At 64.8% G+C, this 48,007-nt stretch carries 44 protein-coding genes; 23 read left to right on the forward strand and 21 right to left on the reverse strand.

What is annotated here, in order from left to right; all coding sequences use genetic code 11:
* Nucleotides 1–362: 362 nt before the first annotated feature.
* The 3 genes from YY7_RS0136020 to mutY all read right to left on the reverse strand — a co-directional run bounded on the left by YY7_RS0136020 (nt 363) and on the right by mutY (nt 2,639).
* Entirely contained in the window at nt 363–980 is a 618-nt protein-coding gene (locus tag YY7_RS0136020) for a glutathione S-transferase family protein (protein WP_028167437.1), read from the reverse strand.
* A gap of 77 nt (nt 981–1,057) precedes the next feature.
* Entirely contained in the window at nt 1,058–1,477 is a 420-nt protein-coding gene (locus YY7_RS0136025) for a PaaI family thioesterase (RefSeq protein WP_028167438.1), read from the reverse strand.
* A gap of 61 nt (nt 1,478–1,538) precedes the next feature.
* Nucleotides 1,539–2,639: an A/G-specific adenine glycosylase gene (gene mutY, locus YY7_RS0136030; protein WP_028167439.1), complete on the reverse strand. Its 1,101-nt coding sequence runs from the start codon at nt 2,637–2,639 to the stop codon at nt 1,539–1,541.
* Between the two features lie 129 nt (nt 2,640–2,768).
* On the opposite strand from mutY, the gene YY7_RS0136040 reads away from it, so the two are divergent.
* From YY7_RS0136040 to YY7_RS0136080, 8 genes are all read left to right on the forward strand, one after another.
* Entirely contained in the window at nt 2,769–3,248 is a 480-nt protein-coding gene (locus tag YY7_RS0136040) for a DUF721 domain-containing protein (protein ID WP_028167440.1), read from the forward strand.
* Nucleotides 3,249–3,367: 119 nt separating this feature from the next.
* The gene (locus YY7_RS0136045; protein ID WP_028167441.1) at nt 3,368–4,024 is read left to right on the forward strand and encodes a DsbA family protein; all 657 of its coding nucleotides are present in this window, start codon (nt 3,368–3,370) and stop codon (nt 4,022–4,024) included.
* 202 nt (nt 4,025–4,226) lie between these two features.
* On the forward strand, nt 4,227–7,688 hold the full coding sequence (smc, locus tag YY7_RS0136050; RefSeq protein ID WP_028167442.1) for a chromosome segregation protein SMC: 3,462 nt from the start codon (nt 4,227–4,229) through the stop codon (nt 7,686–7,688).
* Between the two features lie 127 nt (nt 7,689–7,815).
* On the forward strand, nt 7,816–8,784 hold the full coding sequence (locus YY7_RS0136055) for a small ribosomal subunit Rsm22 family protein (protein ID WP_028167443.1): 969 nt from the start codon (nt 7,816–7,818) through the stop codon (nt 8,782–8,784).
* Nucleotides 8,785–8,894: 110 nt separating this feature from the next.
* Nucleotides 8,895–9,455, forward strand: coding sequence for a LemA family protein (locus YY7_RS0136060; RefSeq protein WP_028167444.1), 561 nt, complete (start codon nt 8,895–8,897; stop codon nt 9,453–9,455).
* Nucleotides 9,456–9,604: 149 nt separating this feature from the next.
* Nucleotides 9,605–10,828, forward strand: coding sequence for a M48 family metallopeptidase (locus YY7_RS0136070; RefSeq protein WP_028167445.1), 1,224 nt, complete (start codon nt 9,605–9,607; stop codon nt 10,826–10,828).
* 167 nt (nt 10,829–10,995) lie between these two features.
* Nucleotides 10,996–11,745: a hypothetical protein gene (locus YY7_RS0136075; protein ID WP_028167446.1), complete on the forward strand. Its 750-nt coding sequence runs from the start codon at nt 10,996–10,998 to the stop codon at nt 11,743–11,745.
* A gap of 60 nt (nt 11,746–11,805) precedes the next feature.
* Nucleotides 11,806–12,474: a hypothetical protein gene (locus YY7_RS0136080; protein WP_028167447.1), complete on the forward strand. Its 669-nt coding sequence runs from the start codon at nt 11,806–11,808 to the stop codon at nt 12,472–12,474.
* A gap of 135 nt (nt 12,475–12,609) precedes the next feature.
* On the opposite strand, the gene YY7_RS0136085 is transcribed toward YY7_RS0136080, so the two are convergent.
* Together YY7_RS0136085 and YY7_RS0136090 are read right to left on the reverse strand one after the other, a co-directional pair.
* Nucleotides 12,610–13,149 (reverse strand): adenine phosphoribosyltransferase, encoded by a 540-nt coding sequence (locus tag YY7_RS0136085; protein ID WP_028167448.1) that lies wholly within the window; start codon nt 13,147–13,149, stop codon nt 12,610–12,612.
* A 117-nt stretch (nt 13,150–13,266) separates the two neighbouring features.
* A complete protein-coding gene (locus YY7_RS0136090; RefSeq protein WP_028167449.1) occupies nt 13,267–15,432 on the reverse strand; it encodes an anthranilate synthase component I in 2,166 nt (721 codons plus the stop codon).
* A 326-nt stretch (nt 15,433–15,758) separates the two neighbouring features.
* On the opposite strand from YY7_RS0136090, the gene YY7_RS0136095 reads away from it, so the two are divergent.
* The gene (locus tag YY7_RS0136095) at nt 15,759–16,763 is read left to right on the forward strand and encodes a VOC family protein (RefSeq protein WP_028167450.1); all 1,005 of its coding nucleotides are present in this window, start codon (nt 15,759–15,761) and stop codon (nt 16,761–16,763) included.
* Between the two features lie 21 nt (nt 16,764–16,784).
* Here the strand turns inward: YY7_RS0136095 and YY7_RS0136100 are convergent, their stop codons facing one another.
* The 4 genes from YY7_RS0136100 to petA form a co-directional block, all read right to left on the reverse strand.
* Nucleotides 16,785–17,684: an NAD-dependent epimerase/dehydratase family protein gene (locus tag YY7_RS0136100; protein WP_028167451.1), complete on the reverse strand. Its 900-nt coding sequence runs from the start codon at nt 17,682–17,684 to the stop codon at nt 16,785–16,787.
* 89 nt (nt 17,685–17,773) lie between these two features.
* The gene (locus YY7_RS0136105) at nt 17,774–18,448 is read right to left on the reverse strand and encodes a dienelactone hydrolase family protein (RefSeq protein WP_028167452.1); all 675 of its coding nucleotides are present in this window, start codon (nt 18,446–18,448) and stop codon (nt 17,774–17,776) included.
* A 125-nt stretch (nt 18,449–18,573) separates the two neighbouring features.
* Nucleotides 18,574–20,646: a cytochrome c1 gene (locus YY7_RS0136110; RefSeq protein WP_028167453.1), complete on the reverse strand. Its 2,073-nt coding sequence runs from the start codon at nt 20,644–20,646 to the stop codon at nt 18,574–18,576.
* A gap of 61 nt (nt 20,647–20,707) precedes the next feature.
* Entirely contained in the window at nt 20,708–21,238 is a 531-nt protein-coding gene (petA, locus tag YY7_RS0136115; RefSeq protein ID WP_028167454.1) for a ubiquinol-cytochrome c reductase iron-sulfur subunit, read from the reverse strand.
* Nucleotides 21,239–21,514: 276 nt separating this feature from the next.
* Between petA and YY7_RS0136120 the strand changes: the two genes are divergently transcribed.
* The 6 genes from YY7_RS0136120 (at nt 21,515) to YY7_RS0136145 (ending at nt 25,017) form a co-directional block, all read left to right on the forward strand.
* Nucleotides 21,515–21,985, forward strand: coding sequence for a tRNA (cytidine(34)-2'-O)-methyltransferase (locus YY7_RS0136120; RefSeq protein WP_028167455.1), 471 nt, complete (start codon nt 21,515–21,517; stop codon nt 21,983–21,985).
* Nucleotides 21,982–22,614 (forward strand): 7-carboxy-7-deazaguanine synthase, encoded by a 633-nt coding sequence (gene queE / locus YY7_RS0136125; RefSeq protein ID WP_028167456.1) that lies wholly within the window; start codon nt 21,982–21,984, stop codon nt 22,612–22,614. The genes YY7_RS0136120 and queE overlap by 4 nt, the downstream gene beginning before the upstream one ends.
* Before the next feature lie 16 nt (nt 22,615–22,630).
* Entirely contained in the window at nt 22,631–22,996 is a 366-nt protein-coding gene (locus tag YY7_RS0136130; protein ID WP_028167457.1) for a 6-pyruvoyl trahydropterin synthase family protein, read from the forward strand.
* Between the two features lie 2 nt (nt 22,997–22,998).
* Nucleotides 22,999–23,886, forward strand: a complete 888-nt coding sequence (gene hemF, locus YY7_RS0136135) for an oxygen-dependent coproporphyrinogen oxidase (RefSeq protein WP_028167458.1) — start codon at nt 22,999–23,001, stop codon at nt 23,884–23,886.
* Complete coding sequence (locus YY7_RS0136140) at nt 23,870–24,631, forward strand: HAD family hydrolase (RefSeq protein ID WP_051397101.1); 762 nt, start codon at nt 23,870–23,872, stop codon at nt 24,629–24,631. The genes hemF and YY7_RS0136140 overlap by 17 nt, the downstream gene beginning before the upstream one ends.
* A gap of 128 nt (nt 24,632–24,759) precedes the next feature.
* On the forward strand, nt 24,760–25,017 hold the full coding sequence (locus YY7_RS0136145) for a YodC family protein (protein ID WP_028167460.1): 258 nt from the start codon (nt 24,760–24,762) through the stop codon (nt 25,015–25,017).
* A gap of 151 nt (nt 25,018–25,168) precedes the next feature.
* Here YY7_RS0136145 and YY7_RS0136150 read toward each other — a convergent pair whose 3' ends face one another.
* The 5 genes from YY7_RS0136150 to YY7_RS0136170 are packed head-to-tail and all read right to left on the reverse strand — an operon-like array spanning nt 25,169 to nt 28,719.
* Entirely contained in the window at nt 25,169–25,927 is a 759-nt protein-coding gene (locus tag YY7_RS0136150) for a TSUP family transporter (protein ID WP_028167461.1), read from the reverse strand.
* Nucleotides 25,924–27,180: a CCA tRNA nucleotidyltransferase gene (locus YY7_RS0136155; protein ID WP_028167462.1), complete on the reverse strand. Its 1,257-nt coding sequence runs from the start codon at nt 27,178–27,180 to the stop codon at nt 25,924–25,926. The genes YY7_RS0136150 and YY7_RS0136155 overlap by 4 nt, the downstream gene beginning before the upstream one ends.
* Nucleotides 27,177–27,440 (reverse strand): DUF6111 family protein, encoded by a 264-nt coding sequence (locus YY7_RS0136160; protein ID WP_028167463.1) that lies wholly within the window; start codon nt 27,438–27,440, stop codon nt 27,177–27,179. The genes YY7_RS0136155 and YY7_RS0136160 overlap by 4 nt, the downstream gene beginning before the upstream one ends.
* A complete protein-coding gene (locus YY7_RS0136165; protein WP_409334758.1) occupies nt 27,437–28,096 on the reverse strand; it encodes a CoA pyrophosphatase in 660 nt (219 codons plus the stop codon). The genes YY7_RS0136160 and YY7_RS0136165 overlap by 4 nt, the downstream gene beginning before the upstream one ends.
* An 8-nt stretch (nt 28,097–28,104) precedes the next feature.
* Nucleotides 28,105–28,719: a DUF1285 domain-containing protein gene (locus YY7_RS0136170; protein ID WP_028167465.1), complete on the reverse strand. Its 615-nt coding sequence runs from the start codon at nt 28,717–28,719 to the stop codon at nt 28,105–28,107.
* A 234-nt stretch (nt 28,720–28,953) separates the two neighbouring features.
* On the opposite strand from YY7_RS0136170, the gene YY7_RS0136175 reads away from it, so the two are divergent.
* The 6 genes from YY7_RS0136175 to YY7_RS0136205 all read left to right on the forward strand — a co-directional run bounded on the left by YY7_RS0136175 (nt 28,954) and on the right by YY7_RS0136205 (nt 39,061).
* A complete protein-coding gene (locus YY7_RS0136175; RefSeq protein ID WP_028167466.1) occupies nt 28,954–29,949 on the forward strand; it encodes an AAA family ATPase in 996 nt (331 codons plus the stop codon).
* Nucleotides 29,949–30,890 (forward strand): DUF58 domain-containing protein, encoded by a 942-nt coding sequence (locus YY7_RS0136180; RefSeq protein ID WP_028167467.1) that lies wholly within the window; start codon nt 29,949–29,951, stop codon nt 30,888–30,890. Before YY7_RS0136175 ends, YY7_RS0136180 begins: the two co-directional genes overlap by 1 nt.
* On the forward strand, nt 30,887–33,691 hold the full coding sequence (locus YY7_RS0136185) for a DUF4159 domain-containing protein (protein ID WP_433994549.1): 2,805 nt from the start codon (nt 30,887–30,889) through the stop codon (nt 33,689–33,691). Before YY7_RS0136180 ends, YY7_RS0136185 begins: the two co-directional genes overlap by 4 nt.
* Before the next feature lie 133 nt (nt 33,692–33,824).
* Complete coding sequence (locus YY7_RS0136195) at nt 33,825–35,888, forward strand: membrane protein (RefSeq protein WP_028167469.1); 2,064 nt, start codon at nt 33,825–33,827, stop codon at nt 35,886–35,888.
* A 275-nt stretch (nt 35,889–36,163) separates the two neighbouring features.
* The gene (locus YY7_RS0136200) at nt 36,164–36,577 is read left to right on the forward strand and encodes a DUF2946 family protein (RefSeq protein WP_028167470.1); all 414 of its coding nucleotides are present in this window, start codon (nt 36,164–36,166) and stop codon (nt 36,575–36,577) included.
* A gap of 102 nt (nt 36,578–36,679) precedes the next feature.
* Nucleotides 36,680–39,061, forward strand: a complete 2,382-nt coding sequence (locus YY7_RS0136205) for a TonB-dependent receptor (RefSeq protein ID WP_028167471.1) — start codon at nt 36,680–36,682, stop codon at nt 39,059–39,061.
* 58 nt (nt 39,062–39,119) lie between these two features.
* On the opposite strand, the gene YY7_RS0136210 is transcribed toward YY7_RS0136205, so the two are convergent.
* The 4 genes from YY7_RS0136210 to YY7_RS0136225 are packed head-to-tail and all read right to left on the reverse strand — an operon-like array spanning nt 39,120 to nt 42,337.
* Nucleotides 39,120–39,632, reverse strand: a complete 513-nt coding sequence (locus YY7_RS0136210) for a GNAT family N-acetyltransferase (protein ID WP_028167472.1) — start codon at nt 39,630–39,632, stop codon at nt 39,120–39,122.
* Between the two features lie 48 nt (nt 39,633–39,680).
* Complete coding sequence (locus YY7_RS0136215) at nt 39,681–40,640, reverse strand: glycosyltransferase family 2 protein (RefSeq protein ID WP_433994550.1); 960 nt, start codon at nt 40,638–40,640, stop codon at nt 39,681–39,683.
* Nucleotides 40,641–40,657: 17 nt separating this feature from the next.
* Nucleotides 40,658–41,803, reverse strand: a complete 1,146-nt coding sequence (locus YY7_RS0136220; protein ID WP_028167474.1) for a hypothetical protein — start codon at nt 41,801–41,803, stop codon at nt 40,658–40,660.
* A gap of 57 nt (nt 41,804–41,860) precedes the next feature.
* Nucleotides 41,861–42,337, reverse strand: coding sequence for an NUDIX domain-containing protein (locus YY7_RS0136225; protein ID WP_035691794.1), 477 nt, complete (start codon nt 42,335–42,337; stop codon nt 41,861–41,863).
* 145 nt (nt 42,338–42,482) lie between these two features.
* Here YY7_RS0136225 and YY7_RS0136230 point away from each other — a divergent pair, with 145 nt between their 5' ends.
* Nucleotides 42,483–43,370, forward strand: a complete 888-nt coding sequence (locus YY7_RS0136230; protein ID WP_028167476.1) for a metallophosphoesterase family protein — start codon at nt 42,483–42,485, stop codon at nt 43,368–43,370.
* A gap of 5 nt (nt 43,371–43,375) precedes the next feature.
* Here the strand turns inward: YY7_RS0136230 and YY7_RS0136235 are convergent, their stop codons facing one another.
* From YY7_RS0136235 to YY7_RS0136245, 3 genes are all read right to left on the reverse strand, one after another.
* The gene (locus YY7_RS0136235; RefSeq protein WP_028167477.1) at nt 43,376–43,933 is read right to left on the reverse strand and encodes a hypothetical protein; all 558 of its coding nucleotides are present in this window, start codon (nt 43,931–43,933) and stop codon (nt 43,376–43,378) included.
* A gap of 212 nt (nt 43,934–44,145) precedes the next feature.
* On the reverse strand, nt 44,146–44,355 hold the full coding sequence (locus YY7_RS0136240) for a DUF4170 domain-containing protein (protein ID WP_028167478.1): 210 nt from the start codon (nt 44,353–44,355) through the stop codon (nt 44,146–44,148).
* Between the two features lie 25 nt (nt 44,356–44,380).
* Complete coding sequence (locus YY7_RS0136245) at nt 44,381–46,018, reverse strand: isocitrate lyase (RefSeq protein ID WP_028167479.1); 1,638 nt, start codon at nt 46,016–46,018, stop codon at nt 44,381–44,383.
* A gap of 200 nt (nt 46,019–46,218) precedes the next feature.
* Between YY7_RS0136245 and YY7_RS0136250 the strand changes: the two genes are divergently transcribed.
* A complete protein-coding gene (locus YY7_RS0136250) occupies nt 46,219–47,664 on the forward strand; it encodes a helix-turn-helix domain-containing protein (protein WP_028167480.1) in 1,446 nt (481 codons plus the stop codon).
* The last annotated feature ends 343 nt before the right edge of the window (nt 47,665–48,007 follow it).

The following is a 48,007-nucleotide window of genomic DNA, read 5'->3' on the forward strand; positions in this document are numbered from 1 at the left end:
GCGCAGGGAAAGCCGGAATGCTTCGGTTGAACCTGTGGTCCTACCCCCGTGCTTTTTGTTGCACGGGACCCACGGGTGCAACCAGCACCCGGCTTTCCCTGCGCCCTCTGCCATCGAGGAGGGTGAAACGAGATGCAAAGCTCGGGCGTAAAGCGCCGCGAGAACGCGAACTCACATCGTCTCCTCACACTCCACCGTCATGCCCGCGAAGGCGGGCATCCAGTATCCGGCAGCCTCTCGGCTCAAGCACCGCCGTCTCTGGAATACTGGATCGTCCGGTCAAGCCGGACGATGACAGCGGAAAGCTGTTTGACATTTGAATCAGAAAGCCACCGCGTCATTGCGAAAGCACCACAAACCGCTCACGCCTCCGCGTCCAGCACCTTCTTCACCGCGGGCCGCGCGGCCATGCGGCTCCGGTGATCGACCACTTTCGGCAATGCCGCCAGATCGACGCCGTCGCCCTCCAGCCACTGCGCCATCGTGAAGAGATAGATGTCGCAGATCGTGAAGGCTTCGCCCATCACCCACGGGCCTTTCAGCATGTCGCGTTCGACCAGCGCGAAACTGGCACCGACCGTTTTCGGGATCATGCGTTTCATGTCGGCAAAGGAGGATTCGTCCGCAGCCCAGCGATAACCGCGCATCTTGTGGGCATGCGCGACATGCAGCGTCGAGCAGAGATAGCTGTTGAACGCCTGCACTTGCGCGAACGCAAAGGCGTCCTCGAGCGGCGCCAGCTTCGCCTGCGGAAAGCTCTGCGCGATGAAGGCAAGCAGCGCGGGCGTCTCGGTGAGGACGCCATGATCGGTGACCAGCGCCGGCACCCGTCCCTTCGGATTGACCTTGAGATAGTCCGGGCTGTTCTGCTGGTTGGTCTTGAAGTCGATCCGTTCGATCGTATAGGGCGCGCCGGCCTCTTCGAGCGCGATGTGCGAGGCGAGCGCGCAGGTGCCGGGGGTGTAATAGAGCTTGAGCATGTTTCATCCCTCATTCAGAGGGATGCGAAGTTAACGGCGCGCTCTTGCCCCGTCCATCCCCGCGCCGACTGGCTGGCTCAGCGAACGGCCTTTGCCGCCTCCACGAGGCGCGCGCTGGTCGATGCCGTCGCGAGCACGACGCCGTCTTCCGCCAACAGCCTGCCCTCCACGAAGGCGACGGTCTTGCCGAGCTGGGTGACCCTGGCCTCGCCGATGATCGGTCCCGGCTTCGCCGGCGCCAGGAAATTCACCGTCATCGTGATGGTTGCGGTGTAGAGCTTGCCGTCGGTCATGACGAACACCGCCGGGCCCATCGTGTCGTCGAGCATCGCCGACAACATGCCACCCTGGATAAAGCCGGCCGGGTTGCAGAACTCCGGCTTGCCCTCGAAGCCGATCCGGATCCAGCCTTCGTCCGGGCGCGCATCGAACAGGTGCCAGCCAAGCAGCTTCGAGCAGGGCGGCGTGGCAAGTCGGTCAAGCGCGGTCGCGATCATGGGAGCCTCCGTTGGTGCTCCCAGCTAACGCAAGGCTACTGCCAGCATGCTGTCAGCAACCTCACGTGCCGAGCCCATGCGCGACCACCTTGCGCATCACGTTCGGGAACGCTTCGTCCGCGAGGGTGGCGACCGGCACCCAGCGCATCCCCTCTGGCGCCCGCGTGCGCGGCGTAACGGTTGCGGTATAGACCGCAAGCTCGAGTGGAAAATGCGTGAAGACGTGGGTGACGACGCCGGCCTTGCGGTGCCAGCGCGTCACGCCCTTCAGAGATGGCGCCTGCTCGAGTGCAGCCGCATCGTCCTGCCCGGCCAGCCAGTCGGAGGTCGGCACTTCCGTCATGCCGCCGAGCAGACCCTTCTCGGGGCGGGTGCGGACCAGGAGCTCATCGCCGCGGATCACGACAAAGGCCGCGCCCGAGCGCAGCGCGCCGGTCTTCTTCGGCGCCTTGCGCGGAAAGCTCTCCTGATCGCCGCGGGCGCGCGCTGCGCAATCGTCGTTGAGCGGGCACAGCGCACAGGCCGGCTTCTTCGGCGTGCAGATCGAGGAGCCCAGATCCATCAGCGCTTGCGCACTGTCGCCGGCGCGAGAAGGACCGAGCAGGGTGCTCGCCAATTGCTGGATCAGCGGCTTGGCCTGCGGCAACGCCTCCTCGACCGCGAACAGCCGCGATACCAGGCGCTCGATATTGCCGTCGACCGGCATGGTGCGGCGGTCGAAGGCGATCGCGGCAATTGCGGCGGCCGTGTACGGCCCGATCCCCGGCAGCGTGCGAAGCCCCTCCTCATCATCGGGAAAGATGCCGCCATGATCGCGCAGCACCGCCACCGCGCAGGCGTGCAGGTTGCGCGCCCGGGAATAGTAACCGAGCCCGGCCCACATCCGCAGCACATCGTCCAGCGAGGCGCGCGCCAGCGAACCGACATCCGGCCAGCGCGAGACGAATTTCTCGAAGTACGGCCCGACCGCCTTGACCGTCGTCTGCTGCAACATGATCTCCGACAGCCACACCCGGTACGGATCGGCCCGCTCACCGGCAGGCGCGCGCCACGGCAGCCGGCGGCGATGCCGGTCATACCAGGCCAGCAGCAGGGCGGGACGTGCGGCGACCGCGTCAGGCGGTTGTCGTGATTTTGTCGTAGTGGCTGCGCGAGACCTCATGCGATGACTTTAATGTTGGCGCCCGAATCTCTCCACGTCATGCCCGGGCTTGTCTCGATCATCCACGCCTTTCTTCGCACCGGAATCGGGGTGGTTCCTGGGGCCAATCCCGAAGTGCTATAAGGACCCATGTCAAAACCCGGCCCGATCAGCGCAAAGCCGCTCTCTATCCTGCTCAACGACGTGTTCTCCGACGCCTATGCCAAGCAGGGATTCGCCGCGCGCGAGCTGGTGACGCGGTGGGCGGAGATCGCGGGGACCGAGATCGCGCGGTATTCGGAGCCGATGAAGATGCAATGGCCGCGGCCGGTGGAGGGGCAGCCGCAGGAGCCGGCAACATTGGTGCTCCGGGTCGAGGGGCCGATGGCGCTGGAGATCCAGCATTCCTCCGACCGCATCCTGGAGCGGGTCAACCGCTTCTTCGGCTGGCACGCGGTCGGCCGGCTGGCGCTGCGGCAGGCGCCTCTGTCCCGGCGGGAGCGCCCGGTGCGGCCGCGGCCGCCGGACCCCAAGGCGGTGGCGGCGGTCGAAAAGACCCTGTCCGCCGTAGAGGACGAGGCACTGCGTGCCGCACTGGCGCGATTGGGGGCCTCGATCAAGCGAAATTGAGACTTTTTTGCGTGGCGGGCCTTGGAGCGCAGCATTGCCACAATCACCATTTCAAGCTAGCGAAAGCTCGCTTTTTTAGACCTCTTTTAGGCGTGCATGCGCCAATCCGGGAGCCGACCTTGATCATCACGCGCCGCGCCTTCACCGCCGCTTTGTCACTGACTGGTCTTGCCGCCCTGATCGGTCTCTCGCCGCTGCGCCTGATTTCGGAGGCGATGGCGCAGACCGCCGCCGATGTCGCCAAGCCGCAATCGCTGCCGGACATGGCGCTCGGCCCGCAGAACGCCCCGGTGACAATCACCGAATACGCCTCGATGACCTGCCCGCACTGCGCGAACTTCAACGACACGGTATTCCCGAAGATCAAGTCGGAATACATCGACACCGGCAAGATCCGCTACGTGTTCCGCGAATTCCCGCTCGACATCAAGGCCGCCGCCGGTTCGATGCTGGCGCGCTGCATCGCCAAGGATGACGCGCCGAAATATTTCGCAGTCATCGACCTGTTGTTCCGCCAGCAGAACGACTGGGTGATGAAGAACACCACGGAGACGCTGACGCGAATCGGCAAGCAGGCGGGCCTCAGCCAGCAGCAGGTCGAGGATTGCCTGAAGGACCAGGCGCTGCTCGACAAGATCGCCGCTGACCAGAAATACGCCAACGACGTGCTGAAGGTGAATTCGACGCCGACCTTCTTCATCAACGGCGAGATGCTGAAGGGCGAGACCTCGTTCGATGAATTCAGCAAGCGCATCAATTCATTGTTGAAAAGCTGATTCGTCCACAGCTATTCGCAACATCAGATAAACCAAGCAAAAGCCTTGGGAAAAGCCCGAGGCGGCGGTTGCCGGTGCGCTCCGGCCTCGCCATTGTCGCGGCCACAGCCGCAGCGAGCGGTCCGCCTGCATTACCGACATTGCCTTTCATGGTACTGTCACGGCTGGGAGATTCGCGCCCGGCCAACAGAGATTTGTGTTCATGAAGCTCACGCGCCTACGCCTCCACGGTTTCAAATCGTTCGTTGAACCCACCGACTTCATGATCGAGCCGGGCCTGACCGGCGTGGTCGGACCGAACGGCTGCGGCAAGTCCAACCTGGTGGAAGCGCTGCGGTGGGCGATGGGCGAAACCTCGCACAAGTCACTGCGCGCCGCCGACATGGACGCGGTGATCTTCGCCGGTTCCGGCAATCGCCCGGCGCGCAACCACGCCGAAGTCGTGATGACGATCGACAATTCCGATCGCACGGCGCCGGCCGCGGTCAATGACAGCCAGCTCCTGGAAATCTCCCGCCGCATCGAGCGCGATGCGGGTTCCGCCTATCGCATCAACGGACGTGACGTGCGCGCGCGCGACGTGCAGCTCCTGTTCGCCGATGCCGCGACTGGCGCGCGGTCGCCGGCACTGGTGCACCAAGGCAAGGTCGGCGAGATCATCCAGGCCAAGCCGGAACAGCGCCGCCGCATCCTCGAAGATGCCGCCGGCGTCGCCGGCCTGCATGCCCGCCGCCATGAAGCGGAACTGCGGTTGAAGGCAGCCGAGACCAACCTCACCCGCGTCGAGGACGTGATCGGCCAGCTCACCGGCCAGATGGACGGGCTGAAGAAGCAGGCGCGGCAGGCGATCCGCTACCGCGAGGTCGCCGCGAAGGTCCGCAAGTCCGAGGCGATGCTGTTCCACCTGCGCTGGATCGAGGCTCACGCTGACGTCAACGATGCCGCGCAGACGCATGATCTCGCCGTTCGCGAGGCGGCCGAGCGCACCCGCGAGCAGGCGGAATCCGCGCGCATCCAGGCAATCCGCGCGGCCGAACTGCCGGCGCTGCGCGAGGCGGAAGCCCGCGCCGCCGCAGGCCTGCAGCGGCTCAACAATGCGCGCGAGATGCTCGATCGCGAGGAGGAGCGTGCCAAGGAACGCGTTTCCGAACTCGACCGGCGCCTGGCGCAGTTCGTTGCCGACATCGCGCGCGAGCAACAACAGACGGCAGACGCCGACGTCGCGCTGCAGCGGCTCGACACCGAGGACGCCGAGCTGAAGGAAGAGATCAAGTCTCGGGTCGAGCAGCGCTCCGGCGTCGACGAGCGCGTCGCGGAAGCGGAAGCCATGCTTGCCGAAACCGAGCGCCGGTTCGCCGAGCTGACCACGGAGCTTGCCGACCTCACCGCCAAGCGCAACCAGCTCGAAGCCGGCGTGCGCACCCATCGCGACCGGCTCGCCCGACTCGACCATGAGATCGCGAGCGTCCAGGCCGAGGAGGAGCGCCTCGCGCAGGAGACCGGTTCGCTGGGCGACATCGACGTGCTCGCCGCCGCGGTCGAGACCGCGCAGCAGACGCTGGCCGAGGCCGAAGCCACCGTGCAGGCGAGCGAAACCGGTCACGTGGTCGCGCGGCAGACGCTCGAAGCTTCGCGCAGCCCGCTGACCGAAGCAGAGAAGCGCGTGCAGCGGCTCGAGACCGAGGCGCGCACCATCTCCAAGATCCTCAATGGCGAGACCAAGAATCTGTGGCCGCCGATCATCGACGGCATCACGGTCGCCAAGGGTTATGAGAAGGCGATCGGCGCCGCGCTCGGCGACGATCTCGATGCTCCCGTCGATCCCTCGGCACCGATGCGCTGGACCAACGTCCCCGCTAGCGAGGACCCGGCGCTGCCCGAAGGCGTCGATTGCCTTGCCAATCATGTGCAGGCACCGCCGGAACTGGCGCGCCGCCTCGCCCAGATCGGCGTCGTGGCAAAGGAGCGCGGCGCGGAGCTGGTGTCGCAATTGAAGACCGGCCAGCGGCTGGTGTCGCTCGAGGGCGACGTCTGGCGCTGGGACGGTTTTGTCACCGCCGCTCACGCGCCGACCGGCGCGGCGCGGCGCCTCGCCGAGCGTGCCCGCCTGGTCGACATCGAGCATGAACTCGAGCAGGCGCGCAACGAGGTGATCACCAAGCGACAGGCGCTGGAGAATGCGGAAGCCGAATTGCGCGCCGCCTCCGCCGCCGAGACCGCCGCGCGCGAGGCGGTGCGTGCCGCGCGTCGCGAGGGCGATGCCGCGCGCGAGCGCCATGCCGCAGCCGAGCGCGAGATCAACCGCCACGCCGCGCGCAAATCCGCGCTGACGGAAGCGCACAACCGCCTCGCCGCCGACCGTGCCGAAGCCGAGGCCGCGCACGAGAACGCCGATGCGGCGCTCGCCGAATTGCCGCCGAGCATCGAGGCTGAAAGCCAACTCGGCGCGGTCCGCAGCGAGATCGAGAACCGGCGCCGCGTGGCCGCCCAGGTGCGCGCTGAAGCGCAGGCGCTGGCTCGTGAAGCCGAGCTCGCCGACCGCCGCGTGCAGGCGATCCTCGCCGAGCGCAATGAGTGGCAGAACCGCAAAGCAAGCGGCGCCTCGCAGATCGGAACGATCGAGGCCCGCATCACCGAGCTGACCGCAGAGCGCGAGGAACTCGTCAATGCGCCAGAGGTGTTTGCGGAGAAGCGCAGCGCGCTGATCAGCGAGATCGAGTACGCCGAGAACGATCGCCGCGGCGCCGCCGACGCGCTCGCCGCTGCCGAGACCGCGATGGCGGAGACCGACCGCACCGCCAAGGCCTCGCTGGAAGCGCTGTCGAGCGCCCGCGAGGCGACCGCCCGCGCCGAGGAGCGGATGGAAGGAACTCGGCGTCGGCTCGCCGATATCGAGCGCGAAGTCCATGACATGCTCGAGGTTGAGCCGCAGGCGTTGGCCGGCCTCGCCGAGATCGAGCCGGGCGCCGAACTGCCGCCGGTCGGCCAGATCGAGGAAGAGCTCGAAAAGATGCGCCGCGATCGCGAACGCCTCGGCGCCGTCAATCTGCGCGCCGAGGAAGAGCTGCGCGAGGTGGAGACCCAGCACACCGGGCTCACCACCGAGCGCGACGACTTGGTCGAAGCGATCAAGCGCCTGCGCCAGGGCATCCAGAGCCTCAACCGCGAAGCACGCGAGCGGCTTCTCACCTCGTTCGAGACCGTCAACAGCCACTTCAAGCGCTTGTTCGTCGAGCTGTTCGGCGGCGGCGAGGCCGCGCTGCACCTGATCGAGAGCGACGATCCGCTCGAGGCCGGTCTCGAGATCATCGCAAAGCCCCCTGGCAAGAAGCCGCAGTCGCTGTCGCTGCTCTCGGGCGGCGAGCAGGCGCTGACCGCGCTGGCGCTGATCTTCGCGGTGTTCCTGACCAACCCTTCGCCGATCTGCGTCCTGGACGAGGTCGACGCGCCGCTCGACGACCACAACGTGGAGCGCTGCTGCAACCTGTTGCACGAGATGACGGCCTCGACCGAGACGCGCTTCATCGTCATCACGCACAACCCGATCACCATGGCGCGCATGAACCGGCTGTTCGGCGTCACCATGGCCGAGCGCGGCGTGTCGCAACTGGTCTCGGTCGACCTCGAAGGCGCAGTCGGCATCCTGGATCAGCACGTGGCGTGATCTCGCCCGCCCCATTGACGTCATCATCCGCGAAGGCGGATGATCCAGTAGGCGGTGCCGTTCGTGAATCTCACATCTGCCTCAGGCGTACTGGATGCCCCGCCTGCGCGGGGCATGACAAGAAGAGATGATCTCGCCCGACCTTCCCGCCGAACTGAAAGCGGCACTCGACGCGAGGCTGCAGGGGGTTTCGCGCAATGAGGCAGCAAGTCGCGCCGCCGCGATCTCGCGGACCTACCGCGACGGCGGCGGCTCGGGCACGATCAAATCAGAGACCGATGCGCTCGCCTATGCGCTGGCGCGGATGCCCGCGACCTACGCGGCCGTCGCCGCCAGCCTGAATGCGCTCGTCGAAATCAGGCCGGATTTCGCGCCGACGTCGCTGCTCGATATCGGCGCCGGGCCGGCTACGGCGAGCTGGGCGGCGGCGCAAGCCTTCTCGTCGCTGCAACGCTTCGCCCTGCTCGATGCCAACGCCAGCTTGCGCGCACTGGCGCTTGAGCTCGCCGGCACGCGGCTGCGCGGCGCGCGCTATGAGTTGGGGCCGGCGCGGAAGCTGCTCGCCGACGCCGAACGGGCGGATATTGTCGTCGCGAGCTACATGGTCGGCGAGATCGATGAGACCGAGCGAGCCGCGCTCGCACGCCTGATGTGGGAAAAGGCGGGCGAGGCGCTTGTGATCGTCGAACCCGGCACGCCCGCGGGCTATGCGCGGATCATCGCGCTGCGGGCGGAACTGATCGCGGCCGGCGCACATGTCGCAGCGCCCTGCCCGCACGACGAACAATGCCCGCTTCAGGCGCCAGACTGGTGCCATTTCAGCCAGCGGCTCTCCCGCTCGCGCGCGCACATGCAGGTGAAGGGCGCGGAGGTGCCGTTCGAGGACGAGCGGTTTGCCTATGTCGTGCTGACACGGACACCCAGCGCGAACCGCCCGTCCCGCGTACTGGCGCAGCCCGTCGTCGGCAAAGCGGAAGTGACTGCAAAGCTCTGCACACCGACCGGCCTCTCGTTTGCAAAGATCCCCCGCCGCGCCAAGGCCGACTATGCCCACGCCCGGCGCTGGCGATGGGGCGATGCCGTGCCGAACGCTTGAACTAATTCCCTGCCCGATCCGACCAACACATGCCTGCCGCTGGGGGCAGGTCGACGCGCGCGCCGATTTTCGTCTAGGTTTCGCGGGTTGATCCCATCAGGAGTTTTTTCATGTCGACCGGCTGGATCGTTCTCGGCGTCATCGTCGTCCTCGTGCTGTTTGCGTTTGCCGCCTACAACCGTTTGGTGGCGCTGAGCCAGCGCGTCAACCAGGCGTTTGCCGACATCGACGTCCAGCTCAAGCAGCGCCACGACCTGGTGCCGAACCTGGTCGAGACCGTGAAGGGCTATGCGTCGCACGAGCGCGGCACGCTGGATGATGTGATCAAGGCGCGCAACTCCGCGATCTCAGCGCAGGGACCGGCGCAGGTCTCCGCCGCCGAGAACCAGCTAAGCGGCGCCCTCGGCCGCCTGATCGCGCTGTCGGAAGCCTATCCGGACCTGAAGGCCAACGCCAATTTCCAGCAGCTCGCAAGCGAGCTCTCCGACCTCGAGAACAAGATCGCGGCCAGCCGCCGCTTCTTCAACAACGCGGTCCAGGAATACAACACCGGCATCCAGCAGATGCCGGCCGCTTTGTTCGCCGGGATGTTCGGCTTCACCCGCAAGGATTTCTTCGACCTCGGCGCCAGCCGCGCCGAAGTCGAGACCGCGCCGAGCGTGAAGTTCTGAGCGAGATGGCGCTGCATCTTCTCGGTCATTCCGGGATGCGCCGCAAGGCGCAGGCCCGGAATCCATTTCACCGCATCGCCCGCGGCACGATGGATTCCGGGCTCGCGCTTCGCGCGCCCCGGAATGACAGTGGTTAGCGGACGTCCAGCATGGCCGCCTACGGTCTCTACACCCATATCGCGTCGAACAAGTTTCGTTCGATGCTTCTGCTTGCCGGGCTGTTCGTCCTGATCTACGTGCTGGTCTATGCCGGCGCGCTGGTCGCGGAGGTCATGATCGATGGCGGCCGCTCAGTCGACGATTACCTGACGCGGGCGCTGCACGACCTGATCTCGGCTTCCCCTTATGCCACGATCGGCGCGGCGCTGTGGATCGTGATCGCGTATTTCTTCCACCAGAACATGATCGACGCCGTCACCGGCGGCCAGAGCGTGACGCGGCAGCAAGAGCCGCGGCTCTATAATCTCCTGGAAAATCTCTGCATCTCGCGTGGCATCCCGATGCCGAAGCTGAAGATCATGAACAGCCCCGCGCTGAACGCCTTCGCGAGCGGGCTCAACCGGCGCCAATATTCCGTCACGGTCACCACGGGCCTGTTGCAGGCGTTGAACGACCAGGAGATCGAGGCCGTGCTCGGCCACGAACTCACCCACATCCGCAACGGCGACGTGCAGTTGATGGTGATCGCGGTCATCATCGCCGGCGCGCTCGGCTTCTTCGGCGAACTGTTCTTCCGGATGTTCACCAACCTGTCCTGGAATTCCAGCGGCGGCTGGTCGTCCTCCTCTTCATCGTCGTCGTCATCATCCTCCTCCTCCTCATCTTCGTCCGATCGCAAGGGCTCGGGCGGCGGCGCGATCATCGTGATCATCATCGCCATCGTCCTGATCGTGGCGGCGTGGCTGTTGTCGCAGGTCGTCAAGCTGGCGCTGTCGCGATCGCGCGAGTATCTGGCGGATGCCGGGTCGGTGGAACTGACCAAGAACCCCGATGCGATGATCTCGGCCCTGCGCAAGATCGAAAATCGCGGCGAATTGCCGGCTGCGACTTCGGCGGTGATGGAACTATGCGTGGACAATCCGCGGGAGGGCTTCGCCGACCTGTTTGCGACCCATCCGTCGGTACAATCGCGGGTGGACGCATTGGTGAAGTTCGCCGGCGGCCATGATCCCGGGCCGATCGCCCTGCCGGACGATCCCGCAGCTAGTCCCGAAGAAGGTGCCCAGGAACCGTCGGCACAAGGCGAACTTCCGCCTCCCGCTCCGCGCGGCCCTTCGCGCGGCCCCTGGGACGACGCAGCCGAGCCGGCCGGCCCGTCGCAGCAACAGCCTGGTCAGGGTCCGCTTCAGGGGCCTTGGGGCCGACATTTTTGATTGTGGCCTAACGCCCTTCAACTCATTAAGAAAATCCCCACCAAACGCGTCACTTGGCATTCAAGGAATTGAATTCTCCCTTGTTTCTGCCATGTTCGCGCCCAAAGCAGGAATGGGGACTTGCCGATCGCGCCCTCGCGGTCGGGGGCGTGTCTTAAGGGATTTCCATGGCAAAGCCAGTCGTGATTGTGGTGGGCGCGGACAAGGGCGGGGTCGGCAAGACGACCGTATCTCGGACGCTTCTGGATTATTTCAACGCGAACAACGTCGGGACTCGGGCCTTCGATACCGAATCCCCGCGGGGAACGCTGAAGCGCTTCCATCCTGAGATCACCGAGATCGTCGATATGACGACGACCGCGGATCAGATGAAGATCTTCGACACCCTGAATTCCGGCCCCATGGTCACCGTGATCGACGTCCGCGCCGGCCTTTTGTCACCCGCGCTCGCTTCGCTGCGCGACATCGGCTTTTTGGATGCCGCCCGGTCCGGCCAGATTACCTTTGCGGTGTTCCATATCCTCGGCCCCTCGATCGCTTCGCTGGACGAGATCGCCGAAACCGCCAATTTCATGAGCGGCGCGAAATACTTCCTGGTGAAGAACTTCATCAACGACACCCAGTTCTTCCAGTGGGACCAGTCGACCTACAATTCCTATTTCCACCGCATCAAGGATGCCACCGACCTGACCATCCCGAAGCTGAACGAGATGGCCTATGAGCAGGTCGAGGTCGCTTCCGTCCCGTTCCTCAAATTCGTCGCCAACAAAGGCCCGCACGACGAAGCCGCGAACTATTCGTTCGTGCTCCGCGGCTATGTCCGGCACTGGCTCGCCAATGTCTGGAGCGAGTTCGACCGCATCAAGCTGACCGATCTGGTCGGTGCCAAGTCGGTGACGCCCGGCGGCGAAAAATAGTCGCGCCTCCGGGGGAGGCGGGGCTGGATTAGGCAGGAAAATCGCCTGATATAGCAGGCGATGTCAGCTACGCCCGTCTACATCATTTGCTCGCCCCGCCCCCAGGTCGGCAAGACCCTGGTCGCGCGGCTCTTGAGCGAATTTCTGCTGCTGAAGAACGGCGACGTGGTTTCCTTCGACATCAACCTGAAGGAGCCGTCGCTGCTCGACTACCTGCCCAGGACCACCGAGACCGCAGATGTCATCGACACCTATGGCAAGATGCAGTTGATGGACCGGCTGATCGTCAATGACGGGGTCGCGAAGGTGATCGACCTCGGCTACCACGCCTTCGACGAATTCTTCAAGATGATCGACGAAATCGGCTTCATGAAGGAAGCGCTGCGCCGCCACGTCGCGCCGGTCATCCTGTTCGTCGCCGATACCGACCGTACCTCCGCACGCAGCTACGAGATGCTGCGCCAGCAGATCCCGCCGCGGGCGCTGATGACTATTGACAACGAATTCGTGGTGCGCGGCGAACTGCCCGCGGCCATGGGCCAAGGCCGGGTGCTCCGCTTCAGCGCGCTGCCGGTGTTCCTCAAGACCTATATCGACCGGCTGAACTTCTCCTTCACCGGCTATCTCCGGCACGAGAAGGACTCGTCCACCGAGTTGCATCAGTGGATCCGGCGCAATTACACGATCTTCCGCGATCTCGAATTGAGCGTGATGCTGCAGCGGTCATAGCTTCGTAGCCGTAGGGCTACAGTGCCGTAGGGTGGGCAAAGGCGCACTGGCGCCGTGCCCACCATCCAGCACCGCGCTCGCGAGGGTGGGCACGCTTCGCTTTGCCCACCCTACGGCCTCTACGCGAGGGCAGCGTCAATGCCCTTCGAAAGCCATCAGCGTCCGCACCGGGACATCCATCGCGCGCAGCTTGGCGGCGCCGCCGAGTTCGGGCAGGTCGACGATGAAGCAGGCGGCGACGACGTTGGCACCGATCTGGCGCAGGAGCTTGACCGCGCCCTCCGCGGTGCCGCCGGTGGCGATGAGATCATCGACCAGGATCACGCGCTCGCCGGGATGCACGGCATCGGCATGCATCTCCATTTCGTCCAGGCCGTACTCCAGCGAATAGGCGATCCGCACCGTGGTGTGCGGCAGCTTGCCCTTCTTGCGGATCGGCACGAAGCCGGCGGAGACCTGGTGCGCCACCGCGCCGCCGAGGATGAAGCCGCGGGCCTCGATGCCGGCGACCTTGTCGATCTTCGAGCCAGCCCATGGATGCACCAATTCATCCACCGCCCGTCGGAACGCGCGGGCGTCCGCAAGCAGCGTGGTGATATCGCGGAACAGGATGCCGGGCTTCGGATAGTCCGGAATGGTACGAACGGCGGCCTTCAGGTCGAGGTCAAATGTCATGGCTGTCTCGCTTTCGTGTCTCCACCGTCATTGCGAGGAGCGATAGCGACGAAGCAATCCATGTCTCCGCAGGTGGAGATATGGATTGCTTCGCTTCGCTCGCAATGACCGGTCCCCTCAATTCGCCTCCGCATCCAGCCGGAACGCGTTTTCCACAATGCGCAGGCCCACCTCGCCGCCGAGCGACATCAGCGATTCCGGGTGGAACTGCACGCCGCCGACCGGCAAGGTCTTGTGCTCGATCGCCATCGCGATGCCGTCCTCCGTGGTCGCCGTCACCGACAATACATCAGGCACGCTCTGGCGCTCGACATAAAGCGAATGGTAGCGGCCAATCACGATCTCGTTCGGCAAATTTTGCATTAACCGGCCGCCCCGGACCTGGATGCGCGAGGGACGGCCATGGGCGGGCTGGCCGAGCTGGCCAAGCTCGCCGCCGAAATATTCGCCGATCGCCTGCACGCCCAGGCACACGCCGAAGATCGGCAGCTTCTTCTCGATCGCGGTGCCGATGGTCTTTCCGATCCCGAAATCCTCCGGCCGCCCCGGACCGGGCGAGAGCACCAGCAGGTCCCAGCTCTTCTGCTTCAGCATCTCCTGGGCATGGATGTGCCGGACCACGGTGACGGCGGCGCCGACCTGGCGGAAATAATCCGCCAGCATATGCACGAAGCTGTCGTCGTGATCGATCAGAAGCACCTTCTTGCCGGACCCGGTGGCATCGGGGGCAATGCTGGAGAGCCGCTTCGGCGGATCGCCACGCAACGCCTGAAACAGGGCTGCGGCCTTCACCTGGCATTCGCGGTCTTCAGCCGCCGGATCGGAGTCGAACAGACAGGTGGCGCCGACGCGAACCTCCGCCAGCCCATCCTTCATGCGGATGGTGCGGATGGTGAGCCCGGTATTGATGCTGCCGTCGAAATTCACGCAGCCGATCGCGCCGGCATACCAGCGCCGCGGCGAGCGCTCGTGGTCTTCCACGAACTGCATCGCCCACAATTTCGGCGCGCCGGTCACGGTCACCGCCCAGGCATGGGTGAGGAAGGCATCGAGCGCATCGAAACCCGGACGCAGCATGCCCTCGACGTGATCGACCGTATGGAACAGTTTTGAGTAGGTCTCGATCTGGCGGCGCGCCAGCACCTTGATCGTGCCGGGCACGCATATGCGCGCCTTGTCGTTGCGGTCGACATCGGTGCACATGTTGAGCTCGAACTCGTCTTTCTCCGAGTTCAGGAGCTGGCGGATCTGCTCGGCATCGCCGATCGCGTCGCTGCCGCGGGCGATTGTGCCCGAGATCGGACAGGTCTCCACGCGCCGGCCGTCGGAGCGGACGAACATTTCCGGCGAAGCCGACACCAGGAATTCGCCCTCGCCCAGATTCATCAGCGCGCCATAGGGCGACGGGTTGATGCGGCACAGCCGCTGAAACACTTCCGCCGGGGAACGCTCGCAGGGCTCGGCGAAGAGCTGGCCGGGCACCGCCTCGAACAGATCGCCGCGGGCGAACGCCGCGCGCGCGACCTCCACCGTCGCCTGATACTCGCCGGGCGCGTGATCCGCAAAACCTTGCCGATCCGTCTTGACGTAACGGCTCTCGGCGGTCTCGCGCGGCAGGCCCTCGGTCGACTTGCCGTTCCAGGCGAAATCGTAAGTCAGCACCACGCCGCGGCCGGTGGCGCGGTCATAGGCGAGCAGCCGATCGGGCACGTACAGCACGATGTCGCGCTGGTCGGCCTCGCGCGGCCGTTTCTGCACGAGGTCCTCGATCTGGAACACGAGATCGTAGGCGAAGGCGCCGAACAGACCGAGCAGCGGATCCGCATTGGACGAGAAGGCCGCCACGAGGTCGCGCACCAGCGACATCACGCTGGCGCGCCGGGTGCGCTGGTCTTCTTCGATTGGGGCTTCGCCGCGGATGATATGGCCGGCGAGGCGCGCCGCGCTCTTTTCGGTGATGACGATGCAGGGCTCTCGCAGGACGTCGCCGAGGAAGGCGATCAGCACCTCGCCACGCTTGTTCAGCGCTGCTAGCGAGAAGTTCGTGCCTGACGTCTCCAGTGCCAGCGGCGGGTCGGAGAAGCCGAGATCGAAACTCTCGTAGCGCCCGGGCACGGTTGTGCCCGAGGACAGCACGACGCCGCGGCGGCGGTCGAGCAGATCAATGAGGTCATCGAGCCGGCCGGCATTGCCGGTGAACTGTTCGACCACACGGGTGACCGCAAGCCCGCCACTGGTGCGGTACTCGCTTTTCGCCGGCAGGGAGAAGACTGTCCTGTTCATGTGTTCCTCTTACGAGACTTAACGAGGGAGCGCCACACAGGACAACCGAAGGGACCGTCGCACTGCGATGGCGACCTTCGACGATGTTTTAAATGAAATCGCACCGGCCACCTATGAGGAGGTGGGCCACCAAAGACAGGATGGGCGGGCAACGGTGCTCATAACCCGCTAAACACCACCCGGCGGGAACGATGTCAAGGGATGGGCACGGCCGGCGGCCTGCCCAAAAATCCATCTTTGGGGTTTGAAGGCCCGCGAATTCGCGTAAGTTTGATCCCAAGAAGTGGCGGGCCAACCCGCCCCGATGGACAACAAGGGAGGCGCATATGGGGCTATTGGGTCTCGGATATGCCGGGTTCGGCGCGGCCGAGCTCGACGACTGGCGGGAATTCGGCACCACGCTCGTCGGCCTGCAGGCGGTCGAGCGCGGCAACTCCCTGCTCGCCTTCCGGATGGACGATCGCAAACAACGCATCGTGATCGATCGCGCCGCTCCGGAAGGATCGCGCTTCTTCGGCTGGGAGGTGGCGGATGCGGCGGCACTGGATGAGCTCGCCGCCCGGCTCGAGCAAGCTGGCGTCGCGGTGACCGCCGAGCCGCAAGCGCTCGCCGATGCCAGGCATGTGCACAGCCTGATCTCCTTCCACGATCCCGAAGGCAACCGGCTGGAAGCGTTTCATGGCGCGGAGATCGATGGCACGCCGTTCAAGCCGGGCCGCGCGATCTCGGGCTTCCGCACCGGCCCGCTCGGGCTCGGGCACGCCGTTCTGACGGTCGAGCGCATCGATCGGATGCTGGCGTTCTATGTCGACGTGCTCGGCTTCGGGCTTTCCGACTACATTCTGAAGCCGTTTCGCGCCTATTTCTTCCACGTCAACCCGCGCCATCATAGTCTGGCGCTGATCGAGACCGGGAAGAGTGGCATGCATCATCTGATGGTCGAGATGTTCTCGCTCGACGATGTTGGGCAAGCTTACGACGTGGCGCTGAGCCAGCCCGATCGCATCGGCACCTCGCTCGGCCGCCACACCAACGACTTCATGACCTCGTTCTACGCGAGGACGCCGTCATCCTTCATGATCGAATGCGGCTGGGGCGGCCGCGAGATCGATCCGGCGACGTGGCAGCCTTACGAGATGCAGGACGGTCCGAGCCTGTGGGGTCATGAGCGCGTCTGGCTGCCGGCTAGGGACCGCGAGCGCGCCCGCGAGATGCGGATGCACGCCGCCGCCCAAGGCCGCCGCGCGCCGGTGCAGGTGATGCAGGGCAATTACAAGCTGATGTCGGCCACCTGCCCGTGGTGGGACGGGATCCGCAAAGGAACGGTCTGACAATCGTCTCTCGGATTCCGGTTATCGATAACACCGCTGTTCGATCTCTTCGAGCAGATCGCGGGCCTTCGGCTCCCAGTCGAGCTGCCGCCGCGCACGCACGCCTCGCACCCGACTGTTCGAGCCCATAGTGTCCTCGGCGACGCCCTCCCCCCATTCGGAGGCAGCCTCTTCCATCGACATCGCCGACGGCGGCCGATCAAACCCCAGCATGGTATTGATGGCCTCGCAGATTTCGCGCATCGAGTTCTCGCCGTTCTCCGCGAAATAGAAAGCCCCGGCCGGGGCCTTCTCGATGGCGAGCGAGTAGAGCGTCACCAGATCGTCGATGTGGACGTTCGACCACACGTTCTCGCCGGGCCCGGCATGGGCCGCACAACCACGCTTTCTGGCAAGGGAGATGAGCAGGGGGACCTGCATGCTGTGCGGTTCGGCGCCATGACCGAGACTGTAGATCAGGCTCGGACAGATGATGACCGGATGGCTTCCCTTCTCGCGGTGAGAGAGAATGTATTCGTTGAGCGCAACCCGTGCTGCGCGGGCTGGCGACGCGGTGATCGGCGCATCTTCGTCGAAGATCTCGTCGGATCGGTGGCCCTTGGCACGCGTGCCGACAATGCTCGATCCCGAGGTGTGTATAAACAGCTTGCCCGTTCCAGCCAGAGCGCCGGTCAGGGCAACGACGGCACCTTTGTGATCGGCACTGGCCGCATTGATAACGATGTCAGCGGCTTGCGCCGCTTGCACCAGACATTCCTCGTCATCCAGCGTTCCGAACAGCGGCTGGATGCCGTGGATGCGAACCGCATCGGCTTTTTCCAGGGAGCGAACCAGTCCGGTCACATGATGTCCGGCGGCGACAAGATGAGCCGCAACCGATCCGCCGATATAGCCCGATGCGCCCGTGCAAAAGACTTTCATCCCGGCCTCTCCAGCGACAAGTTCGCGGTCGGTGAGGGCCTCGCCGCCTCATCGCTCCGCCCTGTTTTCCGACAAGCGGACGGGCAAGATCACCCCAGATGTTTCTTGAAGAACTCCGTCGCCCTGCTCCATGCAAGCTCGGCGGCCTGGCGGTCATGCACCGACATGCGCTGCTCGTTGACGAAGGCATGCTCGGCGTCATAGCGGAATAGCTCAAGCGACTTGCCGGCGGCCTTCATGGCCTTCTCGAAGTCACCGACCAGTTGCGGCGTGCACCAATCGTCCTTGTTGGCGAAATGCGCCTGCAGCGGGATCTTCACGTCGGCCGGCTTTGCCGCCTGCTCCGGCGGGATGCCGTAGAACACGACACCGGCAGTCAGTTCCGGAATCTTGGTGGCGCCGATGATGGTCACCGCGCCGCCGAGGCAGAAGCCGGTGAGGCCGACCTTGGCGCCGTTCCGCGCCAGGTATTGCGCGGCGCCGCGCACGGTCTGCGTGGTGGCGTCCATGAAGTCGAGCGAGTTCATCTCGCGACCCGCGGCATCGGTGTCGTGATACGGCACCACCGTACCCTTATAGAGATCAGGCGCCAGCGCGTCGAAGCCGGCCCGCGCAAAGCGGTCGCACATGCCCTTGATCTGGTCCTGCAGGCCCCACCATTCCTGGATCACGACCACGCCCGGTGCATCGCCGCGCGCCGCGTTGGCGAGGTAACCGTGGGCGTCCTTGCCGTCCGGACGTTTGAAAGTGATGGTGGTGCCCATGAATTCCTCCGGAATGTTTAGGGGGAGATTGGCGGCCATTGTGGCGGCTCACCGCGCGTGACGCAATCGCGACAGCAAAAAAGCCCCCGCGGGGGCTTTTTCAAATCACGTTGCCGAAAGCGCGATCAGTGGGCGTTGGCCCAGACCTTCTTCTTGGTGAAGTACATCAGAATCGAGAACAGGATCAGGAACACGAACACCTGAAGCCCGAGCCGCTTGCGCGCTTCCATATGTGGCTCCGCGGTCCACATCAGGAAGGTCGTGACGTCATGGGCATATTGCGCGACCGTAGTCGGCGAACCGTCGGTGTAGGCGACCTGACCGTCGCTCAGCGGTTTCGGCATCTTGATGGCGTGGCCCGGGAAATACGTGTTGTAGTAGGAGCCCTCGGGGATGGTCACGCCGGCCGGCGGTTTCTCCTCAAAACCCTGAAGGATTGCGGAGACGTAATCCGGGCCCTGCTCCTGATACTGGGTGAAGAAGTCGATGATGAACCAGGGGAAGCCGCGCTTGTAGGAACGGGCCTTGGTGATCAGCGACAGGTCCGGCGGAGCCGCACCACCGTTGGCCGCACGGGCCGCCTGCTCGTTCGGGAACGGCGACGGGAAGTAGTCGGCCGGCCGGCCCGGGCGCTCGAACATCTCGCCCTGGTCGTTCGGGCCGTCCTTGATCTTGTACTCGGAGGCAAACGCGGCGGCCTGGGCCGTCGAATAGCCGGGTCCGCCGGGATCGGCGAGGTTGCGGAACGCGACGAAGGACAGGCTGTGGCAGGTCGCGCAGACCTCCTTGTACACCTGCAACCCGCGTTGCACCGCGCCGCGGTCAAACGTGCCAAAAGGGCCTGAGAACGACCATTTCTGCGCCGGCGGTGCGACCTCGCCCCCCTCGGCCTTGGCGCTTTGCGCACCGCCGACCAAGAGCCCGCCCGCAACCATGATTGCGATCACGGTCGAGACCATCGGCGCGGCCTTGCTGCCCGTCTTTGCCAGCACGTCGTCGGCGATCGAGTTCGGTACCGGCCTCGGCGTCTCGATCCGCGAGAGCAGCGGCAGCACGATCAGGAAGTACGCGAAGTAGCAGACCGTCAGGATGCGGCCGGCGATCACATAGATGCCCTCCGGCGGCTGCGCGCCGAGATAGCCGAGCAGGACGCAGACGACGACGAACATCCAGAAGAACTGCTTGGCCAGCGGACGGTACTTCGACGACCTGGTCTTGGCGCTGTCGAGCCAGGGCAGGAAGCAAAGGATGATGATCGCCGAGAACATCGCGATCACGCCCGCAAGCTTGTTCGGGATCGAACGCAGGATGGCGTAGAACGGCAGGTAATACCATTCCGGCACGATATGCGCCGGCGTCACGCCGGGATTCGCCGGAACGTAGTTCTCGGCATCGCCGAGATAGTTCGGCATGTAGAAGATGAACCAGGAATAGAAGATCAGGAAGCAGGAGACGCCGAACAGGTCCTTGATCGTCGCGTAGGGCGTGAAGGCGACCGTGTCCTTCTCAGTCTTGGCCTCGACGCCGGCCGGATTGTTCTGGCCCGCCACATGCAGCGCCCAGACGTGCAGCACGACGACGCCGGCGATCACGAAGGGCAACAGATAGTGCAGCGAGAAGAAGCGGTTCAGCGTCGGGTTGCCGACGGCGTAGCCGCCCCACAACAGCGTCACGATGCTCTCGCCGAAATAGGGTACGGCGGAGAACAGGTTGGTGATGACGGTCGCGCCCCAGAAGCTCATCTGGCCCCACGGCAGCACGTAACCCATGAAGCCGGTCGCCATCATCAAGAGATAGATGATGACGCCGAGGATCCACAGCACCTCGCGCGGCTCCTTGTACGACCCGTAGTAAAGGCCGCGGAACATGTGGATGTAGACGGCGAAGAAGAACATCGACGCGCCGCAGGCGTGCATGTTGCGGAGCAGCCAGCCGTAGTTGACGTCACGCACGATCAGCTCGACCGAGCGGAAGGCGAGATCGGCGTGCGGCGTATAGTGCATCGCCAGGATCACGCCGGTCAGGATCTGCACCGCCAGCATCATCGAGAGAATGGCGCCGAAGGTCCACCAGTAGTTCAGGTTGCGCGGCGTAGGATAGGCCACGAAGGAGGAGTGCACGAGGCCGAAGATCGGCAGTCGCCGCTCGATCCACCTCAAGGCGGGATTGGTCGGCTGAAAATCGGATGGTCCGCTCATTGATGCGATCCTGAGAAGTAAAGACGACGCGATCGGTCGAAGCCTCGGGCTGGGCCGAGACTTAGCCGATCTGGATTTTGGTGTCGGAAACGAACTGATACGGCGGCACCGCCAGATTGGCGGGCGCAGGCCCCTGGCGGATACGACCGGAGGTGTCGTATTGCGAGCCATGGCAGGGGCAGAAAAATCCGTCGTAATTGCCCTCATGGGCGATCGGGATACAGCCGAGATGGGTGCAGATGCCGATCACGACCAGCCATTGGTCATGGCCGGACTTGACGCGGGCCTCATCGGTCTGCGGGTCGGGCAGGCTCGAGAGCGGAACGCTGCGCGCCTCGTCGATCTGCTTCTTGGTGCGGTGGCTGATATAGATCGGCTTGCCGCGCCAGAACACCTTGATGTCCTGCCCCTCGGCGATCGGCGTCAGATCGACCTCGATCGGCGCACCGGCGGCGATGGTCGCCGCGTCCGGATTCATCTGGTCGATGAGCGGCCAAACCGTCGCCGCTACACCCACCGCAGCAGCAGCACCCGTTGCAACATAAAGGAAATCACGGCGTGTCGGATGGTCCGCCGAAGACGCTGTCGTCACGATTCCAAGCCCTTTCCTTGTCTGCAGCCGGTGGAACCGCCCCGGTGGCGCCCATTGCAACCGGGAGGTCTGCCGGCGCCCGCGGCCCCCCGCGGCGGCAGAAAACCACTATCCCTCCTCCCTACTGGCGGAATAGCAGTCCAGAATCGTTCTATTGGCACCCTTGCCGGACGAGCGCAAGCCCGCTATCGGCTCGCAGGCGTGCAATGCACTAAATGAGCGACGAACGTTGTTTTCTTGAGACATTTCGTCGGTACCTAACCCAGCGCCACGGCCATGCAGATCGCGCTCTTCCAGCCCGATATCCCACAGAACACCGGCACCATCCTGCGGCTGTGCGCCTGCCTGGATGTGGCGGCCCATATCATCGAGCCGGCAGGCTTCCCGACCTCCGACCGGCATTTCCGCCGGGCGGGAATGGACTATCTCGACCACGTCCGTTTGATGCGCCATGATTCCTGGACGAAATTCGAGGAATGGCGCCGCGAGGCTGGCTATCGGCTGATCCTGTTCACGACCAAGGTCGCCGGTTCCTACCTCGATTTTCGCTATGCCGCTTCCGATATACTCATCTTCGGGCGCGAATCCGCTGGGGTCACCGACGCGGTGGCGGCAGGGGCCGATGCACGGCTGGTGATCCCGATCAAGCCGCCCATGCGCTCGCTCAATGTCGCGATGTCAGCGGCGATGGCGATCGGCGAGGCCTTGCGGCAGACCCGCAGCCTGCCCTTGAAGGAGATTCCGTGAGCTACGCGGTCAAGGAGATTTTTCTGACCCTGCAGGGCGAAGGCGCGCATGCCGGCCGTGCGTCGGTGTTCTGCCGCTTTGCCGGCTGCAACCTCTGGAGCGGCCGCGAGCAGGACCGCGCCAGCGCAACCTGCCAATTCTGCGACACCGATTTTGTCGGCACCGACGGCACGCTCGGCGGCCGCTATGCGAGTGCCGCAGCACTTGCCGACATCATCGCCGCGCAATGGACGGGCGATAACGTCGGCCGCTATGTCGTGCTGACCGGTGGCGAGCCGCTGCTGCAGGTCGACGCCGAGTTGATCGATGCGCTGCATGCGCGCGGCTTTGCCCTCGGCGTCGAGACCAATGGCACGATCACACCGCCGGACGGGCTGGACTGGGTCTGCGTCAGCCCGAAGGCCGGCGCGGAACTCGTGGTGCGGAAGGGGAATGAGTTGAAGCTGGTCTATCCGCAGCAGGATGCCGCGCCGGAGCGCTTCGTCGATCTGGATTTCGAGCGCTTCTCGCTGCAGCCGATGGATGGGCCTGATGCGATTCAAAACACCGCGCGCGCGGTCGAGTATTGCTTGCAACACCCGCAATGGCGGCTGAGCGTGCAGACGCACAAGACGCTGGGCATCAGATAGGAGTTGGACTTTCAGGATGTGGGAATTGACGAAATCGTTCCGCTTCGAGGCGGCGCACGCGCTCACCGGAACGACCCTTGGCGCGAGCAGCCAGGAGATCCATGGCCATTCGTTTCGTGCGGAAGTGACGGTGCGCGGGACACCGGACCCAGCGACCGGCATGGTGCTTGACCTCGGCCTCCTCGAACGCCGCATCGCCGAGGTGCAGAAGACGCTCGACCACAAGTTCCTCAACAAGATCGAGGCGCTTGGACTGCCCACCCTTGAAAACCTGTCGCGATTCATCTTCGAACGGGTGCAGCATGCGGGCAAGGTCACCCGCGTCAGCGTGCACCGCGACAGTTGCAACGAGAGCTGCACCTATTTCGGACCGGAAGCTTGAGCATGGACAAATCCGCCATCGAACAGCGCAAGGCGCGCGCGAAAACCTGGTTTGAAATACTGCGCGACGATATCTGCGCGGCCTTTGAGCGGCTGGAGGATGACGCGCCTGCTTGGCTCTATCCAGGCGAAGCCGGGCGCTTCGTGCGCACGCCGTGGGAACGCACCGACCACACCGGCAAGCCCGGCGGCGGCGGCGTGATGGCGATGATGCGTGGGCGCTTGTTCGAGAAGGTCGGCGTGCACTGTTCGACCGTGCATGGCGAGTTCGCTCCCGAATTCCGCGCCCAGATCCCGGGCGCGGCGGATGATCCGCGCTTCTGGGCCTCGGGCATCTCGCTGATCGCGCATCTGCACAATCCGAACGTGCCGGCGGTGCATATGAACACCCGCTTCGTCGTCACCACCAAGGCGTGGTTCGGCGGCGGCGCCGACCTCACGCCGGTGCTGGACCGGCGGCGCACGCAGGACGATCCGGATGCGCTCGCCTTCCATGCCGCGATGCAGTCGGCCTGCGATGCGCATGCGCGGATCGCGCCGTATGAAAAATACAAGAAATGGTGCGACGACTATTTCTACCTGCCGCACCGCAAGGAGGCGCGCGGCATCGGCGGCATCTTCTACGATTGGCACGATAGCGGCGACTGGGACGCCGACCTCGCCTTCACCCAGGATGTCGGTCGCGCGTTCCTGAAGATCTATCCCGAACTGGTCAGGAGCAATTTTGCGACGGCATGGACCGCCGACGATCGCGAGGAGCAACTGGTCCGGCGCGGCCGCTATGTCGAGTTCAATCTGCTCTACGACCGCGGCACGATTTTCGGCCTGAAGACCGGCGGCAATGTCGACTCGATCCTGTCGTCGATGCCGCCGCATGCGAAATGGCCGTGAGATCGCCATCGTGACCAAACTCCCCCGCGCCATGCTGATCGACATGGACGACACCATCCTGTCGGCCTATGCCCGGCCCGAGATCGCCTGGAACACGATCGCGGCCGAATTCGCCGATGAGTTGGCGCCACTGGATCCGCCGATCGTTGCCGCCGCGATCCTCGCTTTCGCCCGGAAATTCTGGTCCACGGCGGAGCCGATCTGGCGCCTGAAACTCGAGGAAGCGCGCCGCGAAACGGTCAGGGGCGGCTTCGCCACGCTTCGCGCAAGCGGCCACCCGCCCCTTTCAGACGACCTCGCGGTCCGGATCGCCGACCGCTTCACGACGTTTCGCGAGGAAAGCATCTTTGTCTTTCCCGGCGCGCACGACGCCATAGACGGGCTGCGGTCGCTTGGCATCAAGCTCGCGCTTGTCACCAACGGCGCTGCGCTGATGCAACGCGCCAAGATCGAGCGCTTCGCACTGACGCACCGCTTCGATCACATCCAGATCGAAGGCGAGCACGGCTTCGGCAAGCCGGAAGAGCGCGCTTATCTGCACGCCATGGATGCGCTCGGCGTCAGCGCAGCGGACACCTGGATGATCGGCGACAATCTGGAATGGGAGGTCGTCGCACCGCAACGGCTCGGCATTTACGCGATCTGGATCGACGTGCACGGGGATGGTCTTCCCACGGGATCGACCGTCAGGCCGAATCGCATCATCCGCTCCCTGACGGAACTGCTTCCCGGCGCGGACCGGTAACGGCGCCCGCGCTTCGCCGCGCAGATCAATCCCCGTCAAAATCCTGTGGGAACGTTCCTTCGTGATCGGACTGTCATGACAGCTCTGTAACGTGCCGGCGTGTCGATCACGCGAAGGATGGGTGCACCATGGAACTGAAACCAGGCGATGTGGTGATGCTGAAATCGGGCGGGCACCCGATTACGGTGGCGGAAGTGAACGAGGACTCTGTCGAGTGTGTTTGGATGGGTATCGACGGCGATCTGTTTCGGGAAACGCTTCCCCTTGCCGTCCTCGAAGCCGCCAATCTTGATGACGAGGAAGAGGACGACGACGAGGAAGACGAAGAAGACGACGAGGAGGAAGAAGACGAGGACGAAGACGACCGCAAGGGCAAGGTCGCGTAAGTCCCTTCCTGCGATGCGGCCCGGTTCACAAGACCTGGCGGCGTCGGCGAGCAATCTCGTAGCCCGGGTGGAGCGCAGCGCAACCCGGGACAGCCCAATCGATGTTGACGAGCGCTCCCGGGTTACGCTGCGCTTCACCCGGGCTACAGCACTATCTCAGCGCCGATGAGATCATCACGATACCGCCCGTGATCACGGCGATATCCAGGATTGCGGTGTGGACGTGCACGGGCATGCGCTCGACGAACGCTTTCGCCAGGAATGCGCCGGGGATCGCGACCACACCGATCAGGATCGCAAAGGCGAGCACCTGCGCAGTAACCACGCCGGCAAGCCCGAACACCGAAATCTTCACGATGCTGGTCGCCAGCGAGATCACCGCATCGGTTGCGATGACAGCGGCACCGTCGAGACCGGCCGCCATCAGCAGCGACAGCAGGATCACACCCGAGCCCGCCGTGCCGCCGACCACGACACCGTAACCAACCGCGCCCGCGGCAAGGCCAGTGTCGCCGATCCTGACATCATGGCGCTTGAGCAGCCGCCGCAGCGGCACGCTCAGGATCAGCATGCTGCCGATCACGATCGAAGCACCGGCACCGGAGAGCCGTGTGTAGGCGTACGCACCGAGCGCGGTCGTCAGGATCGCAGCCGCGATCACGATCAGCGCGCGGCGGCGGTCGGCATAGCTGACATAGGCGACGAAGCGGCTCAGATTGGTGAAGATCGAGGAGATCGCGATGATCGGCACCACCGGCTCGGCACCGACCAGCGGCACCAGCACCAACGGCATCAGGGCGCCGGTGCCATAGCCCGCGAGCCCTCCGACGGCCGAAGCGAGCAACGCGACACCGGCGACCAGCAGAAGTCGGAGCACGGAGATATCGGAAAGGCTGGCGAGGATGTTCACAATCGGTGGTCGTGGGTGAAGCGGGCGACGGTCTCATCGGCCATTGCCGAGAGCGCCGTCTGGTCAAGAGGAAACTCCGCGGCGAGCCACGCCTGCTCGGCTTGTGCCAGCACATGGCCGAGCGCAGGCCCCTCGGCAATCCCGCGCGAAATGAAATCGGCCGCCTTCAGCGGAAATTTCGGCGCCTGCCAGCGCTGCGGCAGGCGCGCCAGTTCGCGCCAACGAGCAATGTCGCGGCCATCGCTCATCCGCGCCCAGGCCAGCATCATCCGGTCGAGATAGGCCGCCTCACCGAGACGGTAGAGCCAGCGGCGTGCCGCCGCCTCGTCGATGCCGGCGAGCTGCCACCAGCGATCCGCCATCGCTTCCAGCGCCTTCGCCTCGGCATTGGTGAGCCGCAGCTTGGAGGCAACGCGCTTTGCGTCCTCGGTGATGGCAAGCGCCAGCGCACCGAGCCGGCGCACCGCGCTCGCCTCGAGCCCGAGCTCGCGCTCGGCCGCGATCATGACCGCGAACGGCCCGGTATAGCCGACGCTGCCCAGGATCATCTGCAGCAGGCCGCCATCGGCCATCGCGGTGACCGCGGTCACCGCGCCGTCGGCGACCACGAGCTTGAGCACTTCCATGCGCACGCGCTCCGCCGAAAGCTGCGCCAGGCCGGCACGGCCGGCGATGCAGGCAAGATAGCCGGCGCGATCGGGATCGCCGGCGCCGTAGGCCGCATGCATGCGAAAGAAGCGCAGGATGCGCAAGTAGTCCTCGGCGATGCGCTGACCGGGATCGCCGATGAAGCGCACGCGGCGAGCGGCGATATCATCGAGCCCGCCGACATGGTCGTGCACCACGCCGGCTGCATCGACCGAAAGGCCGTTGATGGTGAAGTCGCGCCGCTCGGCATCGCGCGCCCAGTCGCGGCCGAATGCGACCTTGGCCTTGCGGCCATAGGTTTCGGTATCCTCGCGCAGGGTCGTGACCTCGAACGGATGCTTGTCGACGACCAGCGTCACCGTGCCATGCTCGATGCCGGTCGGCACGCTCTTGATTCCTGCGGCCTTGGCGCGGCGCATCACCTCCTCAGGGACCGCCGTGGTCGCGAGATCGATGTCGCCGATCGGTCGGTGCAACAGCGCGTTACGCACCGCGCCGCCGACCACACGCGCTTCCTCACCGTCGGCGTTGAGCAACGCGAGCACGCGTGCCGTGGGTCCCGATCTCAGCCAAGGCGCCTGCTCCAGCGCGCGTGCATGCGTCATTTCTCAACTCCGGGCACGAGCTTGCCATTCTCGATATGAGCGGGGACATAGGTCGAATTCGGCGGCGCACCAGAGAAATGGGCGAGCAGCACGAAACTGACCACGACCAGCAGCAGCGCACCCAGCACCAGCTTCGCAATCAAAGGCAAAGGCCAGGAAGATTTCGCCAAGACGCCGGAGCGCGTTGCAATGAGGAACACGGCATAGACTGCGAAAGGGATGAGGAAGATCCCGATCTCGGTCAATACCGGACGGATCATGGCAGGTAGATCCGTTCGTACAATACGCGCAGGATCCCGGCGGTCGCGCCCCAGATGTAACGTTCGGCAAAGGGCATCGCATAATAGGAGCGCTCGATGCCGCGGAATTCCTTGCTGTGGCGCTGATGGTTCGCCGGGTTCATCAGGAACGAAAGCGGGACCTCGAACGCGTCGACGACTTCACCCTCGTTGATCTTGAGCCTGAAGCCGGGCTTCACCCGCGCCACCGTCGGCAGGATACGAAAACCAAATGCCGTGCCGTAGAGATCGAGATAGCCGAGCGGCTCGATGAAGTCGCGCGTGAGCCCGACTTCCTCATTGGCCTCGCGCAGCGCGGCATCGAGCGGAGAGGCATCCGTCGCGTCGATCTTGCCGCCGGGGAATGAGATCTGGCCGGCATGGCTGCTCAAATGCTCCGAGCGCTGCGTCAGCAGCACCGTCGGCTCATCGCGGTCGACCACCGGGATCAGCACCGCGGCCGGCCGCACCGGCTGTTCGTGCGCGACGATCTCGAGCATGCGGTCATTGCCGGAGTCGCCGGTCCTCGGAATGATGTTCGGATCGACCAGGCCGGGCGGGACGTCGAAATTCAGCCGCGCATGGCTGCGCGCGAAAAACTCCGCCGAGCTGATCGCCGCCGGCTCCGTCTTCAGCATCGGCTCGTTCAAAGCGCGTCCCTCACCTCTTTCGCATCCGCCATCGCGAAGAATGCGCCGCCGGACTCGATTCCGAACATCGGATGACCATCGACCATCCGCTCTTCCCCCATGTCAACCAGATCGTAGTAGAGCGGACGGGTGACCTTGGCCCAGAGATCGGCGCGGACATGCAGATAGGGCATGAGCCCGCCGTCATTGCCCGGCTCGAAACGAAGGCCGTGCGCGGCATCGCAATCGACCCAGTCGTCGACGTTGGTGCGGAACCTGAGCAGCCGCCCGCGCGCGTCCCCATCCTTTTGCATCTCGACCGCAAGGAAGGGCGCATCGTCGACGCGGATGCCGACCTTCTCCACCGGCGTCACCAGGAAATGCTTGCCGTCTTCGCGCTTCAGGATGGTGGAGAACAGCCGCACCAGCGCCGGCCGGCCAATCGGTGTTCCCATATAGTACCATGTGCCGTCGCCGCCGATTCGTATATCGATATCGCCGCAGAACGGCGGATTCCACAAATGCACGGGTGGAAGGCCCTTGCCGCCGGCCGGATTTGTTTTTGCGGCATTAGTGGCCGCGGCGGTCAATCCTTCGAGGCCCTGACGGCTTGTTTGCCCTTCGTTCGCCATGGTTTGCCTTAAGGTTGAGAGCTTCAATCTGGCACGATTGGTGCACGTTTCTTACGTACATCTTTCAGATGTGCGTAGGTATGCCGTTCTCGCCACATCGTGATGGCGTTCATACCCTGAAAAGCCGCTAAGGTGGGGATAGTTTAATTCAACGAATACATGGCCTTCGCTTATGCTTAGCTTGGGGCCCATGGCGTGACGATGTGAAGGTTGCGCCGTCGATAGGAGCACGGAATGGCTGGTGCAGACAGTGTCGAAAAACTGGAAGACGTGATCGTCCGCTCGGCCGAGCAGGTTGCCGGCCAGATCCGTACGGCAAAAGAGGCGATTTCCACGGTTATTTTCGGCCAGGACCGGGTGATCGAGAATACCTTGGTGACGATCCTTTCCGGCGGACATGCGCTGCTGATCGGGGTTCCCGGCCTTGCCAAGACCAAGCTCGTGGAGACGCTCGGCATCACGCTCGGCCTCGACACCAAGCGCATCCAGTTCACCCCGGACCTGATGCCGTCGGATATCCTCGGCGCGGAGGTGCTGGACGAGAGCAACACGGGCAAGCGCTCGTTCCGCTTTATCGCAGGTCCGGTATTCGCGCAGCTTCTGATGGCGGATGAGATCAACCGCGCCAGCCCGCGCACCCAATCGGCGCTGCTGCAAGCCATGCAGGAGCAGCACATCACGGTTGCGGGCGCCCGCCATGACCTTCCCAAGCCATTCCATGTGCTGGCGACGCAGAACCCGCTGGAACAGGAAGGCACCTATCCGCTGCCCGAAGCGCAGCTCGACCGTTTCCTGATGGAGATCGATGTCGACTACCCCGACCGTGAGGCCGAACGTCGCATCCTGTTCGAAACCACCGGCGCGGAAGAAACGCTGGCGAAGGCTGCGATGAACGCGGAACTGCTGCTCAGCGCGCAACGCCTGGTGCGAAGGCTGCCGGTCGGCGATTCCGTCGTCGACGCCATCCTGTCGCTGGTGCGCGCCGCGCGGCCCAACCCGGAAGGCGAGAAGCTGATCGCCTGGGGACCGGGCCCGCGCGCCAGCCAGGCCTTGATGCTCGCCGTCCGCGCCCGCGCCCTGCTCGACGGGCGGCTCGCGCCCTCGATCGACGACGTGCTCGATCTCGCCGAACCCGTGCTCAAGCACCGCATGGCGCTGACGTTCACTGCGCGCGCCGAAGGCCGCACCATTCCTGACGTGATCAAGCAATTGAAGACGCGGATCGCTTGATGGCCGCAGAGAACAAGCGCCTGGACGAGGAGATCCTCGCAGTCCGACGTGCCGACGGCGAAAGCCGATCGCTCGCCGCGTCGCTGCCGCGCCTGGTGCTCGAGGCCCGCCGCATTGCCAACAACGTCATCCATGGCTTGCACGGCCGCCGCCGCGCAGGCGCCGGCGAGAGCTTCTGGCAATATCGCCGCTTCGTCTCCGGCGAGCCGTCGCAGAATGTCGACTGGCGGCGCTCGGCGCGCGACGATCATCTCTACGTCCGCGAGCAGGAGTGGGAGGCGGCGCACACTGTCTGGATCTGGCCCGACCGCTCGCCGTCGATGGCGTTCGCGTCCAAGCAGGCGCGCGATTCCAAGCTCGAGCGCGGCCTGATCGTCGCCTTTGCGCTGGCCGAGTTATTGGTCGCCGGCGGCGAACGCGTCGGCATTCCCGGCTTGATGAACCCGACCGCCAGCCGCACGGTCATCGACAAGATGGCGCAGGCGATGCTGCATGACGATGCGACCCGCGCCAGCCTGCCGCCGTCCTTCGTGCCGTCGGCACTTTCCGAGATCGTGGTGCTGTCGGACTTCTGGTCGCCGATTTCGGAAATCCGAACCACGCTCGCCGGGCTGTCGGCCTCGGGCGCGCACGGCACGGTGATCCAGGTCGTCGATCCCGCCGAGGAAACCTTCCCCTATTCCGGCCGCGTTGAATTCGTCGAACCCGAAGCGGGCACTGCGATTACCGCGGGCCGCGCCGAGAGCTGGGCCAGCGACTATGTCGCGCGCGTCGCGCTGCATCGTGACGAGATCCGCGCCGAGACCAACCGGCTCGACTGGTTGTTCTCGACCCATACCACCAGCCGTTCCGCGGCGGAGCTGCTATTGTTCCTGCATAACGGCATGACGGTGAGCAAGGCCAGCGTACGGTCCACCGTCAAAGTGGGGCTCGGCGCATGATCGCAGGCCTGCCGCTGTCCTTTGCCGAACCGATGCTGCTGCTCGGCCTTCTGAGCCTGCCGGCCCTTTGGTGGCTGCTCCGCGTGATGCCGCCACGGCCGCGGCGTATCGAATTTCCGCCGACCAGATTGCTGTTCGACATCCAGCCCAGGGAAGAAACGCCCTCGCGCACGCCATGGTGGCTGACGCTGCTGCGCCTCCTCGCCGCCGCGCTCGTCATCTTCGCCGCGGCCGGGCCGATCTGGAATCCGCAGACCGGGCTTGCATCCTCCAAGGCGCCGCTCGTGATCCTGCTCGACGACGGCTGGAGCTCGGCCTCGAGCTGGGATGCCCGGATCAGGGCCGCCGACGAACTGATCGCCAGTGCGGACAATGACCGCCGCGGCGTAGCGCTGGTGCCGCTGTCGGAGCCCGCGCGCGACATCACGCTGATGCCGGCCGGCACCGCGCGCGTCGCGCTGCGGCAGCTCGCGCCGAAGCCCTATTCGATCGACCGCGTCGACACGCTGCCGGTCATCGATCGGTTCCTGAAAGCCACCGGCGATGCCGAGATCGCCTGGCTGTCCGACGGCGTCGACACCGGGCGCGGCACAGAATTCACCGAAGGCCTCGGCAAGCTGGTCGAGAACCGCACGCTGACGATCTACGAGGGCGGTGCGCCGTCCGCGCAGGCGCTCGTTGCCGCCGAGAACGCCGCGGCCAAGATGACCGTGAAGGTCCTGCGCACCGAGACCGGCATCACTTCCGGGACGGTTCGCGCGCTGGATGCCAAGGGCTCGCCGATCGGCGAGGCGCGCTACGCCTTCGCCCCGCAGGATCGCGAGACCGAGGCATCGTTCGATCTCCCGGTCGAACTGCGCAACGACATCGCCCGGCTGGAGATATCAGGCGAGCGCTCCGCCGGCGCGGTGCAGCTCCTCGACAAGAGGTGGCGGCGCCGTGCGGTCGGCGTCGTCTCCGGCGCGACCAACGACACCGCGCAGCCGCTGCTCGCCTCAACCTTCTACCTTTCCCGCGCATTGTCGCCATTCGCCGATGTGCGTCTTGGCGACCGCGGCGCGCCTCAGCAGGCGATCGCCCAATTCCTCGACCAGCGGCTGCCGATGATCGTGATGGCCGATGTCGGCACGCTGTCGCCGGATATCCGCGAGCGGCTGAATGCCTGGATCGACCAGGGCGGCGTGCTGGTGCGTTTCGCCGGCCCACGGCTGGCGCAAGCCGATGACGATCTGGTGCCGGTGAAGCTGCGCCGCGGTGGCCGTGTCCTCGGCGGCAGCCTGACCTGGGAGAAGCCGCAGCATCTGGCGTCGTTCACAGCCGAGGGCCCGTTCGCCGGTCTTCCAGTGCCGAAGGACGTTACCGTGAGCCGGCAGGTGCTGGCCGAGCCGGATGCCGTGCTCGCCACCAAGAGCTGGGCGTCGCTGGAAGACGGCACGCCGCTCGTCACCGGCGAGCATCGCGGCAAGGGCGTGGTCAGCCTGTTCCACGTCGGCGCGGACTCGCGCTGGTCGGACCTGCCGATGTCCGGCACTTTCGTCGAGATGCTGCGGCGGCTGGTCGACATGTCCGGCTACACCTCGACGCCTGGTGCTGGAGTGGCCGGCGAAGCCAAGGCCGAGACCGTGGCGCCGCTCCGCACGCTGGATGGCTTTGGCGCGTTCGGTCCGCCGCCGTCGACCGCCAAACCAATGCTGGCCGACTATCGCGACCGCGCGACACCGGATCACCCGCCCGGCTTCTACGGCCCGGCTGACGCCCCGATCGCCGTCAACACGCTGGCGACCGCCGACCGCATCGCCCCGCTCGACACGTCTGCCCTGCGTGCACGGCGGGCGAGCTACACCAATGCCGAGCCACGCGACCTCCGCGGCATCCTGCTGTCATCGGCGCTCGGCCTGTTCCTGCTCGATGCCATCGTGGTGGCCATGCTCGGCGCCGGCCTTGCCGCGTTGTGGCGGCGGCGCGCGGCACCTGCGGCGCTGGCGCTCGCCTTCCTGCTGGCATCGATGGCGCCGTCCGCCACACGCGCCGAGAACAGCGACGACTTCGCCATGAAGGCGGTTTCGCAGACGCGGCTCGCTTATGTCGTCACCGGCAATGCCGACGTCGACTCCATCGTGAAAGCCGGCATGTCCGGGCTGACACTGTTCCTGGCGCAACGCACCGCGCTGGAAGCCGGCGATCCCGTCGGCGTCGACCCCGCGCGCGACGAACTCGCCTTCTTCCCGCTGATCTACTGGCCGATCGTGCCCGGCGCGCCAAAGCCTCCGCAGGACGCGATCAACAAGATCGACGCCTATATGAAGCAGGGCGGCACCGTGCTGTTCGACACCCGCGACGCCGTCGAGGCGCCGCCCGGCGACAATGGCGGCTCGCAGACGCCGGGCATGCAGGCGCTGCGCGAGATCCTGTCCTCGCTCGACGTGCCCGAGCTCGAGCCGGTGCCGCGTGAGCACGTGCTGACCAAAACGTTCTACCTGTTGCGCGACTTCCCCGGCCGCTTCACTTCGGGCCAGACCTGGGTCGAGACATTGCCGCGCGAAGACGATGACGAGGCCGCACAGCGCCCCGCCCGCGGCGGCGACGGCGTCTCGCCGATCATCATCACCTCCAACGATCTCGCCGGCGCCTGGGCGATCCGGCCCGACGGCCAGGCGATGTTGCCGCTCACCCCCGGCGAGCCGCGCCAGCGCGAATTCGCCTTCCGCGCCGGCGTCAACATCGTGATGTATACGCTGACCGGCAACTACAAGGCCGACCAGGTGCACGCGCCGGCCCTGATCGAGCGGCTGGGACAATGATACGCTGGGACATTCACCACGCACACGCCGTCATGGCCGGGCTTGTCCCGGCCATCCACGCCTCGCCGCTCAGCACGAAGAACGTGGATGCCCGGGACAAGCCCGGGCATGACGATGCGGATAGGTTCGCATTATGAATTACGGCATTGCCTTCACGCCGCTGGTGCCCTCGCTCGTGCTGTGGATCGGGCTTGCGGCGATCGTCGTCATAGCGGCGCTTCTCCTGCTGTCACGCACGCGCGGCGCATGGATACGCGTCGCGGCGCTGGCGCTCATTTTGCTCGCGCTTGCCAACCCCTCCTTCACCCGCGAGGACCGTGAACCCTTATCCTCGGTCGCCGCCGTCGTGATCGACAAGAGCCCGAGCCAGAATTTCGGCACGCGCAACCAGGAGACCGCGAAGGCGCAGGAGGCCCTGGTCGACAGCCTGAAGAAGATCAAGGGCCTGGAAGTGCGCGTCGTCGACGGCGGCCAGGCCGACGGCGAGACCGACGGCACCAAGCTGTTCGGCGCATTGTCCTCCGCATTGTCGGACGTTCCGGTCGACCGTGTCGCCGGTGCCTTCCTGATCACCGACGGCCGTGTGCACGACATCCCGGCCAATGCCGCCGGCCTCGGCTTCCAGGCGCCGGTGCACGCGTTGATCACCGGACGCAAGGACGAGCGTGATCGACGGATTGCAATTTCGGCCGCGCCGCGCTTCGGCATCGTCGGCCAGACCCAGACCATCACCTACCGGCTCGACGACCAGGGCGTGACCGGCCAGAGCGCCAGGATCACCGTGCGCCGCGACGGCGAGGTGATCAACGAGCGTACGCTGCAGAGCGGCCAGACCGCCAATGTCGACATCGACATCAAGCATGCCGGACCCAATATCGTCGAGATCGAGGCATCTCCGCTCGACAATGAACTGACGCTGGTCAACAACCGCGCGGTGGTCGCGATTGACGGCGTGCGCGACAAGCTGCGTGTGCTGCTCGTCTCGGGTGAGCCGCATTCCGGCGAGCGCACTTGGCGTAACCTGCTGAAGTCCGACGCCAGCGTCGACCTCGTGCATTTCACCATTTTGCGTCCGCCGGAAAAGCAGGACGGCACGCCGATCAATGAATTGTCGCTGATCGCGTTTCCGACCCGCGAGCTGTTCCAGCAGAAGATCAACGAGTTCCAGCTCATCATCTTCGACCGCTATGCCCGCCAGGGCGTGCTGCCGATCGCCTATTTCGACAATATCGCGCGCTACGTCCGCGCGGGGGGCGCGGTGCTGGTCTCCGCCGGTCCGGACTATGCATCCACCACCAGCATCTGGCGTACGCCGCTCGACTCGGTACTCCCGGCCGAACCCGTCGGCGTCACCGAGAAGCCGTTCTATGCACATCTCTCCGACGCCGGAAAGCGCCACCCAGTGACGCGCGGGCTGGAAGGCTCGAACAGCGAGCCGCCGCATTGGAGCCGCTTCTTCCGTACCGTCGACACCCGCAACGCCATCGGCCAGCCTGTGATGACCGGCGCCGACGGCAAGCCTCTGCTGCTGCTGTCGCGCTTCGGCGAGGGCCGCGTCGCGCTACTGCTCTCCGACCACATCTGGCTGTGGGCGCGCGGCTATGAGGGCGGCGGTCCGCATCTCGACCTGCTCAGGCGGATGTCGCACTGGCTGATGAAGCAGCCCGATCTGGACGAGGAAGCGTTGCGGCTGCAGCTCCAGGGCCGCGATCTCTCCGTGGTGCGCCAGACCATGGGCGACAACGTCCCGCCGGTCACCGTGACCTCGCCAAGCGGCGCCACGCGCGAGATGACGCTGACCCAGGGCGAGCCGGGCGAATGGAAGGCGACGCTGCCCGCCAACGAGCTCGGCCTGTGGCAGGCGACCGACGGCACGCTGAAGGCGCTGGTCAATGTCGGTCCGACCAACCCGAAGGAATTCTCGGAAGTGACCTCCACGACCGAGATGCTGAAGCCGCTGGCGCAGGCAACAGGCGGCGACGCCCGCCGCGTGGTCGACGGCACCAGCCTCGACATGCCCCGCATCGTGCCGGTCCGTGCGTCGAGCGTGTTCCGCGGCGAGGGCTGGATGGGCGTCAGGATGCGCGACGCCAGCGTCGTCAAGGGCGTCGGCGTGCTGCCGATGTTCGCAGGGCTGATCGGCCTGTTGCTGCTGCTCGGCGCCTTCGCCGCGACGTGGCTCCGCGAGGGGCGGTAGGCGAAATCGGCCACGGTCTCCCCTCATCCCGAGGAGCCGCGAAGCGGCGTCTCGAGGGATGGGCTCCGGGCGAGATCAGGGCCTCATGTTCGAGACGGCGCTATGCGCCTCCTCACCATGAGGGTCTATCATCCGCGCCGTTGCAACAATCACACAGCCTCAACTGATCGCGCGACGCTCGCCCGAGCCGCGGTTGACACCGCCATCTCCTTCCGATGTTATAATGTAACATCGGGCCGGTCAGGGTAGGCCGTCCCCGGGGTGGGCATAGATTCGTGAAGTGGATTCGAAAACACGTCAAACTTGGCGCGCGGCTGGCGTTGTTCGCGCTCGCCGTCCAGTTTGTGCTGTCGTTCGGCCACTTCCATCCGGCGCAGGCCGCTCCCGCGCTCCAGACCGCGACATCGCAGACCGACTTCCTTCGTGCCGCGGACCTCGTGGTCACGGATGCGGCGAGCCTGTCCGCGCCCCAGCAACCATCTCCGCACCAGGATAACCATCAGCAGCCCGCCGACGGCTGCGCCATCTGCGCCGTCATCACGATGGCGCACGGCATGCTGTTCGCAACGCCTCCGGTGCTGTTGCTGCCGCAGGCGATCGAACTTCTCAAGCTCACCAGCGAAGCCGGCTTCGCCCATCTCGGCACCGCCCATCGAGCGTTCCAGTCGCGCGCGCCACCCCTCTCCTGATCGATTGACCGAACCGCCTTCGCACGCCCGCTGCTCAAGCGAGATGCGAAGCACATCGCAATCGGGTCCGTCGGCGCGGCCGACGACATCAGGATCAGGAAAATGGGATTCAAGAAAAAACGAGCTTTCCACATCGGTGGAGCAAGCTGGCTGGTACTATGTGCGCTCGGCAGCGGCGCGATCGCTCAGGATGCACCCGCAGCGGCGCCGGCAACGCAACTGCCTGACATCAACGTAACGGCACCAAGTCCGATCGTGCGGCGCCACCGGGCCGTTGCTCCGGCGCGCGCCCCCGTTCGCGCCGCGCGCAGCACACCCGGCCGCAATCGCGAGCGCGTAGCCCAACAACCGCAGCCCGCGCCGGCCGCGCCGCCAGCGCCACAGCAAGGGGTGCTGCAGGTCGTGACCGATCAGTTCGCAACGGTCACCGTGGTGCCGAACGAGGAAATTCGCCGCGAGGGCACCGCACAGCTCGGTGACCTCCTGTTTTCCAAACCGGGCATCACCGGCTCAACCTTTGCGCCGGGCGCTTCGAGCCGGCCGATTATCCGAGGTCTCGACGTCAATCGCGTTGGAATCATCGAGAACGGCAATAACGCCGGCGGCGCCTCGGATCTCGGTGAGGATCATTACGTGCCGGTTGATCCGCTCGCCACCAACCAGGTCGAGGTCATTCGTGGTCCGGCGGCGATGCGTTACGGCTCGACTTCGATCGGAGGCATCGTCAGCGCGACCAACAACCGCATTCCGGATGCCCTTCCCTCATGCGCGGCCCCGCCGTTCCAAACCTACGGCCTGCCAGCGAAAGCGCCGCTGGCCGGCGCGCCTTCGTCACCTTGCGTGAACGTCGAGACGCGAACAGCGGTTAACTCCGCCGACCGTGGCGTCGACGGCGGCATCCTGCTCGATACCGGCGCAGGCAATTTCGCGTTTCACGCCGACGCCTTTGGTCGCAAGGCCGGCGACTACGACATCCCGAGCTACCCCTACTTGTTCGACCACTCGAGACCGGTGAACTACCGCCAGCCGAATTCGGCCATGCAGGCGGATGGTGCCTCGATCGGCGGCTCGTATATCTTCAATGGCGGCTTCATCGGCGCCGCAATCACCCAAAACGATACACTTTATCACATCCCTGGTATCGACGGCGCCGACCATCAGACCCGGATCGACGCACATCAGACCAAGATCACCATGAAAGGCGAATACCGGCCGGATGCCGCGGCCATCGACGCAATCCGTCTCTGGGCCGGCGCGACCGACTACAGACACAACGAGCTTGGGCTGGCGGATCCAGCCAATCCCTTCAGCGACGGCGTACGTCAGACCTTCACCAACAAGGAGCAGGAGGCCCGCGTCGAGGTTCAGTTGATGCCGTTCAACGCGCGCTTTGCCGAGGTGACCACCGCGTTCGGCCTGCAGGGTGGCCACCAGGAATTGACCGCTCCGAGCCCGGACGATCCCGGTTCGCTATTCAACGGCCTGTGGAATCCGAACAACAACAACCGTATCGCCGGCTACGTCTTCAACGAGTTCAAATTCTCCGAGACCACCAAGGCGCAGATCGCCGGCCGTATCGAGCATGTCGAGTTGCACGGCTCGACACCGAATTTCCCACCCGACTTCCTGCCTGACGGCAATCCGCAGTTCAACATCGCCCGCAATCCGTCCTTTACGCCGAAAAGCGGCAGCATCGGGTTGATCCAGAACCTGCCCTACGATCTCGTCGGCAGCATCACCGCACAATATGTCGAGCGCGCGCCAAAGCCCGCGGAACTGTTTTCGCGCGGCCCGCATGACGCTACCGCCACCTTCGATATCGGCAATCCCAACCTGACGATCGAGACCGCGAAATCGGTCGAGATCGGCCTGCGCAAGGCGACCGGACCGTTCCGCTTCGAGGCAACCGCCTACTACACCCATTTCGACAATTTCATCTTTCGCCGGCTCACCGGCGTGATGTGTGACGGGGACTTCAATTCCTGCGGCGCGCCCGACGGTGAATTGAACCAGGCGGTCTATTCCCAGCGCAACGCCACCTTCCGCGGCGGCGAGTTCCAGAGCCAGCTCGATATCGGGCCGCTCTATAGCGGCATCTGGGGCATCGAGAACCAGTTCGACATCGTCCGCGCCACATTCAGCGACGGCACCAACGTGCCACGCATTCCGCCGATGCGCCTCGGTGGCGGCGTCTATTGGCGCGACGACAACTGGTTCATGCGCGTCAACCTGCTGCACGCGTTTGCACAGAACGACGTCGCTCCGATCGCGGAGACGCCGACGGCGGGCTACAACCTATTAAAGGCGGAGGTCAGCTACAACACCAAGCTCGACCAGTCCTGGATCGGCGCACGCGAGATGACGGTCGGCCTCGTCGGCAACAACCTGCTCAACGAGAACATCCGCAACTCCGTCTCCTATACCAAGGACCAGGTGCTGCTGCCCGGCATTGGCGTCAGGGCCTTTGCGAACCTGAAGTTCTGAGCCGGTTCCTGCTCCCTCTTTCGCTTGCTGCGGAAGAGGGAGAGCACGGTGACTTCCTCTACCGTGCCTTGCTCCAATCGGGGCCGATCGGACCGGAGACGTCGGCGAAGGCGCCCTCCACCAGTTCGGCCACCAGCAGGCGATTGTAGTCAACCGGGCCGGGCATGGTCGCCCTGCCCTTCGGGACCACCTTGAAGCCGACGCGGCTGTAGTAAGGCTCGTCGCCGACCAGGATCACGAGGCGGTGCCCTTTGGCCTTGGCATCGGAGAGCGCGCGGTCGAGCAGCGCGCGGCCGACGCCGCGGTCACGAAACGGCGGCTCCACGGTCAATGGGCCCAGCATCAACGCCGGCGTGTCGCCGATCATGACGGGCAGTTGCCTGACCGAACCGACCAGGAGCGTGCCGATGCGCGCGGTGAAGGACAGATCGAGCAGATGGTCGACATGTTCGCGCAGCCGATAGGCGCTAAGCACGAATCGGCCCGGCCCGAACGTGCGTTCATGCAGGCGTTCGATCGCCTGGGCGTCGTTCGGCGTTTCCGGCAGGATGGTCAGCGACAAATCACTCATGGTGATGCGCGGGATAGCACCTGGATCGGGCGCGGTCCATCGCCCGCGTCATTTCTTGTTAATAGCCGGCTGGGACAGATAGGCGAGCAGCTTCATCTCGCGGCGGCCGCGGGTCACCGTGTCAAGCACCAGCCCTGATGAGACCGACAGCATCGCCACGATCATGAGGCCGGTCGACAGCACCGCCGTCGGCAGCCGTGGCACGATGCCCTCTTCGATGAACGTGATGACGATCGGGATCGCCAGCACGATCGAGATCAGCGCGAGGACCACGCCAATGCCGGTGAAAAACCGCAGTGGCTTCTCCGAACGGTAGAGCCTCAGGATGGTTCCGAGAATCCGAAACCCGTCACGCCAGGTGTTCAGCTTGCTGACCGATCCCTCCGGGCGAGCATAATAGGGCGTCTCGATCTCGCCGACCGGCAATGCCAATTCCAGCGCATGGACGCTGAGCTCGGTCTCGATCTCGAAACCGTCCGACAGCACCGGAAAGGACTTGACGAAGCGGCGCGAGAACACCCGGTAGCCGGACAGGATGTCGCGGAATGCGTGGCCAAACACGGCGGACAGGAAGCCGGTCAGCATCCGGTTGCCGGTGCGGTGGCCTCTTCTGTAGGCAGCCGCGGATTGATCGATCCGGACGCCGACCACCATGTCGAGATGATCGTTCACCAGCATCTCGATCATGCGCGAGGCGCTCGGCGCGTCATAGGTCGCATCGCCATCGACCAGAACATAGATGTCCGCATCGACGTCGGCGAACATCCGCCGCACCACATGTCCTTTGCCTTGGCGCCGCTCGCTGCGGACCTCTGCACCCGAGGCACGCCCGATCTCGGCGGTACGGTCGCGCGAGTTGTTGTCATAGACGAAGATCTGCGCCTCCGGCAGCGCATTGCGGAAATCGGAAACCACAGTGCCGATCGCCGCTTCCTCGTTGAAACACGGCACAAGCACCGCGACGCGCAATGCGGACGCCGTCATCGCCACCGTCGCTGACCGAGCCATGACGTCCTCGCTCACCATCAGGCACTCGCTTTTTGCGGCATGCCAAAATCATCCGCGAGCTTCGGCGCCCAATGATCCAGGGTAGCGAACAACAACGTCCACAATGACAGCATGACAATCGGGATCACGTAATAGGGCGTGAAGACGGGATGGCTCATGAAGAAGATCAGATTGATGACGAGGTTAAGCGCGACGACGGCGACAATCTGTCGTGTCGCCACGCGTCCCCCTGACCGCCACAGCGCCACCACCCAGGCGATCGCAATCAGCAGCAGCGGGAATTGCGCATCCCGCACATATTGCAGCAGGACGGACGCATCCAATGCCGGCGGCACCGCGTCGACACCGCCATAGGTGGTCGAGAACGGGCTTCCCGCATTGATCGCATTCGCGATCAGTGTCGGTGCCATGCCGATCAGGAACGCGACGCCGAACGAAAGACCTTGCCAGAAGGTGTTCATGTTCCGAGCGCGCAGGAAGGCGATGAGGAAGAACACCGCATAGCCTGCCGACAGAAACAGGTTCGGCAGACGGAAATTGACGGAAAGGCCGATCAACAAGCCGACCGACGCGGCAAGCAGGATGCGACGTGCGCCGCTACTCGCAAACAGCCGCGCGGTCAGGAATCCGGTCAGCGCGCAGACCATCATGGTCGGCGCCACGGAATAGCTTGCCTTGGTCGGGTTGATCATCAAATAGAGCGCCACGATACCGAACAGGCCGGCGAGCACGACAGCGGAACGCGTGGCAGCGCGGGCCAGGGCAAGCAGCGCGACGGCGAAAATCGCGATCGACGCGGCGGCATAGAGCGGAGTCACCTGGAAGCCCGACGGAAACAGCGCGAGCACAAAGCCGGTGCCCGGCGGATATTGCAGCACGACCTTGTTCAACGCCGCCGTCAAGGTGTGGCACGGCCAGCGCGCGGGATCGCCCGGATCCGGGAAGTGGATCTCCTGGAGTTTACGCAGCGTGTAGCCGTCGTCATCCCTGACGACGTTCGTGTCCAGGCCGCTGGCGCCGAACCGCTGGAACAGATGCGCTTGGCGGAGGTAGCAGATGTCATCGTAGACGCCGCGGCTTTCGGTCCATTTCGAGATTGTCCAGATGTTGCTGATCAGGATCAGCAGCAACACGACGCCGAAGGCGGTTTTCAATTGTTTCATCCGGCCCCTGTCGCGGCGTTCCATCTTCAAGGTTGGGTCTTCTAGCACAAGCCGTCGCTAGCGCCATGTGGCGATCGGCGCCCCGCCATCGAGCACTTCGGCGATCCGCAGGCGGGTGCCGGGCGTGGTGTCGGCGGGTAATGCCGCCGGATCGAAGAAGCCGGTGTCCACGATCTCATGGTTCGGCTCCGGCAGGCGGTCCTGGCGGTACTGCCTGATGACGTAGACCGCGACATGGTCGCGGCGGGAGACGTGGCTGTTGAGGAAGACACCGTGCAGCACCGGGGCGCCCACAAGCTCGATGCGCCCCTCCTCCTCGAGCTCACGCCGCAGCGCTTCCATCAGCGTCTCGCCGACCTCGACGCCTCCGCCCGGCAGATACCAGCCGCTGACATAGCTGTGCTTGACCAGGAACACCTTGTTCTCGTGGTTAAGCACGACCGCACGCACGCCGAGCGTCATGCCGCGTGCCAGCCGAAAATAGAGATGGAACACCCGCCTGAGCTGCGGCTCGTAGCGCTTGCGCAAATCCATCAGGAACGTCACGAAAACCTCGACTGGAACGACAACGACGTTTGATCCTTGCGCGGAAGCCGCCCGCTTGCCAATAGAATGCGGACCATCAGGGAATAACCATGCCGCTGCTGTATATCACGGACAGGCCAACAGGGACGGAATGATGGCGGCGTTTCGGTTGGCGCATCTGTCCGATCCGCATCTGCCGCCGCTGCCGGTGGCGCGGCTGCGCGACCTCGCAGGCAAGCGCGCCTTCGGCTATCTGAACTGGACCCGCAACCGGCACAAATACCATCGGCGCGAGGTGTTGGATGCGCTGGTGGCGGACTTGCAGGGGCAACATCCGGATCACATTGCGATTACCGGCGATCTCGTCAATCTGGCGCTGGAGACGGAGTTCAAGCCGGCGCGCGCCTGGCTCGAAAGCGTCGGCCCGCCGGATCGCGTGACCGTCGTTCCCGGCAATCACGACGCCTATGTGCGGGCGACGCGGCATCGCTTCGCCACGACCTTCGCCGACTATCTGCGCGGCGATGGCGCAGACGGCGCCGCGCTGTTTCCGTTCCTGCGCCGGCGCGGTCCGGTGGCCCTGATCGGGACATCCTCCGCGGTGCCGACGCCGCCCTTGATGGCGACCGGATGGCTCGGCCACGCGCAGCTCGCGGCGCTCGAGCGGATGCTGGCGGAGTTGTCGACCGAAGATGCCTTCCGCGTGCTGCTGGTTCATCATCCCCTGCATTCGGATGCGCGCGTCAAGCGGCTCACCGACTCGCACAAGCTGCTCGATCTCATCAAGCGATACGGCGTGGAATTGATCCTGCACGGCCATGACCACATCCATTCCACGATGTGGTTCGACGGCCCCAGCGGCAAGATCCCGGCGATCGGCGTGCCCTCGGCTTCGGCGCTGCCGCGCCATCACTATCCGGCGGCGGCGTATAATCTGTTTTCGATCGAGCGCGACGGCAATGCCTGGCGCTGCGAGCAAGTGGTGCGCGGGATCGGCGACGACCTGCGCGTCGGGCGTCTGAGCGACACGCGGCTGGTGTGACGCTGCTAGAGATTGCCCAGGCTCGCGAACAGGGCGAGGCCGAACAGCGCGAGCGCGCCGAGGATGAAGCCGAGCAGGAACATCCCGAACCCGCGGCGGCGCCGCGGCTTCTCGGCGGGCACGGGCTCCGCCACCTTCGCCGTCGCCACCATCGCATGCTCGCGCTCGATCATGCGGCGGGCAACATAGTCGGTGACGGCATCGACGATGACAGGCACATCATGCGATTCGGCGAGCACGATGCGGCCGAAGCGGGTGTCCTGCACGAAGCGGTAGACCCGCTTGTCGCGTCCCATCACGACATGGGCAACGACATCGATCCACAGCCGCGGCGTCTCGCCCTGGCTGATGCCGCGGTCGAACAGATCGACCTTTTCCGGCACCTGCGCAAACAAGGGATCAAGCGCCTCGTTCAAGATTTCCAGCCGCGCGACCTCGGCATCGCGCAGTTCGACGACGACGCCAGTGCGGTCCGCAGCCTCGATCCGCGCCTTGCGCAAGGCTTCGCGCAGCGTCGGCCGCATCTCGCTCGCGGCATTGCCGGTATTCTGGGCGTCCGACATCCCTTGCGGCCTCGTCCTGACGGGTTCTACGCCTATTAACCTATCAGTAACCGTTACGTCCGCAAAGGCCGTTGGTTCCCAAGGGTTTATCGCGCGACTTATCCCCAAGGGGGCCTCGAAGGGGCGTCCCGAAATCAGACAGCCCCACCCGGAAATCCGGATGGGGCCGTCCGTCCTTGGACGTCTTCTTCTACGCTTGACCGTCGGCAGCCTCAGGCCGGGACACGGGAGGGCTCCTCCACGATGGAGAAGCGTACGCCGGCCTTGTGGCGGTTCTCTTCCGACACTTCGCGCCAGCAGTCCTCCGCTTCCTTGCGGGTTTTGAACGGACCTTTGACCTGGGCCGAGCCTTCGACGAGCTTGTGGAAGTTCATCGAGCCGAACTCGCCGCCGATCACCCAGAAATTGCTGCCTGTGGTCATGATAGTCTCCTGATCAATCCAACGGTTAGCCGAACTGGTTCATCGTGTTGTGGACGCCGCCCGCCTTCAGAGCGGCCTCACCGGCGAAATATTCCTTGTGATCGTCGCCGATATCCGAGCCGGCCATGTTCTGATGCTTGACGCAGGCGATACCCTGACGGATCTCCTGGCGCTGAACATTCTTCACGTACCCAAGCATGCCCTGCTCGCCGAAATACTCCCTTGCGAGATTGTCCGTCGACAGAGCTGCCGTGTGATAGGTCGGCAACGTGATCAGATGATGGAAGATGCCGGCACGCTTGGCTGAATCGGCCTGGAAGGTGCGGATGCGCTCGTCGGCTTCGATTGCCAGCGGCGTGTCGTCGTATTCCGCCTTCATCAGCTCGGCACGGTTGTACTTGCTGACGTCCTTGCCGGCTTCCTTCATCGCATCGTAGACCTGCCAACGGAAGTTGAGCGTCCAGTTGAACGACGGCGAATTGTTGTAGGCCAGCTTCGCGTTCGGAACCACCTTGCGGATCCGATCGACCATCTTGGCGATCTGCTCGATATGCGGCTTCTCGGTCTCGATCCACAGGAGATCGGCGCCGTTCTGCAACGAGGTGATGCAGTCCAGCACGCAGCGGTCTTCGCCGGTGCCTGGGCGGAACTGATAGAGATTGCTGGGCAGCCGCTTCGGACGCATCATCTTGCCGTTCTGGTTGATGATGACATCGCCGTTCCGAGCGTTGGCGGCCGTCACTTCCTCGCAATCCAGGAAGCTGTTGTACTGGTCGCCGATGTCGCCGGGCTTGTGGCTCACGGCGATCTGTTGCGTGAGGCCGGCGCCGAGCGAGTCGGTGCGGGTCACGACGACGCCGTCTTCGACGCCGAGCTCAAGGAAGGCGTGACGGCAGGCGCGAATCTTCGCCAGGAAGACCTCATGCGGCACGGTGACCTTGCCGTCCTGGTGGCCGCACTGCTTCTCGTCCGAGACCTGGTTTTCGATCTGCAGGGCGCAGGCGCCCGCTTCAATCATCTTCTTGGCGAGCAGATAGGTCGCTTCCGCGTTGCCGAAGCCGGCATCGATGTCGGCGATGACAGGCACGACGTGGGTCTGGAAGTTGTCGATCTTTTCGATCAGCGCCTTTTCCTTGGCCTTGTCGCCTTCCTTGCGGGCAGCGTCGAGCGCGCGGAAGATATCGTTCAGCTCGCGCGAGTCCGCTTGACGCAGGAAGGTATAGAGCTCCTCGATCAGGGCTGGCACCGAGGTCTTCTCGTGCATCGACTGGTCGGGCAGCGGTCCGAACTCGGAGCGGAGCGCGGCGATCATCCAGCCGGACAGGTACAGATAACGGCGATCGGTCGTGCCGAAATGCTTCTTCACCGAAATCAGCTTCTGCTGGGCGATGAAGCCGTGCCAGCAACCCAGCGACTGAGTGTACTTGGTGGGGTCGCCGTCATAGGCGGCCATGTCGGCGCGCATCAGCGCCGCGGTGTAGCGGGCGATATCGAGGCCGGTCTTGAAGCGGTTCTGCAGCCGCATGCGCGCCACGGCCTCGGCGGTCACACCGTTCCACGTGTCCTTGGTCTTGAGGAGTGCTTCGGCGGCTTCAATCTCGCTCAGATAGGAAGCCGGTCCCTGGATAGCCCGGTCGCTGATCCCACGTGGCTGGTAGTTCATGTCCGTGATCCTTGTCTTTGCCGTTCGTGCTTCGATCGACATTCGTGACAGTGCGTTGCGAAATGCGTGTCAGGAGCTAAACGCGAAGCGGTTGAATTAGTACAGATGCCTTGCACTCGAATGGTGATGTCATGTAACATCTGTTCTTGTGTGAAATGTCATTTTGTAAATTTCGTAATAAATAGGTCAGGAACACTGCCATGCCTGGCGAGTCCGGAAAAAAGCTGTTTGTCGGCCCACGCTTCCGCCGGATCCGGCAGCAATTGGGGCTGTCGCAGACCCAGATCGCCGAGGGACTCGGCATTTCCCCGAGCTACATCAACCTGATCGAGCGCAACCAGCGCCCGGTGACGGCCCAGATCCTGCTCCGCCTGGCGGAGACCTACGACCTCGACCTGCGGGACCTTGCGACCGCCGACGAGGATCGCTTCTTCGCCGAGCTCAACGAGATCTTCTCCGATCCGCTGTTCCGCCAGATCGATGTTCCCAAGCAGGAACTGCGCGACCTCGCCGAGCTCTGCCCGGGCGTGACGCACGCGCTGCAGCGGCTCTACGCCGCCTATACCGAGGCGCGCCGCGGCGAGACCCTGGTCGCCGCGCAGATGGCCGACCGCAACGAGGGCGCCCGCTTCGAGGCCAATCCGATCGAGCGCGTGCGCGATCTGATCGAGGCCAACCGCAACTATTTCCCCGAACTCGAGACCGCGGCGGAGAATTTGCGCGACGAACTGAACGTGGCTGCCGACGGGCTGTTCGCCGCGCTCTCGGCGCGGCTGCGCGAAAAGCATTCGATCGTGACCCGGATCATGCCTGTTGACGTGATGCGCGAGACGCTGCGGCGCTTCGACCGCCATCGCCGGCAGCTCCTGATCTCCGAGCTGGTCGATACGCCGAGCCGCACCTTCCAGCTCGCGCTGCAGATCGGGCTCGCCGAATGCGGAGCAAGCATCGATTCCATCGCCGGTCGCGGCGGGCCGCTCGACGATGCGGCGCGGCGGCTCTACCGCATCACGCTCGCGAACTATTTCGCCGCCGCCGTGATGATGCCCTACCAGCCCTTCCTTAGCGCCGCCGAGGCGCTGAGCTACGACGTGCATGTGCTGGCGCAGCGCTTCAACGCCGGCTTCGAGCAGATCTGCCATCGCCTCACCACGCTGCAGCGGCCGAACGCGCGCGGCGTCCCGTTCTTCATGCTGCGCGTCGACAATGCCGGCAACGTGTCCAAGCGCTTCTCCTCCGGCACGTTTCCGTTCTCGAAATTCGGCGGCACCTGCCCGCTGTGGAACGTGCATTCGACCTTCGACACCCCGGACCGCCTGCTCAAGCAGGTGATCGAGCTGCCCGACGACACCCGCTATTTCTCGATCGCGCAGATGGTGCGCCGGCCGATCGCCCCGCATCCGCTGCCGCAGCCGCGCTTTGCGATCAGCCTTGGCTGCGAGATCCGCCACGCCTCGCGCCTCGTCTACGCCGCCGGCATGGACCTCGAGAAGGCCGAGGGCACGCCGATCGGCGTCAACTGCCGCCTCTGCGAGCGCGAGAACTGCGCCCAGCGCGCCGAGCCGCCGATCACGCGCACGCTGATCCTGGACGAGAACACGCGGCGGGTGAGTTCGTTCGCGTTCTCGAATGCGCGGGAGTTGTGAGGGTCGTTGATCCCATGCTCGCGCCGCTCTCATCATCGTCATAAGCCGTAGCCGTTACTGTCACGCCTCGCACCGCTGTCGTCCCTGCGAAAGCACTAGGGCATGCACAGATGTGGTGCGGTGCGGCGGATTGACTCGGGGCGGGTGTGAGGGATTCCAGAATCGGGAATCTGTGTGATTTCTATTGTGGCACTTCGATTTGACGGAGGTGCCGCGATGTCGCCACGGATTGACTGGACGTTGGGCCGGTTCGGGGATCGTCGTCTCGATAAAGGGGGGCGGCGCTCGTCGAACGCATGGTTGCGGGCAAGGATGTTTGCCTGCGGCGGCTTGCCAAGGGTGA

This window comes from Bradyrhizobium elkanii WSM2783 (genome assembly GCF_000472865.1).
GTDB classification, from domain to species: Bacteria; Pseudomonadota; Alphaproteobacteria; order Rhizobiales; family Xanthobacteraceae; genus Bradyrhizobium; species Bradyrhizobium elkanii_A.

Excerpts from the sequence above, each read along its gene's own strand:
- YY7_RS0136185 (WP_433994549.1), top strand. The coding sequence starts at position 30,887 with ATGATCGCAGGCCTGCCGCTGTCCTTTGCCGAACCGATGCTGCTGCTC.
- YY7_RS0136100 (WP_028167451.1), bottom strand. The coding sequence starts at position 17,684 with ATGAAAGTCTTTTGCACGGGCGCATCGGGCTATATCGGCGGATCGGTT.
- YY7_RS0136245 (WP_028167479.1), bottom strand. The coding sequence starts at position 46,018 with ATGAACTACCAGCCACGTGGGATCAGCGACCGGGCTATCCAGGGACCG.
- YY7_RS0136025 (WP_028167438.1), bottom strand. The coding sequence starts at position 1,477 with ATGATCGCGACCGCGCTTGACCGACTTGCCACGCCGCCCTGCTCGAAG.
- YY7_RS0136075 (WP_028167446.1), top strand. The coding sequence starts at position 10,996 with ATGGCAAAGCCAGTCGTGATTGTGGTGGGCGCGGACAAGGGCGGGGTC.
- YY7_RS0136110 (WP_028167453.1), bottom strand. The coding sequence starts at position 20,646 with ATGAGCGGACCATCCGATTTTCAGCCGACCAATCCCGCCTTGAGGTGG.
- YY7_RS0136220 (WP_028167474.1), bottom strand. The coding sequence starts at position 41,803 with ATGAAACAATTGAAAACCGCCTTCGGCGTCGTGTTGCTGCTGATCCTG.
- YY7_RS0136070 (WP_028167445.1), top strand. The coding sequence starts at position 9,605 with ATGGCCGCCTACGGTCTCTACACCCATATCGCGTCGAACAAGTTTCGT.
- YY7_RS0136080 (WP_028167447.1), top strand. The coding sequence starts at position 11,806 with ATGTCAGCTACGCCCGTCTACATCATTTGCTCGCCCCGCCCCCAGGTC.
- YY7_RS0136055 (WP_028167443.1), top strand. The coding sequence starts at position 7,816 with ATGATCTCGCCCGACCTTCCCGCCGAACTGAAAGCGGCACTCGACGCG.
- YY7_RS0136195 (WP_028167469.1), top strand. The coding sequence starts at position 33,825 with ATGAATTACGGCATTGCCTTCACGCCGCTGGTGCCCTCGCTCGTGCTG.
- smc (WP_028167442.1), top strand. The coding sequence starts at position 4,227 with ATGAAGCTCACGCGCCTACGCCTCCACGGTTTCAAATCGTTCGTTGAA.
- YY7_RS0136230 (WP_028167476.1), top strand. The coding sequence starts at position 42,483 with ATGGCGGCGTTTCGGTTGGCGCATCTGTCCGATCCGCATCTGCCGCCG.
- YY7_RS0136225 (WP_035691794.1), bottom strand. The coding sequence starts at position 42,337 with ATGGATTTGCGCAAGCGCTACGAGCCGCAGCTCAGGCGGGTGTTCCAT.
- YY7_RS0136090 (WP_028167449.1), bottom strand. The coding sequence starts at position 15,432 with ATGAACAGGACAGTCTTCTCCCTGCCGGCGAAAAGCGAGTACCGCACC.
- YY7_RS0136155 (WP_028167462.1), bottom strand. The coding sequence starts at position 27,180 with ATGACGCATGCACGCGCGCTGGAGCAGGCGCCTTGGCTGAGATCGGGA.
- mutY (WP_028167439.1), bottom strand. The coding sequence starts at position 2,639 with ATGAGGTCTCGCGCAGCCACTACGACAAAATCACGACAACCGCCTGAC.
- YY7_RS0136180 (WP_028167467.1), top strand. The coding sequence starts at position 29,949 with ATGGCCGCAGAGAACAAGCGCCTGGACGAGGAGATCCTCGCAGTCCGA.
- YY7_RS0136170 (WP_028167465.1), bottom strand. The coding sequence starts at position 28,719 with ATGGCGAACGAAGGGCAAACAAGCCGTCAGGGCCTCGAAGGATTGACC.
- YY7_RS0136130 (WP_028167457.1), top strand. The coding sequence starts at position 22,631 with ATGTGGGAATTGACGAAATCGTTCCGCTTCGAGGCGGCGCACGCGCTC.
- YY7_RS0136020 (WP_028167437.1), bottom strand. The coding sequence starts at position 980 with ATGCTCAAGCTCTATTACACCCCCGGCACCTGCGCGCTCGCCTCGCAC.
- YY7_RS0136215 (WP_433994550.1), bottom strand. The coding sequence starts at position 40,640 with ATGGCTCGGTCAGCGACGGTGGCGATGACGGCGTCCGCATTGCGCGTC.
- hemF (WP_028167458.1), top strand. The coding sequence starts at position 22,999 with ATGGACAAATCCGCCATCGAACAGCGCAAGGCGCGCGCGAAAACCTGG.
- YY7_RS0136120 (WP_028167455.1), top strand. The coding sequence starts at position 21,515 with ATGCAGATCGCGCTCTTCCAGCCCGATATCCCACAGAACACCGGCACC.
- YY7_RS0136210 (WP_028167472.1), bottom strand. The coding sequence starts at position 39,632 with ATGAGTGATTTGTCGCTGACCATCCTGCCGGAAACGCCGAACGACGCC.
- YY7_RS0136145 (WP_028167460.1), top strand. The coding sequence starts at position 24,760 with ATGGAACTGAAACCAGGCGATGTGGTGATGCTGAAATCGGGCGGGCAC.
- YY7_RS0136160 (WP_028167463.1), bottom strand. The coding sequence starts at position 27,440 with ATGATCCGTCCGGTATTGACCGAGATCGGGATCTTCCTCATCCCTTTC.
- YY7_RS0136175 (WP_028167466.1), top strand. The coding sequence starts at position 28,954 with ATGGCTGGTGCAGACAGTGTCGAAAAACTGGAAGACGTGATCGTCCGC.
- YY7_RS0136040 (WP_028167440.1), top strand. The coding sequence starts at position 2,769 with ATGTCAAAACCCGGCCCGATCAGCGCAAAGCCGCTCTCTATCCTGCTC.
- YY7_RS0136165 (WP_409334758.1), bottom strand. The coding sequence starts at position 28,096 with ATGCTGAAGACGGAGCCGGCGGCGATCAGCTCGGCGGAGTTTTTCGCG.
- YY7_RS0136085 (WP_028167448.1), bottom strand. The coding sequence starts at position 13,149 with ATGACATTTGACCTCGACCTGAAGGCCGCCGTTCGTACCATTCCGGAC.
- YY7_RS0136240 (WP_028167478.1), bottom strand. The coding sequence starts at position 44,355 with ATGACCACAGGCAGCAATTTCTGGGTGATCGGCGGCGAGTTCGGCTCG.
- YY7_RS0136140 (WP_051397101.1), top strand. The coding sequence starts at position 23,870 with ATGCGAAATGGCCGTGAGATCGCCATCGTGACCAAACTCCCCCGCGCC.
- YY7_RS0136095 (WP_028167450.1), top strand. The coding sequence starts at position 15,759 with ATGGGGCTATTGGGTCTCGGATATGCCGGGTTCGGCGCGGCCGAGCTC.
- YY7_RS0136205 (WP_028167471.1), top strand. The coding sequence starts at position 36,680 with ATGGGATTCAAGAAAAAACGAGCTTTCCACATCGGTGGAGCAAGCTGG.
- YY7_RS0136105 (WP_028167452.1), bottom strand. The coding sequence starts at position 18,448 with ATGGGCACCACCATCACTTTCAAACGTCCGGACGGCAAGGACGCCCAC.
- YY7_RS0136250 (WP_028167480.1), top strand. The coding sequence starts at position 46,219 with ATGCCTGGCGAGTCCGGAAAAAAGCTGTTTGTCGGCCCACGCTTCCGC.
- YY7_RS0136235 (WP_028167477.1), bottom strand. The coding sequence starts at position 43,933 with ATGTCGGACGCCCAGAATACCGGCAATGCCGCGAGCGAGATGCGGCCG.
- YY7_RS0136060 (WP_028167444.1), top strand. The coding sequence starts at position 8,895 with ATGTCGACCGGCTGGATCGTTCTCGGCGTCATCGTCGTCCTCGTGCTG.